We start from the raw sequence: 57,671 nt of genomic DNA, 5'->3' as shown, positions 1-57,671 counted from the left end.
GCAATCCGATTTACCGAATAGGAGATATCACCGGCGGCGGAATGGCAGCGGTTTATCGGTTTAATCAATTTGTTCGGTTTGATTTAGGTTATTTGGCTAACGATGCTAACGTTCCTAATGCTAAACAAGGATTATTTAACGGCACCTACAGCGCTTTAGCTCAACTTTCCTTCAAACCGGCTTCTAATTTAGAATTTGGCTTAACCTACGTTCGCAACTATTCCCCTGCCGGCAACTTATCTCACCGCACCGGCAGCACATTTTCTAATATTCCTTTCGGGGCCGGTGTTCCTTTAACTTCTAATTCTTATGGCGTTGCAGGCTTGTGGAGAATGAATCCCCAACTATCTCTCAGTGGGTGGATTGGATATACAGACGCTCACCGAGCTGATGGAATTAACGGTGAAGCTAATATGATTAATTATGCCATAAATCTCGCTTTTCCCGACTTTTTAAAAGTGGGAGCAGTTGGGGGATTAGGATTTGGGATGCCGCCTAAAGTTACCCGCAACACAGTAACCGAACGGGAAGATCCGGGAACGGGATTTCATTTAGAAGCATTTTATCAGTATCCTCTCACGGATAATCTTACAGTTATCCCAGGAATTATTTATCTGATCAATCCTGAGCATAATCAGACAAACGGCGATATTTTTATCGGAACGATTAGAACAATATTTAACTTTTAAATAATCGCTTTCAATCGTTCCGAATTTAGGCGCTAAATCTGATGGTAGTTTAAGTCAAAATTAATTTATTATCTGAGTAAATCTGCGGGTGAAAATTGCGAGCGCATAAATAACTGCGTCATATAATAAGTGTTGCCTTCGCGCCAAACTCCGACACCCGTTTCAGTGTATTCAGGACGCAAAAGATTCTCCCGATGTCCCGGACTTTCCATCCAGCCTTTTATAGCATACGGCACAGGTTTAGAAGCATTGGTAATTTTAAAGAGATTTTCGCCCACTACCCAATAAAAAATACCGGCAGAACTCACACGCTTAGCCGGCGTTGTGCCATCAGGACTAACGTGAGCAAAAAAGTTTTCCTTGGCCATTTTCCGGCTATATTGACGAGCAACTTCTGCCAGCTTTTCCTGATTTTCCAAAGGCTTTAAACCTTGTTTTTCGCGGACTGCATTAATTTCCTGGCGCACTTGCGTTTCCATTTCATCAGTGCTGTCAGACTGAGGCGCGAGCGGAGGTGTTTGCGGTTTGTTTGCCGGCACCCTCCATTCTTCTGGTAATGCCGGCAACAATTCTGTAACCGACTCGCATCCCACCAAGGTGAAAGCCAGTAATGCCAGGAGCACCGACAGCTTTTGTCTTTGAACGGTTGCAAGTTGCTGGGATTTTCGAGCCGGTGAAATTTGCATTCTTATTTTTCTAACTTAACGAGAGAACCTGTATTGTCGGTGCGATAAACCAAGCTTTTCTCTCTTCCTTGTACTGTGACTTTCCATCCGGAGACCACTATCTGAGGACAGAAAGTTTCCGGCTCTGCAAGTCCTAAACATCCATCAGGCCAGCTCTGCTGTTGTGAGCCGGCAATTTTAAGCTGCTCACGCGGTAACTTTGACCGACTAGAGGCATCTTGTAAAACGGCCTCAGCAACAGGATTCGGTAAAGTGCGATTGCTGGGTGTTTGTGGCGTGGCAGTCGGAACGGTTGTGCGATCTGCTAAATTGTCTTGTTCCGGCGTTACAGCGGCACAGGCGACGACAAAAAACATTAAAATGCCGGTTAACACTAGGCGGGTTAAAATCGTTTTCTGCAGAGTTTTTAGAAAGTGTTTCACAGTTATCCCTCTACACGTTTAAAATCTAAATGAACAAAGCCTGCTATTGTCTATCAACAAACGAATTCATATCGCAGCTTAATAACTGCCGGCATAAGCAATGGTGCTAAGCAGAGCATTCTCAGCTTGGCGCGAGTCGAGACGGGTGTGCTGCACGACAATGGGCACGTCTGATTCAATAATGCAAGCATAATCTGTATCGCGGGGGATTGGTTCGGGATCGCTGAGATCGTTAAAGCGCAAATGCAGCGTGCGCCGTGCGGGAACCGTTACTTTATAAGGGCCAGTCGGCTCTTTATCGCTAAAGAAAATCCGAATCTCAACCTGAGCATCCCTATCTGAAGAATTCAGAAAACAGGCCGTTTCATGACTGGTAAAATCGGGTTCTGTGCCGTTACTGGAGCCGGGAATATAACCTTCAGCGATTGCCCAATAGGTGTGTCCAATTAACTGCGTCATTCACTTTCTCCTGATGCGCTTGCCTGAAAGGTTTCTATTTTTAGTATGACTAAAAAATGTGAATCAAAAGTGACAGAATTGGAGGAACTGCTGAGCAGCGGGTGGGAAAATCGGCTTGCCGCAGTTATTTGGGGTGCAAACTTGAACAAAATGAAGAAGGGCTGTTAAAAAATACCTGAAATAAGGGTTCGCAATTTTTATAAAAGCTGTTAATTTAACCAACCTCACAATGGCTGTCATTTTTTATTCACAATTGCTTCCTATAATAACAGCAATTACAAACTATTTCAATTCGGCAATCATTGGCTAGGTCATTCTAAAGATCAGTTGTGCAGCCATCAAGAATGCGTGGAGAGAACCCGATGACCGCAACACAGAAAAATTAATCAGAAACCGAACGATGGCATCATCTATCGATGCAAGACGTGCTCAAGCATTTAGGCAGTGATTTAGAAAAGGGTTTGACTTCAGATGAAGTGGCTAAACGCCAAGAGCGTTTTGGATCTAACGAACTTAAAAGTAAGCCAGGAAAACCTGCAATCTTGCGATTTTTCCTGCAATTTCATCAACCACTGCTCTACGTTTTGCTGGTTGCCGGTGCGATTAAAGCCTTGCTAGGAGAATGGGTGAATGCTTGGGTAATTTGGGGTGTAACGCTGATTAACGCCATTATTGGGTTTGTGCAGGAATCAAAAGCGGAAAGTGCGCTTGCAGCTTTGGCGTCTTCAATACAAACTGATGCAACTGTTATACGCGACGGGCAAAAAGTTCAAGTTTCTTCTACTGAATTAGTACCCGGTGACTTAGTGTTGCTCGCTTCTGGCGATAAAGTGCCGGCGGATCTACGACTCGTACAATCGCGCACTTTGCAAGTCAATGAATCTGCTCTCACCGGCGAATCGGTTGCCGTTGAAAAACTCGCTCAGCAAACCGATGAAGCGCCTGTTTTAGCACCCGATACTCCGCTGGCAGAACGAACAAATATGACCTATGCCGGCAGCTTTGTCACATTTGGATAGGGACGGGGGGTTGTTGTTGCGATTGCAGAGAATACTGAAACCGGACGCATCTCGAAATTAATGGCTCAAGGGCCGAATTTGGCAACTCCATTAACTCGAAAATTTGATAAATTTAGCCGCAATTTGCTCTACATCATTTTGGGTGTTGCTACTTTAACATTTGCGGTGCGAGTGGAAAACCGATTCCTGTAGATAAAGAAACTCTGCATCAGAAAGCGGATGAAATTGCGGCACAGGGATTACGGGTGTTGGCATTTGCGAAAAAGCCGGTGCAACCCGATGTTAATTTCCTAGAGCGAGAAGATATTGAAGAAGGTCTAATTTTTATCGGATTGCAAGGCATGATCGATCCGCCTCGTTCCGAAGCAATAAAAGCCGTTGCCGCCTGCCAAGCAGCGGGCATTCAAGTGAAGATGATTACCGGCGATCATGCAGTAACAGCCGCTGCCATTGCTTCTCGGATGAAATTAAAAAATGAGGGAGAAATTCGGGCGTTTACAGGGCAGGAAATCGCCCAAATGAGCAAACAAGAACTAGCCAATGCTGTCGAGGATGGGGCTGTATTTGCGCGGGTTGCGCCGGAACAAAAATTACGTTTGGTTGAGGCATTGCAGTCAAAAGGTGAAATTGTGGCGATGGCTGGAGATGGCGTCAACGATGCGCCGGCACTCAATCAAGCAGATATCGGCATTGCAGTGGGGTCTAATGAATAATCTCTTTGCAACGGCTCCTTTAAACTTAAATCAATGGCTGATTTGCTTGCTTGTCAGTCTGCCGGTGATTCCCGTCGCGGCTTTTGCTAATCGCTTCGATCCGCTAAATTGATGCCTCACCCAAAAATCTTGCAGATGAAACTGAAGCAACCTTAAAAAACAATTATCTGTTCGGGTAAAACTAACATTATCCTCCCCTTCCCACAAAACTTTATTCTTAGGGTGCGTGAGGCACACACCCGACTGAAAATCTGACCATTGCTCTCTCGCTCAGCCACTCAAAAATCACAATATTCCAAGCGATGTCACTTTTTATTCACTTTTATGTATCACACTGAGTACAGAACACAGAGGAGCGGATCATGTCTGCTTGAAAAGGCCGATTTTAAAAGGCCGAGTTCTAAAGTTTGCAGGAAAGAATTCTTTCACAGAATTTTGAAGGAATTCTTCCTGTTTCCTTCAAAGTTTTAATCAATTTTAAAATTTTTAAGAAGAAAATGTTCATTTAGCAAAAAAGGAGAACCTGTGAAGTTTGTATATTTCAAGCACCTGCCGATTTTAGTGAGTCTTATGACTTTTGCACTGATTGGGATGAGGGTGTCGGCGCAAGCTGAATCGGCTGATTTAGTTGGGGGTAATATTCCTAACCAAACTAAATTCAAAATCAACTCTGTTGAGCCAGAAATTCTGGTAATTGCAGATCCAATTTTCTCTCAGAAGCAGGCGGTTCTATTACCTGAATCTTCCGAACCTGAATCCTCAACAAATCTCTCTAACACAACAGCCACTTAAGTCGCTCAAACCGGCGTCAATATCGGTTTTATTCATGAAACTGAAGTCGGGCTGTTACTCGGAGTTGGTTACACGTTTAGTGGATTTTAACGCCAATTGCCCACAATTCTTTGTTTCAAAATGCCAAAACTTATGACTGAAAGGGTGAGGAAAGTCAGGTGAGCAAACGTGCAAATTATGGCTTAAAAGATCAAGGCTTTGGCTCAAAGCGTGCGACTGCGCCAAAAGCTTCTCTAGCTTTTAAAGATGCAAATGATTTTTGTCCTGCTCTCCTATGGCAGCTGGAATGAAGCCGTTTACATTTCCGCAGAGTTACACGATCTCAACCGTAATATGGTGCGCTCGCTTATATGGGATCATGGCATCATCACCGCAATTTACGTGCTGATCAACCTCGCCTATCTTCAAGTCCCAAGCCTTGAAGATAGGCGGCTTCTGAAGCCGTAGCAGCCGATGTGATGCGCCGCGCTTTTGGCGAAGCGGGTGCCTGGTTTATCAGCTTACTGATCGCGATTTCCACTTTAGGCGCAATCAATGCCACAATTTTCACCGGCGCACGTACCAACTACGCTTTAGGGCGAGACTTTCCCTTGTTTGGCTTCCTCGGACGCTGGCAGGATCGCCGTAACACCCCGTCTCACGCTTTGCTGCTATAAGGTGCCCTTGCCCTCGCCCTAATATTGCTGGGCACTCTGACGCGCAAAGGCTTTGAAACGATGGTGGACTATACTGCCCCCGTGTTCTGGTTGTTTTTTCTGCTCACGGGGGTATCGTTATTTGTGTTGAGGTTGCGAGAACCGGCACTCTCCCGCCCCTTTCGAGTTCCCTTTTATCCTCTAACACCGGCACTGTTTTGCCTCATTTGCGGGTATTTGCTCTACTCCAGCCTTGCCTACACCGGCATTGGGGCACTTCTGGGAATGGGCGTTGTGGCTGCCGGTGCGTTAATACTGCTGTGGAATGATCACAGCACTTGATTTAGCAAATTGTGCGATTCAATAACCAAATGTTAATCATTCAAACGGAGAAACTTACAATGCAGATGAAACCCTTCGCAAAATTGCTCGTTGCCTGTGTGAGTCTGGGAGGCTTAATTCTGGCAGGATGCAACCAGCAACGCCAGTTCGATCCGCAAGCAACAAAAACCCCGTCTGAAGTTCAAACAACAACCACAACCACAACAACGCAAACACCGGCAACGACAACGACACCGGCAACGCAAACTCAAGCTCAAACTCGCACCCCTGATGTGCCTTTTGTGCCAACCCCCCAGAATGTAGTAGACGAAATGCTGCAACTCGGTCAGGTCAAAGGGGATGATGTGCTTTACGATCTCGGCAGTGGCGATGGGCGCATCGTGATTACCGCCGCACAAAAATTCGGCACTCGCGGCACCGGCTTTGATATTAACCCCAAACTGGTGCAGCAAAGTAAAGAAAACGCCAAGACAGCCGGTGTCAGTGATCGGGTGCAATTTGTAGAAAAGGATCTATTTACCACCGATCTCAGCAAGGCAACCGTCGTCACCCTCTACCTGCTTCCGGATGTCAATTTAAGGCTGCGCCCCAAATTACTCTCGGAACTCAAACCAGGAACTCGCATCGTCTCACACAACTATGATATGGGTGAGTGGAAACCGGAGCGTGTGGTACAGGTAGAAAGTCCCACAGGGCAACACACCCTTTACACCTGGGTTGTACCGGAAACTGTACCGGAAAACTTGCGATAAAGTAAGTTAATTGCTTGGGGGCGTGTTGCTTTGCACCCCCCAAGTGTGATGAGAATTGCTGAATGCTGGATAATTAACTAACAAACATAAAATTCTTTGCTGTTAGAGTTAAATTTGCTCGTGCGCCTAAAGTTCTCTAGTCGGGAGCCTCTCACTTTTGCAAAGGCACCAAAAAAGGGTAAACATGACAAAGCTAGTAAAAGCCTAATTCCGCTGAGGTTATGTGGAAAGAACGCACTCTGAAGCCAGGAGTCGGACAAAGGGAAAAGTACGAAACAGATGTGTTAGGACGGTGAGCGCTATCGTGAAGTTCATTGGAAGAGGTTTAGTCATAAAGAAAAGCAAGTGGCTTTCAGGGGCAATCGCCATAATTGCCAGCACACCCGCCAAAGCTTCTACCTTGTGTCAAACCAAAAATTCGTTGCAGTACAAAGGACTAATTTTCAGACTTTGAAGGAAATGGCGGGAGATTATGAGTAATGAAGGGGTGGAAAATTTAGCCTTGGCTGGTTGCGGTGGAACCTTATGAGGGTAGAGTTTGAGTCATTGGGAGCAATTTCAGCGTACGCATGACTTAACGCCCAGTGGATTCAAGAAGTGGCCGGGATCGGGAGGGGCGATCACTGGTTGAGAGAAGTTATATCATATTAATCGGCACAGTCTGCTTAATTTTATTGGAAATAGGGGTATAAATATCAACTTCTACTTCATCTACAACTCGAATCGAAACAATTAGAGCATATCTCGCAGTTTTATTCCATCCTTCCCACCTGGAATTATATCTCCACCAACCACTAACAGGATATATACCAATAGAATCTTTCTGAGCCAAATCAGCCGCCGTACCCTGCCAAATATCAGAATGAATTGAGCCGCGAGTCCATGTTTTTGGGCCTAGAAACCACCCACTGTCACCAGTTACAGTAGATGTTACGTTTTCTTGAGTTTCTCTCGCTTCCTTATTAATCCGTTGTCTAAAAGCAGCCAAAGTCTCTGTAGAACGCTTAACAGCAAGCCTCAAACCATAAGAGGCGTAAGAATGTTTATTTTGCCATCCTCGTTCTCCAGGGTTTGGTTCAATAAAATATGAAAGTGTTATCCGCATTTCTACTTTTGCTTCACGCAACTTTTCTAGCTCTTGTGTTGGCCAGGGGAGTATGTGAAGGTTCATTTCTTTTGTTTTTACCTGACCATCATCTTTGTGAAAAGGCTGCAACTGATCTTCACAAATCATTGTCAAATCATTTTTGCTACTTAAAATTGCCCTCTCCAGATTGGGAACACCATAACCGTATCGACGCAATAATATAGCTACTTTTTTACTTTGCGAAGGGTTTCTAGGTAAATTATTAAGCATTGCAGGAGTCCATTCTGCGGAGTGGACTATTAATGCACGAACTGTTTCTGGCCAGTATTCGGGGTGTTTAGCCCAAATGCCTGCTGCCATATAGCTACACAAAGCTGTTGCCGCGCTAGTATCTCCAAAAAGGTTAAATTGCCTTACATTTGGTTGATAATAAGTTGTCAGCAGTCGTAAGTCATCAATATCCATGCCAGGTGAATCAGTATCATCAGTTGCTAGGTTGCCCCCCTCAAAAGTCACATCTGGTCGGATAGGCCACTTATCAGTCCATAAAAGAGAAGTTCTACTTCGAGGTGAAAGGTCGCCAGCAGGGGCAATAGTTTGCCATTTAGCATACCTTGGATCAACTATATTGACTTTATTGGTATAAGCACCCACAACAAGTGCATTCCACGCTTGCGAGGGATTTTCTGCTGGGTTCAAATCATTTCGATCAGGATACTCACTAAGCATGATATCCCCTCGGATATTGCCAACCGGAATAACCATTAATTGTTGAAATTCAAAGCAGGTTTGATCTACTGCTGCTGACCAAGAAGAAGGAATTCCTGTAGTATTATTGTGGCCTGTATCATTGTGGAGTTCACTCGTGACAGGCATACAAATAACCCGCTGGCGATTGGGGTTACGAACTACTGCACGAGAAACAGCTTCCTTCGTAATTGCTCCATAAAGCTTAGGGTCGTTTTCTCCTTGGGCTGGAAGTATTTTGACGGATTCCAACCGATGGGTAAGATATACTTTGCTTGATGTTGCTAGTGCATTGTAAAGGTTGCCATACAGGGCTATACCAGCCATGTGAGTACCATGACCGCGCTGAGTGTCTTCGACTCCCCAGTTTGGATCGCAAGTCAACAAATCTTCAGAAGCAAGAGCTGGCTTAATTAGAGGATGCTCCCGTGTAACACCACCATCTAATAAACAAACAGCTAAATTAGTATTAGATGCTACTATAATGCGATTCGCAAGTTCTTCCACCCAACTAACCTGTTCTTGCATATCCATCTCAAAGAACATAGAGGGTGAATCTTTAGCAAGGCGAAGTTCTGCTATCAAACCCTTATTCTTAATAATTCGTGATAAATCTGTTACAGATGCTAATGTCAAAACTACTTCTCTCTCAGGAAAAATAATTGAGTTTTCTGTTATTCTAATATCAAACAGTTCTGCTATTTGGTGGAAAGATTCACGGCAACCATGACGTAACCACACTTCCCACCACACTTCCTGGGATTCCGAGGGAAATAATGTAAGATTATCTGTGAATAGCCCACGCACTGTACCTAAGCTAATATCCTCCAAGCTTGTGATTAAAGGCTCATTTTTGGGATTGCCATTATCAGTTTCTTCATCCCGATAAGCTTCGATTTTTGAAGTAAAAAACCCCGCTGCTTTGTCTGGTACAAATACAGTAGCCAATATGGTTTCGTCATTATTCTCAGATGAGCGGACAGTAAGTAACTCAATTTTCTTACGCTTATCTTCTAATTTTTCAACTGCTTCTATTTCACTTTTTTGTAGCTGGAACTCTAAATAAAACCCAGATTCTCCAAATGCAATTTCTGGCTCGCGCAATGATTTTTGTTGCTGATAATCTTCAAAAACTTTCTCAAAAGCTTTTAGCAAAGTTTCAGCGTGTTCTATACGATTACGCAGGGGGACGGATTTTTGACTTCCTCCTCTCGTAGGAGATGAGTAATTTTGGCTATCACCTTTTATAACAAGGTAAAAATTAGGGAGATTTCTTTTGTAGTCAGGCATTAGATTGAGAGATTAATTAAAAAAAATATTGAAATTATATCGCACTTACTTAAAAGTCATGCTTTTTCGTTCAAGAATCGCAGAAACTATATTTTCTTCAGATATTGAATCCCGATCAGAAATCACGGCTACTTTAGCAGCTTCATCTGCCGCTCGAACTAACTCTGCTTGGCTTAGTCCATCAGCAGCCTCGATAATATGTTGCCAATTTTGCCATTCAATATTAAAGAGTGATAAACGGGCTAATAGCAACTTACGAACAACTTCTTGATTTGGCAACTCGTATTCAATAACATCATCAAAACGTCGAAAAAGAGCTTTGTCTAATAGATCAGGATGATTAGTTGCCGCAATGATTAGACTTTGGCTATCATCATTCTCCAAAAACTGCAAGCAGGAATTTAAAACTCGACGAATCTCTCCAACATCATTAACCGCAGCTCGTTGCGAACCAATGACATCAAACTCGTCAAAAAAATAAACACCTCGTGTTACCGTCATTGCATCAAATATCAGTTTTAGTTGATTAGCCGTATCACCCATATATTTCGTAATTAACCCAGTGTAAGCAACAGTAAAAAGAGGGAGTTTCAGTTCTCCAGCCAGAGCAGCGGCGGTCATCGACTTCCCCGATCCTGGTGGCCCAACTAAAAGTATTTTACGACGAGGCTTGAGATTATACTCAGCTAAACGATGCTGCTTAGCTTGTTCTATAATAATACGTTCTAATCTTTTTTTTAACGAGATAGGAAGAACCATGTCAATAAATCTGGTTTCTGAATAGCAAACTGACACAAGGTTTACTAATTCTCCCTTGGGCTGGACGAGCGGCGTGGGTGAAGCTTTATGTTCAATCACAGATTTACGCTCTTTTGCTTTATCAATAAGACTTTGGATTTCTTGTGCAACTTTGGTGTGTCCCTGCCGTGCTTCATGTGCAGCCATCTGTAGAGCCACAGAAAAAAATTGTTGCTCCTCATTTTCGAGGTAACTCTTTAAGAGTGCAATAACATGACGTGCTGTAGACATAAGACGTTTAATCTGGACAAATATCCCAGGCTTTAGTAAAGCTAGAAATCTGACTTTAGAATTTCATAAGCTGCAATCGGTATAAAACTATGGTGGATACTATTATCTTTATGATACCTTTATTATAAAATAATTACTATAATTCAGTACAAAAAAAAACAATTCAGGGTAGAAGCATCTCATTTTTACAAATGACTCAAAAAAGTTGGGTTATAAACAAGCTAGTAAAAGCCTAAAAAAGGATTATGTGAGGTAAAAAAAAACTAATTTTTGGCGACCAACAACAAATAAAAACATTTGAAAACCTTGGTAAAATTTTTCTACAAAAATACTGTTAAAACCGAGATAAAAATTTTTAACACTACAGAAAAATAGATAGGCAAGCAAATGTTTTAACAAATAAGACAATAACTAGCTACATTCTTCAATGTTGTCAATAAACTAGAAAAACTTCAAATAGAATCATAATAAATCCACTTAACATTACAGAGAATTAAATGGAATAGTTTTGGTCAAATATTAATTGATTATAATATTTTTTCTTGTTTTGACTAAGACTCGCCGACTTTCGGAAACGCCAGAGTCTTTTTTTAATAAAAAACTATATAAACTTGTAATTTCCTGAAAGTAATATGATAGAACTTGAAGCGGCGATGGTGAATAGTTCAGATTCACCGGCATTCATCTGAGTTAGTAACAAAATACCGATAACAGGCAAAATTTTGTTGAACTGGATTTTCACCGAGGCCTGTTCTAACCGCTACAACTGTTTCGTAAAGCCCATTTCAGGCTTAAAATACCTTGATTGATTCAGCGGATTTAAAAAAAAATATTTTTGAGTTGCGTATTTTTACAGATAAAAGTTTCTGTAGTTTCACGTAGAGAGATTTCTTCAAAAATACGGATGTTAACGGATTCTACAGCAAGATAGAATCAAGCTGAGAAAATAAAAACCGTTAGAAATCCCATTTTTTGTGAATAGAAGCAAGTGCATCGGCTCTAGATATGAACCCTTAAACACGGATCAGTTTCCGGCAATTAACGGTTTAAGCTAAATGGTGTTCTCAGTAAATTTACCATTTAAAGTGTTTTTAACAATACATCTTAAAAAGAAAGATTAAAGTATATTAAGAACTTAATCTTTTTTATAAATTTATCTCGCTAGGAGCGGCAAAATATGTTAAGTCCTAACCTTGACAGGGGCGTAGCTCAAACCGGCAGCTGGCAAAATCATCAACAACAACCGGCACCCCCAGCCTCAGACAATCTAGCGACGAATCCCCCAGAAAACAACCCCTTAGCGCTAACGCTGTGTCATGTCATAGAGCAGCATCAGAAGCGAGGAGAAGTGGAAAAGCTCAAGCGGGAATTGCAAGCCAGTGAAGCGCGTTTCCACAATCTTATCCTCAACAACGCGGATGGCATGGTGATTATAGACCGTACGGGAAGCGTCTGCTTTGCCAACCGGGCCGCACAAGCGCTGTTTAACCGCACAAGCGCCGAACTCGTGGGAGAACAATTTTTTAACCGGCTGGTTGCTGTCCCTAAAAACAGTGAGATCGCAACAGAAATTCTCACCCCCCCAGCGGCAAGCAGCGCAACGGAAGTCCAGATGGTGCAAACCCAATTGGTAGAAATTCGCTGCAAGGGAGAAACACCCCCGCACAAAGTTTGTATGGCTCAACTGCGTATTGTGGAAACCGAGTGGGAGGGGCAAATCGCCCACCTGGCAACCCTGCGGGACACCACAGAACACCAGGAAACACAACAAGCACTCCAACAAAGCAACTCATTGCTGAAAGCCCAACAAGAGGCATCACCCGACGGAATTTTAGTGGTTGGGGAAAATAGCAAAGTGATCTCCCATAACACCCGCTTTCGCCAGATGTGGGAGATTCCAGAAGGCACACTCGCTGCCGGTGAAGACCAACTTCTGTATAACTGGGTATTTGAGAGCTTGCGAGAACCCGAAGAATTTATCGCCAAACTAGAGTATCTCGACGCGCATCCAGAGCAAACCAGCCACGATGAAATTTACCTGAAAGATGGGCGCATTTTCGAGCGCGACTCCACACCGGCATTCCTTCCAGATGGCAAATTTGCCGGCAGAATTTGGTATTTCCGCGACATCAGCAAGGGCAACCGGGCGGAAGTTGAAACCTTGCGGCAAAGTGAAGAACTGTTCCGCACCCTTTTTGAAAAAGCAGCCGTTGGTATCGCAATTGCCGATCTCAAAGATGGACGGATTCTCAACAGCAATTGTGCATTGCAACAGATGTTGAGTTACAGTGCCTTAGAATTGCACAGCAAGACGTTCCAAGACTTTACCCATCCAGACGATCTCGCTGCCGATCTTACACTTCACCGCGAAATGATTGCCGGCAAGCGAGAGCACTTTCAACTAGAAAAGCGCTACATCAGCAAAAATGGCCAAGTAATTTGGAGCCGGCTGAGTGCTTCAATTGCTCACGATCATCAAGGCAAACCTCAGTTTTCTATTGGCGTGATTGAAAACATCACGGAACACAAACAAGCACTAGAAGCCTTGCAACACAGCGAGGCAAGGTTCCAAAAACTTGCAACCAATCTTCCGGGGGCAATTTACCAATTCCTGTTGCGAACCGACGGATCTGTGGCGTTTCCCTACATCAGTGCTGGTTGTGTCGAATTGTGCGGATTAACCCCCGAACAAATCCAGCAAAATGCGCTTGTGCTGATCGCCTGCATACATCCCGACGACCGGCAGCAGTTTGAAGAATCCGTCGCGCTTAGCGCCCAAACCCTACAGCCTTGGCAGTGGGAAGGCCGGTTTGTCTTCGGAGATTCATACAAATGGATTCAAGCGGCATCGCGTCCGGAACGAACCCCCACAGGCGATATTATCTGGGATGGTTTGTTAATCGACGTTACAGAACGGAAGCAGGCAGAGGAAACGCTGTTGCGCGTCACACAAGCCGTGGAAAGTTCAAGTGATGCCATCTCCATTACCGATGCCACCGGCACACCCATCTATCACAATCGAGCATTTCTAAATCTGTTTGAATACACAGTGGAAGAAATGATCACTGCCGACGGGCCATCCGCAATTTGCACCAACCCCGCTGAGGCAGAGTCGATGATTTCAGCACTGCAAGCCGGTCTTTGCTGGAGTGGGGAATTGACAGCTCAAAGCCGCACCGGCAAGACGATGCAAATTTTCTTACGTGCTAATGCCATTATCAACAAAGCCGGCGAAATGGTGGGAGTGGTGGGCATTCATACCGACATCACGGAACGCAAGCGCTCAGAACTCGCCTTGCGCCAGTCAGAAGCTCAGTTAAGACAGCAAACTCAACAGCTTGAGCGCACGCTCCAAGAGCTAAAACAAACGCAATCCCAGCTTATCCAAACGGAAAAAATGTCTGGTCTCGGACAAATGGTGGCCGGCATTGCCCACGAACTGAATAACCCCGTTAGCTTTATCTACGGGAATGTTGCCTATGCCAATGACTATATTCACGACTTGTTGGGGTTAGTCTCTCGCTACCTGCAGCGCGACCAAGCCAGACAGAGTGAGGCAGCGGAAGATGAGATTGCCCAATACGCCCAAGAAATCAATCTTGAATTTCTGCTAGAAGATTTACCTAAATTGCTGTCCTCTTTAAAAGTCGGTGCTGAACGCATCCGGGATCTGGTTCTGAGCTTGCGTAACTTCAGCCGTTTAGATGAAGCGCAAATGAAGCCAGTGAATATTCATGAGGGAATTGATAGCACGCTGTTAATTTTGCAAAACCGGCTCAGAGCAAAGGGAAGCCTACCCAAAATTGAGATAGTGAAAGAATACGGTGAACTGCCGCTCGTAGACTGTCATGCCGGCCAGTTAAATCAAGTCTTTATGAACATCCTCACCAATGCCATTGACGCCTTGGAAGAGGACGCAAAACCGGAAAATTCCCCTTCCGGCTTCACGGCAAACACTTCCCCACCTGCCACGATTCGCATTCACACCTCGCTCTCACAAACTCAAAAACCTCACAGCAAGGACTCAGTCCGCAGCACGTCTATCGTGATTCGCATTGCTGATAATGGTGCCGGTATCCCCTTGGAACTCCAAGGCAAACTCTTCGATCCCTTCTTTACAACCAAGCCGGTCGGGAAAGGCATCGGTTTAGGACTTTCCATCGCCTACCAAATTATTGTTGAGAAGCATGGCGGCGTTTTAAACTGTTTTTCACAGCCTGGTGAGGGAACAGAGTTTGTCATTGAAATTCCCATTCATCAGAATATCCCACCGGCAAGCCCGTCAATTTAATCCACCACTCAGCCAAATATGTTAATTGAAATGACACCCAATTTGGTTGCCGGCCTGAAATTAATTTTTCTCTTTCCTCTTCCCTAATTAACGGCGAGCTTATTGCTCTTACCCGTCTCGCTTTCCTCAACCGCTCTGGTTTTGTCTGTCTTGCTTGTTCAGATTTAAGAATTTAATCCCATAAAATCTGTTAGGCAATGAATTAAAATTTAGCTGGAAACAGGAAAATTCAAAGCGTAGCTGCTTAATCGCTCGTCTCTTAAAGGGGAGAAAACACTGAAGTGCTAGACTTGGTTGAGGAGGGAACCAATTTTTTAATGGGAACCATAGAAAAAATCTTTGAAAATCCTATTTATAACCTTGTAAAATTTCTCAACTTTTATACTTGTGGCCAGTCATTCCACAAGCCTGAGCCATGCCTGTGAAAAACTCGCTTTTTGATTCATCAGACTCTGAGTGTGCAATTAACCGTTACCCTTTAATTGTTAGTCCCCAAACCTCAGTTGGGGAAGTGATTGCTCTGATGAACCAGACACAGAGCAGTTGCGCGATGGTGGTGGAAACATCGGCAGAGATACCCGCTTTGCTGGGGATTTTCACAGAGCAAGATGTGGTACGTCTGGCTACCGGCGAACATCTGGGAAAATGCCGGCGCAGCAAAATTACACGCGTGATGAATTCTTCGCCGATTGTCATTTCGCCGGCAGAAACTGAAGATATTTTAACTGTATATAACTTATTGTGCGAACATCAGATTCGTCACCTGCCGGTGGTCGATCCTCAAGGCCGGCTCGTCGGATTAATTACTCAAGAAAGCTTGTTGCACGTACTTCATAAACCCGGCAGCGACTCGTGTAGAAACCACTGTCTGATCAGCAACTTACAAACATCAGAAAGTCGCTTACCTCCCAGCCGTAATCAGCACAGTGCCGGCACATTAGCAAGCGAGGGCGCTCGATTCCGCTCTCTGATTGAAAATAGATTATTAGATCTCGTTCATTGCGACACTCAATCCATCGTCAAGGCGCGAACTCAGGAAGAACAAGCACCTCAAAAATCGCTGCCACAAGAAGAGGAGCCGGCACAACTCGATCAACAACTGCTGAAAGTCGAACTGGCAGAAGAAGTGATATTTCTTCAAGCCACCTTGCTTGATCAAGTACCCAGTGCAGTTATTGCTACCGATAATGCCGGCAACATTATCTATTGGAATAAATTTGCTGAACAACTTTATCAGTGGTCGGCAGCAGAAGCCATCGGTAAATCAGTTCTTGAAATCTTATGTCTGGATACAAACAAAGCACTAGCTCAAGAAATTATCGACTCCTTGCTTGAAACCGGCCAGTGGGAAGGAGAATTTACAGTGCAGCGCAAAGACGGAACCAGCTTTGTGGCAATAGTCAGAGATTCCGTCATTACAAACCAGATGGGCGCAGCGATTGGAATCGTTGGCATCTCAGTTGATATTACCAACCGCAAGCAGATGGAAGAAGCGCTTAGGCAAAGTGAAGAACGCTTTCGCCGGCTGGTTGAAACCATGAACGAAGGCTTGATCATCTGCGATGCCAATGGACTCGTTACCTACGTCAATGAGAAGTTTGGAGCCATGTTAGGATACTCCCCAGCATCGCTGCTAGGCCGGCATCTTCTCCAATTTCCCCATAAAAATAATCAGGAACGTTTGGAAGAAGAAATTGCTAAACGTCAGCGAGGCGAGAGCAGTTCTTATGAATTAGAATTGACTCGTAAAGATGGGCAACAGTTATTTGCTCTTGTCTCTTCAACACCGATTCTAGACACGGATGGCAAATTTCAAGGAGCTTTTGCCGTCTTTACAGATATCACAGATCGCAAGCGTTATGAAGAGCAATTAAAAAATTATCAAATTCATCTTGAAGAACTTGTTCAACTCCGCACAGATGAAAAAACTAAAGTAATCTCTCAATTGCAAAAGACCAACGAACAGCTCAAACAGGAAATTGCATCCCGTCAATTGCTTGTCTCATCCTTGCAATCTTCCCAGCGTTTTATCCAGCGAATTAACGACACCACACCCCATATTGTTTATCTCTACGATTTGATTGAAGATCGCAATATTTATATTAACCAGCAGTTCACAGAGCTGTTGGGCTATTCGACAACTGCCTTTGACACAGCGGCAGCAAAATTTTTGATAAAAAAATTGCATCCCAATGATCGCCCAGCCATCAAAGAGCTACAGCGGCAAACGATGAACGCTCAGGATGGAGATGTGGTTGAAGGCGAATACCGGCTACAGCACGCAAATGGCGAATGGCGCTGGTTTCGTAGCCGGCAGGTTATTTTTACCAGAGATAGTGCCGGCGTGCCCCAGCAGATTTTGGGTACTTGTGATGATATCACCGAACGCAAACAATCAGAAGAAGCACTGAGAAAAAGTGAAGACCGCTACCGTGCCTTTGTCGCTCAAAGTTCTGAGGCAATTTCCTGTTTTGAATTTGAGCCGGCTATCTCAGTTGCAATCAGCGAAGACGAGCAAATTCAGCAGATTTTTCAAAACGCTCACCTGGCGGAGTGTAATGATGTCCTGGCTCAAATATATGGCTTTAACTCAGCCTCCGAAATTTCAGGCATCCGAATCAGTAACCTTGTTCCGTATATAAACGGGCACTATATTGAACAACTGCGTGCCCTGATTCGTTCAGGCTACCGGCTCGACAAGCTAGAATCCCATGAGGTTGATGCTTGGGGAACTGCCAAATATTTCTTAACAAGCGCCGTCGGCATTATTGAAAATGGCTTTCTCGTGCGACTGTGGACAACACAACTCGACATCACCGAGCGCAAACAGATGGAGCAAGCACTGCAGCTCACTCAGCAGCACCTACAGCATTTGCTTGGTTCCAGTCCCGCAGTGATCTACAGTGCCGATATTTCCTCTGACTGGGGCACGAACTTTATCAGCGAAAATGTGACGGGACTGCTGGGTTATCAACCTTATGAGTTCACAGAAGATGCGAAGTTTTGGCGGCAGCGCATTCATCCAGACGACGTGGGAACAGCCTTGGCTGCGATAGCGGTGCTGTTTGAGCAAAAACATCACACGGATGAATACCGCTTTTTGCGTAAAGATGGTTCTTACCGCTGGATGCGCGATGAAAGGCGGCTGATTTGTGATGCCGGTGGTAATCCTTTAGAAGTTGTTGGTTACTGGGCGGATATCACAACGCAAAAGGCGGCAGAGGAAGAAATTTATAAAGCCTTGGCGCAAGAAAAAGAACTTTCTGAGCTGAGATCCCGGTTTATCACCCTCACATCCCATGAGTTCCGCACGCCTTTGTGCACGATCCTTTCATCTGCAGATCTGCTGGAGTTTTACCTGGAACAAGAGACTTCGCAAAAATACTTAGAACATATCCACCGGATTCAACTTGCTGCTGTACACATGACGCAGATGTTAAACGACATTCTGCTGATTGATAAATCTGATGCCGGCAAGTTGGAGTGTAATCCTGCGCCGCTGAATCTAGAAGCGTTTTGCCGGCAGATGGTTGAACAGGTGCAAAGCAGCAATGGTGCAGCCTCTCAGTACACGATCACGTTTAAACATGACGGTTGCTGTGCGGATGTTTGGATGGATGAAAAGTTATTACGTCACATTTTTATTAGCTTGCTTTCTAATGCCATTAAATATTCAGAACCCTCACAGCCCATCCTTTTTGAACTAATTTTTCCGAATGAAGAATTAATATTAAACAATCAAACAGGGGAAGCGCCGGCTCAACAACTGCTCAATTCTTATGGGTTGCCGGTGAATGCTCCTGTCGTTATCTTTCGCATTCAAGACAGGGGGATTGGGATTCCTGTTGAAGATCAGCCGCGAATTTTTGAGTCGTTTTATCGAGGCAGCAATTTGCACAACCAACCGGGCACAGGTTTGGGGTTGGCAATTGTTAAAAAATCTGTTGAGGCTCACAGCGGCCAGCTTCTGCTGGAAAGCGAAGTGGGTGCCGGCACAACGTTTACTGTGATCCTGCCACTACACAGCCCAACAGTCGCGGAACTGGAGGCAACCCCTGAGCGCATGAGGTAAATTAAGCAGCTGAGAAAAAGCTTTAAAATATTTTTTCCTCCAGCGCGACTATATCGATTTTTCCTCTATTGCTATCGCCTTTTCCCTGGCAGTAGAACTCTGTACTTATACGGAATCATTTAACCGTACAAGTACGGAAATCAAGTTTCTCAAGTTTTACTGATGCCTCTTTCATGGAGAGGGCTTACTATCTACATATTGCTAAGTTCAGCAACAGAGGCAAAAAATCATGTCTTGCAGACACATAATCTTGCAATTCGTCAAAAACCCGTATTGTTACATTTGTTGATTGACTGATGTAAGTGTATACTAAAGCTGAACGTTACAAAAATATATATAAAGACACACAAGTGTCAATAAGATTTCTTAAAGCTTCAGCAGTCTTGGGAATGGTGGCGTATGTTTATCACTGATAGTAGCCAGTTTAGAGCTGATAGCGCGGTTAACCCGAACCAGCGTCAGGGTGCAACGGAGAAAATACCTGACTTACATCACACGATTCCTAAAGATGCCGCTCCTGAAATTCATGAAGCCATCAATTATGTATGGAATTTGCTGAAACAACCTTTTGCGACGAACCAGTTAGGACAGCCTTTGTCCGCTTGCAAACTTGGGCCTTGTGAAGAACAGCAAGAGTTACACGTAGAAGTGGAACAGCTCAAGCAACAAATCCGAGCCAGTGAAGCTCGTTTCAGAAATATCATTGACAAGAATGCAGATGCAATTGTGATTGTTAATGCCGACGGCCTTGTTCATTTTGCCAACCCCTCAGCAGAATCGCTGTTTAATTGCACAGCCAGTCAATTGTTAGGTCAAGACTTCTTTGGCAAGCTGGTTGTCGAACGGCAAGCCTGTGAGATAGACACCGGCACAATACGCAGGATTGGCACAACCGCAAAGAAAGATACACGGGTTGTGCAAACGCAAGTCGATCTCATCCGCAACGACAGGGAAAACACCATTGCGGAAATGCGAATTGTGGAGACTGAGTGGGAGGGACAAAGAGCATTTCTGGCTTCCTTGCGCGACATCACAGAACGTAAGCGTGCAGAGGAAGCCTTGCGCCAATCAGAAGCGCGATTGAGAGAGCAAACGCAACAGCTAGAAAAAACCTTAAGCGAACTCAAACAAACGCAAGCGCAACTGGTTCAGAGTGAGAAGATGTCTTCTCTCGGACAAATGGTTGCCGGTGTCGCTCATGAAATTAATAACCCTGTTAATTTCATCACCGGCAATCTTGGTCACGCCAAACACTATGCTTCGGATTTGCTCAGTCTTTTGCATCTCTACGAAAAGCACTATCCCAACCCGGTTCGGGAAATTGTAGCTAAACGTGAAGCGGTTGATATCGATTTTCTCAGCCAAGACTTTCCCAAACTCATGTACTCAATGAATGTCGGCGCTGAGCGTATCCGTGAAATTGTGATCTCGTTGCGTAACTTCTCTCGCCTCGATCAAGCGGAAATGAAGCCGGTGAATATCCACGAAGGAATTGACAGTACGTTAATGATTTTGCAAAACCGGCTCAAAAGCACTGCCAGTTATTCAGGGATTTCGGTGATTAAAGAGTTCGGGGAATTGCCCAAAGTTGAGTGCTATGCCGGCCAGCTCAATCAAGTGTTTATGAATCTTCTCTCTAACGCGATTGATGCTTTGGAACAGCAGCCGTCTCCACGAACAATCTCTATTTCCACCTCACTCAGTTCTAAGTCCACAGTCATCATTCGCATTGCTGACAATGGGCCAGGTATTCCCCTGTCCCATCAAAACAAGCTTTTTGATCCATTTTTTACGACCAAACCTGTGGGTGCCGGCACTGGCTTAGGACTATCGATTTCTTACCAAATTATTGTTGAAAAACATGGAGGCATTTTGAAGTGCGTCTCGAAACCCAATCAGGGAGCTGAGTTTTGGGTAGAAATTCCGATTCGCGCTAACGTGCCGGTGGAAACCTTGTAGCAGCCGGTAAAAATTAAGGTTGGCAAGGCAAAGGAAAGCCCCGACTACTTAACCCGTTTCTTTTGCCTACCAGTTTTTTTGCAGCAAAAATTAGAAGATGAGAAGGTGCCGCACCTGGAACTAAACCGTTGCCGGCACAAATGTGCAATTTCATTCAATAATGATGTTTAATATTTTTCCGATTATTTAAAAGTTATTATTTGTTAATTAAAAATTAGAAATTTAGTTATTAACTCTTTAAGTTATTATAATTTATTTACAATCTTTCTAAGATTTTTTCTATATAAATACTCTATAGTTAGTTAATAATTATCACAAAAAGCTTCGTATACGGGCATTTTTCTGTTGAAAACATGACAAACTATTAAAGCTATTATATATTTTTTATATTAAATTGTGTTAAAAAGTATTTATGTATTCCCTTTTTAAAAGAGTGGGAAATCGATTTTCAAGCAAACTTGACATAACACCAGCACCCAAAACATTTTGCATGGTTCCATCACTGTCTGTTGAGCATAAAGGTTTAGTTTGGCAGGGCTATCACAAAAAGATTGTCTGGCTTTCTTTTGAAGAATCGAGAGCTTGCAGAAGTTCTGTTGAGGGAACACTGGCAACCAATTAACAATAAACTGGTCTAAAATTGAGAGGTAGCTATTGAGAGGGAGCTTAAGTTTCGCATAAACCGGCCTACATTACTTAAAAAAGTGTTGGTTATTACATTTCCTTATTTCAACGCTCATACTTAGTCCTTGCATCCGAATCTGCCGGCACAGCCAAAACCGGCATCAAATTGACGCCAAGGCTTTTTTAGGCTTGAAAAGTGAAAAACGAAAGGTGATAATTGACAAAAGGGACAGATCAAGAAAAAAGCAAATATTCGCCTAGCTAGAAAATTGTGAGAAACACTGAGAATGATGTATGGCAGTTTTCAATTTCGTGTAATCCTTAGCTGACACCTTAACTTAAATATTGTTGTCACGATTAAACCTCTAACAAAGGTCCCAACTTTTTTCAACCCATCTGTGTTTATCTGTGTACATTTGTTGTTTATACAAAAAGTATTTTTTAAATCTATGATTAAGCAATTATTTTAAATAAATGTCAATCACTTTATTTTTACTTATAAAAAATTGTATTCAACGCAACGAAGTCTTGGATGAAATTACTCTAAAGAGAAATTTTTAAAAACAAAAAGAATAAAATTCTAAAGGACTTGGTAATCTTTCACTCAGGGAGATGATCAGATGCAGCAAAAAATGAGAGAAAACTGGGAGATAGAAACAAAATTCATCCAAGAAAAAGCCCTAATCCAAGCGCTTCTAAATGCTGCAACCGGCTCAGCTATCATAGTTGATCCCACCGGCACGATCAGAGCACTGAATGGAACAGCAGCTCAAAGACTCGGAAAACTCCCCGGTGAACTCATTGGATTAGCCCTTTACGATCTGTTGCCAAGTGACATTGCCGGCACAAGAAAAATAAAATTTGACGAAGCGATTTGCACCCTTTTACCCCTAGACTTTGAAGACAAAAGCAGCAATCTTTATTTTGAAAATCGCATTGAGCAAGTCTGGGATGGCGTAGAGCTAAACGCTTTAATCGTTTATGAGCGCGAGATTACAGCCCCCAAGCAAGCAGAACCCGTAAAAGCCACTACAGAAAACGCAAACGAACAATACTACCGCGCCATTCTTGATGCCCAAAGCGCAACAATCTGCCGGTTTTTGATAAACGGCACTCTCACCTTTGTTAACCATGCCTGTTACGATTATTTTGGCAAAACGCCAGAACAACTGCTCGGTGAGAAATTTTTCTCTCTTTTTCCAGAACCAGAACGAGTTAAACTCCAACAAAACCTCGGATTTATAAGCAAAGAAAACCCCCACAAAACACTAGAGTTTTTGGCAAGCGAGCCGAACGGAAACACTCGCTATCAACGGTGGACAATTCGCACTATTTTTAACCCAGAAGGGCAGCCGGTTGAATTCCAAGCAGTCGGAGAAGATATTACCGCACAAGTGCAAGCCGAAGCAGCGCTGCGCGAGAAAAAACGTCTTCTCGAACGCATTGCCGAAGCCACGCCCAGTATTATCTATCTCTACGATCTCATTGAGAAGCGAAACGTCTATTGCAACCGCGCGATGTTTGCAAACCTGGGCTACACATCGGCACAAATCCAAGCAATGGGCACGACATTTCTTTCCGAAGTTATGCACACTGAAGATTGGGCAAAAATACAGCTAAACTCCGAAAAATTTGCCAAAGCCAAAGAGGGGGAAATTGTAGAAGGCGAGTACCGGCTGCGACACGCCGGCGGAGAGTGGCGCTGGTTTTACAGCCAGGATACGGTTTTTGCCCGCACAGCCGATGGCCGCCCCCATCTGCTGTTGGGGATTGCTGAAGACATTACCGAACGCAAGCAGACTGAGCTTGATCTGCGTTCGTCTCGGCAGATGTTGCACTTGATCATTGATAATATTCCGCAAGCGATCTTCTGGAAAGATAGAAATTCTGTTTACTTGGGTGCCAACCGTCTGTTTGCCCAAGATGCTGGGCTGGATTCTGTGGAAAACATTGTCGGTAAAACAGATTACGACTTAGCTTGGAGAAAAGAAGAAGCCGACTTTTTCCGCGCGTGTGACCGGCAAGTAATGGAGACAGACACCCCGCAGTATCACATGATTGAAACCCAACTAGAAGCCGATGGCAGGCAAGCTTGGCTAGACACGAATAAAGTGCCCCTCCATGACGCTTCAGGAACGGTAATTGGCATTTTGGGCACTTATGAGGATATAACCGAACGCAAACAAATGGAGGAAGCTCTACAAGCAAGTGAAGAGCGATTTCGCCTGCTGGTGGAGGGAGTGAAAGATTATGCAATTTATCTGCTAGATCCCCAAGGATATGTGATCAGTTGGAATGCCGGCGCACAGCGGATCAAAGGCTATCAGGCCCAGGAGATCATCGGCAGGCATTTTTCTTGCTTTTACCCACTCGAAGACCAGCAGTTAGACAAACCGAATCAGCAGCTAAAAACTTGCGCCGCTACAGGCCGGTTTGAAGGCGAAGGCTGGAGAATTTGCAAAAATGGGTCGCGGTTTTGGGCGAGTGTGGCGCTCAGTGCCTTGCGAGATGAAGCGGGGAAACTGCGGGGTTTTGCGAAAGTCGTGCGCGACATCACGGAACGCCGGCAGGCAGAAGAAGCGTTGCAAAAAGCCAATGAAATTTTAGGCATCAAAGTTGAGGTGCAGACCACAGAATTGCGTGTGGTGATCGAACAATTGCATCAAGAAATTGGACAGCGGACTCAGGCAGAGGCAGAAGCGCAAAAAAGCCAGCAAAAGTATCGCTCAGTTGTTAATAGTCTCAAAGAAGTTATTTTCCAAACAGACACAGCGGGATCGTGGACATTTCTCAATCCTGCTTGGTATGAAATCACCGGCTTTAGTGTTGAGGAAAGCTTAGGAAAGTTTTTTCTTGAGTTCGTCCATCCCGACGATCAGCCGTGCCAGATCGAGCTATTTCAACAGCTAATTAACGGCGAAAAAGATTACTGCCGGCAAGAAATTCGCTACCTCACCAAACATCATAAAACTTTACACAGCGGTTCTCCCCCAGGTGGGGGAAGTGAAGCGGCGGGCGGCTACAGCTGGCTGGAAGTGTTCGCCCGTCTGAGCACCGACGATTCTGGCGAACTCACCGGCATCACCGGCACCCTCAACGACATTACAGAACGCAAGCAAACCGAGGCGGCGCTACGGGAAAGTGAGGAACGCTTCCGGCGTGCCTTTGAGGATGTGGCCACCGGCATGGCACTTGAGGGACTCGATGGCGGTTACTTGCAGGTTAACCGCGCCTTGTGCCAGATCCTAGGTTATTCAGAATTAGAATTAACGGCAACGACTTCCCAAACGATTACCCATCCAGCAGACTTGCCGATCTGCTTAGAGGCTTACCGCAACTTTGAAACCGGCAAAGTTCACTGCCAGCAGCTCGAAAAGCGCTACATTCATAAAGATGGCCACACAGTTTGGGCGCAGGTGACAAAGTCTCTGATGTATAATCCTGAAGGTCAGCCGCTTTATTATGTCTCCCAGATCCAAGACATCACCGAGCGCAAGCAGGTAGAGGCGGCGCTCCGTGAATCAGAAGTGTTTTTCCGCCAGTTAGCAGAAAATGTTGATGAAGTCTTTTGGATTGTCACTCCAGACTTCGGCCAGATGCTCTACGTTAGTCCAATGTATGAACAAATTTGGGGCCGATCTTGTGAGCAGGTTTATGCCTCACCCCGCTCCTGGCTAGATGCCGTACATTTAGAAGATCGGGAGCAATTGCTGCCGGCACTGGCCGGTTCTCTGGCTAAACCTCAGCAATTTCAATCGAGCGAGATCGTCTTAAATCAGGAGTACCGCATCATTCGACCTGACGGATCTATCCGCTGGATTTGGGATCGCAGCTTTCCCGTTCGCAATGCAGCCGGTGAAGTTTACCGTTTGTGCCGTGTGGCTAAGGATATTACAGGTCGCAAACAGGTAGAAGAAGAACTTCATAAAGCGCTGGCGAAAGAGAAAGAACTTAGTGAATTGCGCTCTCGGTTTGTGACAATGGTTTCTCATGAATTTCGCACACCCCTGTCCACTATCTTGTCTTCAGCAGATTTACTTGAATATTATTGTGAAGAATGGCCCGTTGAGAAAACCGAGAAAAAACTTGAACATTTGGGACGGATTCAAACGGCTGCGGTTAATATGACTCAGTTATTAAATGATGTCTTAGTTATTGGGAGAAATGATGCCGGTAAATTGCCTTTCCACCCCACTTGGGTCGATCTGCCTACCTTCTGCTGCGATTTAATTGAAGAGTTCCAAATCGGTGCCGATAAGTCCCACATCATTGAATTTATTCAAATCAAACCAAAAGTTTCGCATAGCATAGAATCTGTCTACCGTAAATTTACTGAAGTCTGGGCAGATGAAAAACTGCTGCGGCAAATTCTCAGCAATCTGCTGTCAAACGCGCTGAAATACTCCCCCGAAAGAGGGCAAATCAAATTTAAACTCGCTTGTCAGCAGACAGAAGCAATGTTCCAAATCCAAGACAACGGGATTGGGATTCCGCCAGAAGACCAACAGCGACTCTTTGAAGCGTTCCACCGCGCTAAAAATGTTGGAGATATCCCAGGAACCGGCCTCGGTTTAGCTATTGTAAAAAGAGCAGTGGATATGCACAGCGGCTATATTACAGTGAAAAGTGAAGTTGGTATGGGAACTACCTTTACAGTCGCACTGCCATTAACCAACCGGAGCAACTTTGATGAAGAAGATTCTAGTGATTGAGGACGAGAAACCAGTTTTAACCAATATCCTAGAGATTCTCACATCGGGAGGATTTAACTCTATCGGTGCGGATAATGGTGAGCTTGGCGTGCAGTTGGCCAAGGAAAATCCCCCGGATTTGGTTCTGTGCGACATCATGATGCCGCTCTTGGACGGTTATGGGGTGCTGACACTCCTGAGATCCGAGCCGGCTACCGCAGCCATTCCTTTTATTTTTCTCACCGCCAAGGCGGATAAAACAGAACTGCGCCAAGGAATGAACTTAGGCGCAGACGACTATCTCACGAAACCTTTTCGGCGCAAAGAGTTGCTAGAAGCCATTTCTTCGCGGCTTGCCAAACACGCAGCACTGATGCAGCAATATACGGCAGAACGCCAACGTGCTGAAGCACTCAACCAAAAAATGCAGGAACTTCAGCACATGAGTGACACCCAAGAGGAACTTTTAAAGAAGCTGATTTCTGAGCTGTGCGATCCCCTCTCTAACATCAACATGGCAATTCGGCTGCTGAAAAATCCCCCACCCGGAGGCCACAGAGATCGCTATTTAGAGATTTTGCAAGAAGAATTTGAACGCGAAATTGCTTTACTGAATCAGGTTTCTGAGCTACAAAGTCTGCTGACGCCAGATAATATCCGCCTTCTGCGTCAATTCAATCTGCTTAATCAAAAAACCAGGAACTAAAATATGAGCTTGGTTGAAGTGCAAAAGTTTGAGCGCGGGTGGGATTTTTACTTAAGGGGTGGGGATACCTGTTTTCCCAGAGTTGGCTTAAGCTATATCCAGAACGATTGTCTTGACAGCTTTTCTCTCAATTTTGGATGTTGCCGGTTGGAGGCAATTTCGATAGCTGAAAGCTATGTACCCCAAAAAAATCAGCATTTTGGGCAGCGGATCACTCTTTGTCGATCAAACTTACCCGCTCGTATGTTTAATAACGGATAAACTTTTTGTTAAAAAAACTAAAGGATCTTTAAGACATGAAAAATACAATTTCTGCATAAAATCTGTTAGAAAATTAATTTTGGTTGTTAGACAACCGAGCACCAATTGCTGAAGGCATTTGGTGAAAAGATTAACACCTGTTAGGTTGCATCTCTCAATATGGCGGATAAGTCTTTATGCTGTTTTCAAATCTCCCGCAGTCTTTGCACGCTAAAGGTCTGATGCGAAAAATTTTGGTTATTGAAGACGAGGCTCTCGTCCGCGCTAACATTCTGGAAATCCTTGAGGCCGGCGGAGAGTTTAATGCCATCGGTGCAGAGAACGGGAAGATCGGCGTGCGGTTGGCCAAAGAACACCTCCCCGATTTAATTCTGTGCGACATCATGATGCCAGAACTGGATGGATACGGTGTTTTGAATGAACTCAGAACAGACTCAGCTACAGCAGCCATTCCCTTCATTTTTCTTACGGCAAGGGCCGATAGAACGGATATACGTCAAGGGATGAATTTAGGGGCAGACGATTATCTCACCAAGCCTTTTCGACGCAGTGAACTGTTGGGAGTGGTGGCAACTCGTCTGGAAAAACAAGTTGCGGTGCAGCACCAATATAAGACGCAGCAGATGCGATTAATGGCGTCAGTGCAGCAGTTAGAAGAAAGACTGAATTATCTGATTCATTATGACAGCCTAACGAATCTTCCCAATCAGCAATTATTACAACAGCGGCTGCAACAATTGCTGCTTCAAGCCGATCACCATCAAAAGCAGGTGCCAATTTTATCTTTAGATTTAGATCGATTCAACCGCATTAATGAAACCTTAGGACACGCAGTCGGCGATCAACTCCTCAAAGCAGTTGCCACCCGGCTGATTCAAAGCGTTGGAGGAGATGCTAGCACGATCGCGCGTTTGAACGGCGATCAATTTGTGATTGTCTTGCCTCCCGGCGAGGACAATTGGGCGGCGGCAGAGGGTGCCCAGTTGATTCTCAATGCGCTTTCTCAACGTTTTGTGTTGAGCGGTCATGAGATATTTATTACGGCTTGCATTGGGATCGCGGTTTATCCAGACAATGGGCGCGATCTCAGTATGCTACTGCAACACGCAGATGCCGCGCTGTCTCACGCACGAGAAAAAGGGGGAAATCACTTTCAGTTTTACACGCCCCAAATTAATGGCTATTTCTCGAAAACGCTAGCCCTAGAAGCGAGTTTGCATTATGCCTTGGAACGCTCAGAATTTCAGGTTTACTATCAACCTCAAGTAGATTTCAAGACAGGGCTGATCTCTGGTGCGGAAGCACTTTTACGCTGGAATCATCCCCAATGGGGGTTCGTGTCGCCGGCAGACTTTATTCCCCTCGCAGAACAAACCGGCATGATTGTGCCGATTGATCAGTGGGTTTTAGAGAGTGTTTGTACTCAGCTTGCCGAATGGCAATCTCGCGGGTTGCCGCCTTTACGCATTGCAGTGAATCTATCAGGCCGGCAGTTTCACCACTCCAATTTGTGTGAAAATGTTGTTCGGATCTTAACCGAAACCGGCATCAATCCTTGCTATTTGGATTTAGAATTAACCGAACGAATCATCGTGCAAAGAGTTGAAGAAAATATTACCACTTTAAAGCAACTCAAAGCTTTAGGCATTCAAATTTCTATCGATGATTTCGGCACAGGTTACTCTTCTTTAAATTATTTGAAGCAATTTCCTTTTGATACTTTAAAAATTGATCGGTGTTTTGTCTCCAATATTGCGAATGATTCTAAAAACGCAGCGATTACCACGGCGATGATTCAAATGGCTCACAGCTTGAATCTGAAAGTGATTGCAGAAGGCGTGGAAACTGAAGCGGAATTCGCGTTTTTGAAACAAAGTCAATGTGATGAAATGCAGGGCTATTTATTTAGCCGGCCTCTGCCAAAACAAGACTTTGAAAACCTTTTATTATCGGGAAAATCTTTGAAAGTTTCCAATTAAAAAATTATAAAATGAAATCTACAAAAATTAGTATTTTTAATAGAAATATTTCTTGACAAATTGCCAAAATCATGAGGATTGGGAAATTAAGCCGGCTTCAGCTTGCCGGCTCATATTACAGCTTATTCCACCACCGGCCACTCATTCAACGCCAGAACAACCCCCGCTTTCAGAGCCGGCGTCAGTTGCTCATTACTCGCCAAAAGTTCTAATTGCTGACGGGCATTTTCAGGAGCCAGCTGCTTGAGCGCGGCAAGGGCATGAAGCCGCACCCCCACATCTAAGTCTGCCAGCAGATAAATCAGCGAATCTAAAGCCTGCCGGTGTCCCAACTGCCCCAAACCCAACGCAATTGCTTTTCGGATGCTGGGATGCTGAACCAGGGGATGAGAAGAGTGCAGCAGATCCATGAGAATTTCAGCAGCGCGGATAGTCAGCGCCGGCAGTTCCATGCGTCCCAAAACGGCCACGATTTCTTGACCCACCGCACATTCTGTTTGGCCGGCAAGCGCCTGTTGCAAATACTCCAGCGCCTCACTGGTTCCCATCCACCCTAAAGCCCGGATCACCTCAATTTGCAACGCTACAGGAGTTGCAGACGAGCGCAGCACCTCAAACAGCGCCGCAGATGCCGGTGCAGTTTTGAGCCGGCCTAGAGAAATCACCGCTTGCTGGCAAACCTCAAAATTGAAATCCCATAACCGTGCTGTCAGCAGCTTGACTAAATCCAGCTCGTTTTGCAAATCCTGACGCAAACCCAAACCTATTACAGCTTCTCGTCTCACGGGTGCCGCTAAATCATTCAAAGCTTCTACCAGCACCGGCACAATGCGCGGATCGTGGAAAGCAATTAGTGCTTCAATGGCAGCAGCCCTTACCAGCGCTTGCCGGTCATGAACAACACTCAGCAACGGCGCAATTGTTTGGGCGTTACGAATTTGGGCAAGTGCTTTCACCGCAAATAGTCTGGACTCTTCCTCTGCTAAAAGGCTGATTAAAGCATCAATTGCCGATGCCCCTAAGTTTGCCAAAGCCCCCGCTGCCATTGCGTTTAACTCTTCACTTTCAGAGGTTTTTAGCAATGCTACAAGGGCGTTAATCACTGCCGGCTGATTAAATTCTCCCAGAATCCGACCTGCGAACCAGCGCAGTTCCAAATCGGCATCTTCATCTTCTAGAATTTCAATCAGCGGCTCAATCACTGCATTGCCTAAACTTGGGAAAATTTTCGCAACATCCCAGCGCTCTTGAAAATCTCCTGCTTCCAAAATTTCTAATGCCCAAACCAGCAGAATATTGAAATTTTCTAGTTCTGCCGGCTGGGATTTCTCAAGGCCACTTTTCTGATTTTCCCCCATGAGTAGTTGCTGCAAATACTGGGTAAGTAATGACCAGTTTGCTTGCTGCTCGGCTAAACGCGCTTGCTCTAAAATCAAAACATTTGACATCATTAAAGTTCAAAGTTCCCAGGTGTTTTACAAAAATGCTTATCAGAAATTAGCCTGCTGACTTTCTGGAGTGGGATGTCCGCAAAATTTTGCCGGCCTTTAAATTAACCACGTTACTCCAAATTTATCCGCCTGAGCCGATGTTAATGTAAAACGCTCATAATTTTTATGCAGAATACTCATATTTCCAGCAGCGTTATCAGGCAGACCAATTTTATTTCTATTTTAAATAAGTTTAATTTTAGAGCATTTAAACATCAAGTTTACCTATTCTTTGTCAACAGCATCCCCGCAGGGATCGATGGGATGCTGCTTTCGTTAACTCACCTTGACTAGAACAGAATCGCCCTCTATTTTAGCTTCATAGGTTTTCAGCGGTTGTGTTGCCGGCCCTTTGAGGACTTTGCCATCAGGCGCGAAGTCGGAATCATGGCAGGGACAGTCAAACACTTTTTCACCGGCTTGCCACACCACACCACAGCCTTTGTGCGTGCAGGTGGGATTGACTGCTAATAAGCTGCTAGCATCGGCTGGGTTGCGAATAACCAAAACGGGGCCAACGGGGAGTTGTTTGTTGAGGATTTGGCCGGCTTTATCTAATTCTGCGACGCTGCCGGCAACTTGAAATCCCTCACTGCCTGCCGCAGATTGTGGTGTGGTTGTGGAATTGTTGGCTGATGGTGAGGATGGGTTGGTGGCTGCATTTGGAGAACACGCGGCAATCGCCACCGGCAAGGAAGTGGCTAATGCGCCGGCACCAACCCACGTTAAAAATTCACGACGATTCATAGGAGTTCGATGTTAATGGTTATGTTTTTCGCGACTAAGGCTGGCAGAGTGTTGGTTCCCTGTTCTACTAAATGATGCCCCAAGCCTAGTATCTGCTTACCCTCACGCGTAAAAAACCGCAAATTTACGCGAATAGGGCTGGTAACGCTCAACTCCCTATGGTTACAAGAAAATTTTATAGAAATTTTAGGATAATATTAAATAAATTTAATTGAGCGTCCATCGGGTTCAAATTGAACGCAGTTGCCGGTTTCCACCGCAGTCAGACGGCTCAACACTTGACAAAGTGGGGTGATGAAACTGTTGAGCGGATATCCGAATCGGGTTGGTTGTGTCCTTTATTTCTTTGCCGGCATCGTTTACCCACAATGCTGACTTTCTGGGATGTTTCGACAGAAGGGTACTTTTTGATACATTTTTGAATTAAAAAAGCTGAAAATATTTAATTACTGAACTTCTATTATTTTTGAGTAAGTTTTAATTCAGTAAAATCACGTAGGCAATGGCGAAGCTGGGCAGGAGGGTGCATAATTTAAATAGGAACGTCGGCTTGATTTGTTTGATTAATGACGGTTAAAAAGTAAACTTATATGCTGAAAGCGGATTGAACAAATTCAAGAATTCCAAGCACAGCAATAGTTTGTAGTTAAAGATACGATTTAAGTCGGTTGAAATTCTAAATTGGAAAGTGTAGATAAATCAGAATGCCTATGCCGCTAAGCCCTCAAACTCTGTCTTCATTCGATGCCAACTCTATGACTGCTGAAACTTCTGTAACCGATAACGAGAAGAAGCGTCTGGGTAAAGTTTATCTCGTGGGTGCCGGCCCTGGAGATCCAGGGTTACTGACAATCAAGGGTAAGACACTGTTAGAGTGCGCGGATGTGGTGATTTACGATGCCTTGGTTAGTCCGCAGATTTTGGCTTTGATTAGTCCATACGCAGAAAAAATTAATGCCGGCAAGCGCAGCGGGCGTCACTCTTTATTACAGGAAGAAACGACACAACTGTTAATTGAACAAGCGCAGAGTCATGCGGTTGTCGTGCGGCTGAAGGGAGGCGATCCGTTTGTCTTCGGGCGCGGCGGCGAGGAAATGGAAGACTTGGTGGCTGCCGGTGTGGCGGTTGAGGTGGTGCCTGGGGTAACTTCTGGGATTGCCGCGCCGGCTTATGCAGGAATCCCGCTAACGCACCGATCTTATAGTTCTTCGGTGACATTTGTAACCGGCCACGAATCGGCTGGAAAATACCGGCCTGATGTGAACTGGCACGCAATCGCTCACGGTTCAGAAACGATTGTAATTTATATGGGTGTTCGCAATTTGCCCCATATTATTGGTGAGTTGAAGGATGCCGGTTTGAATCTAGAGATGCCGGTGGCGTTGATTCGCTGGGGAACTCGACCGGATCAAGAAGAACTGATTGGCACCTTAGCAACGATTGTGGAACAAGTCGAGGCGACAGGTTTTGAAGCGCCGGCAATTGCTGTGATTGGAAATGTCGTTAATCTTCATCAAGTTTTAGCAAGTTGCAGGCCGGCTGTCTTTTCGTGATGCCGGTGTCTCACTCTCCCAACCATTCCTCACGAGAAACCCCTGCTTGGCGTAACACTCGTTGTAATAAACCGACACTGATGTCACCTTCATGAGGATTGGGAATGATGACAGTAACATCCCCTCGGCGCATTTGGGGATGGCGTCCGCCTGCATACGGCCCTTCAAAGCCAAGCTGATGCAGGCGTTGCACTAAATCACGCCTAGAAACTGGAGTTAATCGGGACATATTTAGATAGCTTCAGTAAGTTGATTGAGGTCAATATCTGCTATGACTGGAATGTGGAGTCCCAAGCGCAACCGCAACGCTATCCAGTCACTCAGCGCCTCTCGTAATTCACGCCGGCAACCTTCTAGGGTGGTGTGAGTTGCCCAGACTCCCTGGAGTCCTGGGATTTCCCCCCAATAGGTTTGATCTTCTTCAATGATTTCATAAACCGCCAGTTCCATAGCCTGGTCAATGTAGCTGGCAAGCATTGGCTTTACTTATTTGTTAACTGCTATTTAAAATAGTACACTTTTTTCTTCGCTTTTTTCTTCGCTTTTTATAAGTTTTACTCTCTGCCTTTCCATGAGATAACTTTGAGACAGGGGGCTGGAATTTATTAGATAAAACTTCATCCTGGTAGGCTTCAAGCTTAGGAATTACAGCTTGCAAATATGTGTTCATGGTTTTGCCTAGTTTAGTTTTTTTGGAGCCATGATTGGCTTATGCAACCATCTTAGAAAGTTCAGCTCCAGGCAACATCCGTAGAAACTACTGCTAAACTAGGATTAAATTAGGAATAAATTAAATTAGTAGGGTTGCCGTAATGGAACCGCTCGATGAAGTGAGGGGGAACTTTCTAGCAGAGATAGCTGATGCTTACAAGTTACATGGGGAACCAAAGCATATCTTTTTCCAGCGGTTCGCTTATCAAAAAGATGGAAAGCACAAGGATGATAAAAACTTTGCGAAAGACTGCGGCATAGAAGCGACAACTCTAAGCAATCATATGCAGGAGATATATAAAGCCTTCGCAAAAAGTCCAGAAAAGCCTCATGGTTGCGATATCGATCTTAATAAGCGAGGGAGAGGCAAGTTTAATAAGTTGTATGGGTGGTTGTGGACTGAGCAGTTCCGTTTGTACACAGACGATAACGGTTTATGGAAACAGCAGTTGCCGGCATCGAAAATCCTGACGACTCTGAAGTCTTCCTTAGAAAGTGCAACGGCTATCAACTGGCAAGAAGTCTGCCGCGCCATGCTGGAGGAAGAGAAAAAGCAATGGCTGACGACACATTCGCTACGTGGTTGTGGTGATAGGCGGATTTTCGATATGTACGTCCCTCTCGGACTGGTTGAACGCCAAGCACAACCACCTAGACCGGCACCTCATACTTCACCAGAAAGCGGTTCGCAGTTATATCAAGAAAAAGTTACCCCGATTGAGCATAAAAAGTTTTTTGAGCAAGTCATCAAACAGGGACAAAGTCCTAAAAGTCAAGGCCGGCGGATAGCAAATATCGGCGAACCAGGCGCAGGAAAAACAACGCTGTTACAGATACTTGCTTTTAAGGTCTTAGAAAACGGTGGCTTGCCAATTTGGATTGATTTGGCAAACTTGGGGTGCAATGAAACTTTAGAAGATTATTTACTGAATAAGTGGCTTAGACAAGCATTGCGAATTATTCGGAAGTTTTCAGCAACAACCATACCCTCCCTTCGTCAAGTTCCAGAAAAGTTAAAGGATGATCTTGTCGAAGAATTCTACAAAGATCGGGTGTGGCTACTGCTGGATGGTGTGGATGAGATGGCAACAGAATTGGGGAACCCGTTGACGTTAATTTCGCAGCAACTCAGTGGTAGTTGGGTTGCCGAAGCGCGGGTCATACTGAGTTGCCGGCTTAATGTATGGGAGGCTGATAAAAATGCTTTAGGCAATTTTGATGTTTATCGCAATCTGGACTTTAGTTATCCAGATCAGGTGCAAGAGTTCATAAATAAATGGTTTGCCCAGGCATCAGACAAAGCTCAGGGGTTATGGCGCGAGTTAGAGCAATCAAGTGAACGCATCCGAGATTTAATCAAAAATCCATTACGGTTAACGCTGTTGTGTCGCACTTGGTATCTGCGTCAAGGCAAATTACCAGATACTAAAGCGGGACTGTATCAGCAACTTGTTAAAGCACACTACACATGGAAGGATGATCATCAAGAATTTGAGATTTCGCCAAAGGAACAAGAAGAACTGAATCAAAAATTAGGGGTATTGGCAAAAGCAGCAATTGCCGGCGAAGATTCCCGGTTTCGGTTACGAGAAAGTTTTGTCAAAGGTTTGTTAGGTGAACCTAATCAAGAGAGTTCCCTGTTTTGGTGGGCGCTAAAATTGGGATGGCTAAATCGTGTCGGGTTGGCAACAGCCGAAGAAAAAGATCCGGATGAGAAAGTTTACGCTTTTTTTCATCCCACATTTCAAGAATACTTCGCAGCCTGTGCGATTGATGATTGGCACTTTTTCCTAAATCACAACAACGAAAATCCCAACCCGTTTTTAAAACATAACGGCACAGATTGCGTGTACCGCATTTTTGAGGCCCAGTGGAAAGAAGTAATTTTGCTATGGCTAGGACGAGAGGGAAACGAAAACTTTAAAAGTCAAAAGAACGCATTTCTTCAAGCATTGGTAGAGTTTCAGGATGGATGCAATGAGTTCTTTTTTGGTGACTGCAAAGGATTTTATGACTATCGCGCATATTTTCTGGCGGCAGCGGGAATTGCAGAGTTTAAAGAGGCTAACTTGGCCTCAGAAATTATCCAGGAAATCCTTAAGTGGGGTTTTGGAACAGAGGTAAAGGAGGGGAGCTACTCTGATGAGATTTATAAGCAGTGTATTAAAAATGGAACCCGGCAAGGCTATGCTCCCGATAAAATTGGAAAACAAGCTAAGGCAATATTAAAAGAGACTGATCGTCGCATGGCAATTGATGGCCTTGTTGCACTAATCTGCACCACTCCCCTTGAGGTTATTCGTCGTGAAGTGGTTGAGAGTTTGGGAGACATTAGCCGAGGCAATTCAGAAGTGAAGGCAATGCTAATTGAGCTAATTAATCACAGTCCTGATAGCTTCACTCGTATGAAAGCTGCTGAGAACTTGGGGAAAATCGATCCAGGTAACGAGCAAGCAATCGCCACACTAATTCATTTGAAACATAACAGTGTTGATGATTTCACTCGTTTTGAAGCGCCTGTTAGCTTGGGAAAAATTGCTCCAGATCACTCCGAAGCAGCCAAGTTTGCTGAACCTACCTTGTTTTTAGAGTATGCAAAGTTGGGGCAATTCGATCTTAACGATCCCGAATTGATCGCGTTGCTAGTTGAAGAGATACGTGACAATTTTAATGAATTATATAATTTTGCTATATTGCTGAACAGCATCTTAGATGGGGATACTTTGATGCAAGGCCATCAAATGTTTTCAGAAATTAAACTAAAACCAAATGTGTATAAAGCTCTCCTACTAAAACTTGAAAATGTCTATAATCACAAATTAGGATTTAGGTGTTCGCAAGCTGTTCAGAACTTGGGGTATACAACCCCCGGAAACTCAGATGCAATTAAGGTACTTATTGACGTTATTAAAACCTCTGCTGATAAGTACATCCTTGTGGAAGCGCTTAGAAGTTTGGCGCGAATTGGCAAAAGCGACCCTAAAGTAATCGCGTTGCTAATTAAACTCATTCACAACTGTGAAGAAAAGTCTATTCGTCATCAAGCGGTTATCAACTTATGGCATACCGAAACGAGCCATGAAGACGCTATTTGGGCATTGATGGATGTGATGCGTGCCATTCCTCCGGATAATTTGAACCGTTATACAGCGGCTCAAAACTTGGGGCAAATCCTCCAAAGATACCCGTTGAGTTCAGCAGTGTCTGCTTTGAAAGACTACCTAATTACTCTGATCGTCCAACAAGATTTTGACTTCTACACAGTCTGTTACAATCATCCTCTTCTAGATTGCGCTCAAGTCATGCCTTATCCTGATTATTATCAGGCTTGGCACCGGCATCCCTCTATCCCTTCAGTAAATCAGTAAACTGCCGGCACCGGCAAGCGCTTGCAGATGTGTCTTCAGCCGTGAGTCAAACTCATCCTTTGACAACAGCAAGGTCAAAATTCTTACAGCCAGTGCTTAGGATAAGTCCTCTCTTCTGCAAGATTATTGAAAACCACAGCACAGAGTACCAAAATAATAGAACCTTGTAGTGCCGGTGTTAACAGAAATTCCCAATGAGCTTTTGTCATCATTACGACTAATGCAACTGCTCCTGCAGGCGGGTGTAGGGTCCCAGTCATCTGCATCACCCCAATAGTTGTTGCTACTGCCATTCCCATTGTCCAAGGTGACGAACCGAAAAGATGTAGAATAGTTAAACTAATGAAAGCGGCTACGAGATTGCCACCAATTACATTACGGGGTTGAGCTAAAGGACTGTCTGGTACACCAAAGATCAATACACTGGTCGCACCAAATGGAGCCATAAGCAGTGGAGAATTAGTTTCCATAGACAGGTAAGCCGTTGCTGCTATTGCTATGAAACTACCAAACCAACTCCAAAAAATATGTCTGTGGTGAGGTTTATCTATAGGGCACGTTAGAGGACATGAACTCCACGTTCCACTTATCTTAAATCTGTAATTATCCCATTTAAGTTGCAAGCTTTTATAATTCCACGTTTTACTTATCTTGAACCAGTAATTCTTCCCTTCAAGTTGAATTTTTTTATAACTTAATAGCCTTGGATAAGTGTGATTATTTTTCTTTTTTACGAAAGGTCCTTTCATAACTTCCACAATAGTAAATAAGCGGTGATCTTGTGAAAAATTTATTTGTACAATTTTACTCTAGCTCTCTTTAAGAACTCAAAATAAATAAATCCAATCTATCTCTAGCTTGTTAGCAAAATAAAGTGCCTCAAATTTGTTCATAGACTGAAAAGAGTAATGCAAACTCCACGAGATTTATGTCGGGTAAACAAAACATCTACTGCATTTCTCAACATTTTAATAACAAGATTTACATAGGCACATAGACACCTACCTAACTAGCTTGATAAAGCCAATGTCATGATTTCTTAATATTGTATCATTAAAATATTTTTAAAGTTTTTAAAAAAAGCGTAAGTTTTGTATAAAAACTTAGCACTCTTATAAAATTTGCTTATCAATTTTCTCTACTAATCCCTGAAATTGGAGTGGTTATAAGACATGACCACAGCAAATGAAGTGGGATAAAAGGAATTTATAGAGTGTATAAGTGAGCGGGGGTATCTTCTGAATATGCTCCCCAGCGAGCCATAATGCTAGCTAGTTATCTCTTTGTTGTGATAAACCAGTCTTTTGTAGCCGGTTTCATCGACCGAGACAGTGTGGCTCACGCGCACAATCTGCTCAAGCTCATTCGTGATAATTCTAGAGAGCGAATCGTTTATCAAGCTTCAGGAGAGAGAGCAGTTCTCATTCATCAACCACTAATGCTGGCTGTTTCAACCGCGTTAGCTCTCTAGGGCCATCTAGACGCTCAGACAAGACAAACATTTCTAGGGCTTGAGCAACTCTCCTTCAAAAAGAGAATTGCTAGGAAAAAACCGGCTCAGTAATTTCACCGACACAACGCCCCAACGCCGGCAGCCATCCGTACAATCACCCACACCAATTCATCTCAGCACTGCGTAAAATTTACCCAGAATGCTCACAGTGAGCGGTTTGCTTAAATTTCACCTATTAAGATTTGTGTTTAGCGGCTTCAATCAAACGCTTGATGTAAAAACCGCATCAGTGAAATGCATCGATTTCATATATCGAAATATTTTGTAACTCACTATACTAATTTTCCGGTTTCCAGCCTTTAACTTATCTACAACGCACTTTTGACAAGCGCCTGAAGGCTGATCATTCGCAATAAAGGAGCATGAGCGTCATTCACCCAAACCAAGACCCCGCATGGAATGCAACCTTGCAACCAATCAGCAAAAAGCTGACCGATAAACAAATACTGCGATTTGTAACGAAATATACAAATAAAGTTTTCCTATCCCAGATATAAGCGAAACAAAAAGCTTTTAAACGCTAGATAAACAGCAACTTAGCTGAAAAATTGCCTCCCTGTAAACACAAAATCAAGAGCGAAAAAACCCATGACAGTAGCAGAGACACCAACAGCAAGCCTCAACAAATTTGAAAAATTTAAAGCCGAAAAAGATGGGCTAGCAGTCAAAGGTGAACTCGATCATTTTGCCGAGATTGGCTGGGAAGCAATGGACGCAACCGACCGAGAACACCGGCTCAAATGGTTAGGGATCTTCTTCCGCCCCGTCACTCCCGGCAAATTCATGATGCGGATGCGGATTCCCAGTGGCATCCTCAACGCGGTTCAAATGCGCGTCCTCGCCGAGATCATCCAGCGCTATGGCGGCGAAGGCTACGCAGACATCACAACTCGGCAAAACCTGCAACTACGCGGCATCAGAATTGAAGATGTCCCCGATATATTCAATAAACTCAGATCCGCCGGCATCACCAGCATTCAATCCGGCATGGACAACGTTCGCAACATCACCGGCTCACCCGTTGCCGATCTCGACGCCGACGAATTAATAGACACCCGCGATCTTGTCCAAAAAGTTCAAGACATGATCACCAACTGCGGCGAAGGCAACCCAGAATTCAGCAACCTGCCGCGCAAATTCAACATCGCCATCGAAGGAGGACGCGATAACTCCGTCCACGCCGAAATCAACGATGTTGCCTTCGTCCCCGCCTATAACAACGGTCAACTCGGCTTTAACGTCGTTGTCGGTGGCTTCTTCTCCGCCAAGCGCTGCGAAGCCGCAATTCCCCTCAACGCCTGGGTTCCCGCCAACGACGACGTGGTTGATTTGTGCCGCGCCATCTTAATTGTCTTTCGGGATCAAGGGCCGCGATCCAACCGGCAGAAATCACGCCTGATGTGGCTGATCGATGAAATGGGCCTCGAACACTTCCGCGCAGCCGTAGAAAAGCAATTTGGGCGCGAACTGCCAACCGCTGCCCTCAAAGATGAAATCGACTGGGAAAAACGCGATCATCTCGGCATTTTTGCTCAAAAGCAACCAGGCTTAAACTTTGCCGGTCTGCACGTTCCCGTCGGGCGTTTGTTTGCGCCAGAAATGTTTGACATTGCCCGTGTTGCCGAAGTCTATGGCAATGGCGAAATTCGCCTCACCGTCGAACAAAATATCCTAATTCCTAATATTCCCGACTCTCGCTTAGAAGCCTTTTTAAGCGAACCCATCCTGCAAAAATTCTCCATCAATCCCGCACCTTTAACACGGGCGCTGGTTTCATGCACCGGCGCACAATTCTGCAACTTCGCGCTGATTGAAACCAAAAACCGCGCGATGGAAATGATTGCGGAACTGGAACAAGAAGTGTCCTTGAGCCGGCCTGTGCGGATTCACTGGACCGGCTGCCCCAACTCCTGCGGTCAACCGCAAGTTGCAGATATCGGACTCATGGGCACCAAAGCCCGCAAAAACGGCAAAGCCGTCGAAGGTGTCGATATCTACATGGGCGGCAAAGTGGGCAAAGACGCCCATCTCGGCACCTGCGTCACCAAAGGGGTTCCCTGCGAAGACCTCAAGCCGGTGTTGCGGCATCTACTCATCGAAAACTTCGGCGCACAGCTTAAAGGAGAAATCCTCGAAGCACCGGCAACACTGGCACAACCAAGCGACACTGCCCAAACAAACGGCACAAAAGCCACTAGCAACGGACATCACGCCCAGCCGGCAGTCCTCGTCTTGGCGAAATCTGGCAAAGAACTCGCCTGTGACAGTTCCGAATTGATTTTAGATGTCGCAGAACGAGAAGGCATCGAACTTCCCAGCAGTTGCCGGTCGGGAAGTTGCGGCACCTGCAAGCAAATTCTTTTAGAAGGAGAAGTGAAATATGACGCAAATCCCGAAGCCCTTGACGACAGTGAGCGCACTCAAGGCGTGATTTTAGCCTGTAGCGCTCACCCTGTTGGACGAGTCGTCATTGATGCTTAACTGCCGGCTCGCTTGACAAAAACCCTACACCATGCACTATCGGTAACTTTTTCATTAAGTTATTTTGTGCCGGCTATGGTGTTGAGCCTGACAAAGGCTGTGCGAAAACAAATGGTGCTTGCTGAAAACCACAACCAAAGAATTAACTAAAGACCGGGTAAATCAATGTCGAAACTTTCCAGACGCAAATTCATCTTCACTGCCGGCGCAGCAACAGCCGGCACCTTGCTCGTTCATGGATGCAGCACCGGCCCTACTAACACCAGCAAAACAAACGCCGCTTCTACCCCCACACCGGCAGCCAACGTTAACCCGGCTGATGCCCCGGAAATCACCACCGCCAAACTCGGTTTCATCGCCCTAACGGATGCCGCACCTTTGATCGTCGCCCAAGAAAAAGGCTTATTTGCCAAATACGGCATGACAGGGGTCGAAGTCGTCAAACAAGCATCTTGGCCCGTCACCCGCGACAACTTAGAACTCGGTTCAGCCGGCGGCGGCATTGATGGGGCGCACATCCTCAGCCCGATGCCTTACCTGCTTAGCTTAGGGCAAACCAAAAATAAACAGCCGCTGCCCATGTATCTCCTGGCACGGTTAAATACCAACGGTCAAGCGATTTCTATCGCCAACAGTTATAAAGATTTCAAAGTTGGCTTAGAAAGTAAAGGATTAAAAGATGCCTTTGCCCAAGCCAAATCCAGCGGGAAAGGCGACCTGAAAGCAGCCATTACCTATCCCGGTGGCACCCACGATCTCTGGATGCGCTACTGGTTAGCTGCCGGCGAAGTTATTCCAGAGCAAGATATTTCTGTCGTCCCCATCCCACCGCCTCAAATGGTGGCAAACATGAAAACCGGCAACATGGAAGCCTTCTGCGTGGGAGAACCGTGGAACGCCCAACTCGTGAACCAAGGAGCCGGTTATACCGCCTTAATCACCGGCGAACTTTGGAAAGATCACCCAGAAAAAGCCTTTGCCATGCGAGCAGATTGGGTCGATAAAAATCCCAAAGCAGCCAAAGCATTATTGATGGGAATTATGGAAGCCCAGCAATGGTGTGAAAAGGCAGAAAACAAAGAAGAAATGTGCCAGATTGTTTCTCAAGCGAAATGGTTCAAAGTGCCGGCAAAAGATATTATCGAACGCTCTAAAGGCAACGTGGATTATGGCGACGGTCGCCCAGTCGTTCAAGCTAGCCCCTTATTGATGAAATACTGGGCAGATAACGCTTCCTATCCCTATAAGAGCCACGATCTTTGGTTCCTCACAGAAAACATTCGCTGGGGTTATATTCCCGCCGATACAAAAACCAAAGAACTCGTTGACAAAGTTAACCGCGAAGATTTGTGGAAAGAAGCCGCCAAAGCCCTTGGTGTTGCCCAAGCAGAAATTCCTAGCAGCACATCTCGTGGCGTTGAAACCTTCTTTGACGGGGTTAAATTCGATCCCGAAAAACCCGAAGAATACTTAAGCAGCCTCAAAATCAAAAAAGCCTAGTCAAAGCCGGGGAAAAGGGAACTTCCCTAATCCCCAGATTCCAGCTTCCAATTCACCCAGCACAATCCAGGAAACGAAATGACCGCCAACATTAGCAGAAATGGACGCTTCACAACTTCGCAAAATCCCATTACTAAATATTTTGGAAAAAACTCTAAGAAAGTTCTTCGACCACTGGTTGCCCTCATCGTTATTCTGGTAATTTGGCAAATCGTTTGTCCTGCCGGCTCAAAAGGATTGCCAGGGCCGATGCAAGTAATTGCAGAAACTTGGAACCCGTATATTATTAACCCTTTCTTTGACAACGGCGGCACCGACAAAGGCTTAGCCTTGCAAATCTTCGCCTCCCTGCAGCGGGTAGCTATCGGATTCTCCTTGTCTGCCATCGTGGGAATTGCTTTAGGAATTTTAATCGGCGTTAATAAACTTCTCTATCAAGCCCTCGATCCGATTTTTCAAGTTTTGCGAACCATTCCGCCCTTAGCTTGGCTGCCGATTTCTCTTGCGGCTTTTCAACAAAGTAATCCTTCCGCTATTTTTGTCATATTTATTACCGCAATCTGGCCGATTATTATCAACACAACGGTCGGAGTCCAGCAATTACCTCAAGACTATCGAAATGTTTCCAGAGTCTTGCAATTATCCGGCCCGGAATACTTCTTTAACATTCTGTTTCCTGCTACAGTTCCCTACATCTTCACAGGCTTAAGAATCGGTATCGGCTTATCGTGGCTGGCAATTATCGCAGCAGAAATGCTAGTCGGGGGCGTAGGCATTGGCTTCTTTATCTGGGATGCCTACAACAACTCCTTACTCAGCCAAATTATCATCGCCCTAATTTACGTCGGAGTCGTCGGACTGCTACTGGATCGGTTCATCGCCTATATTGCCTCAATCGTCGTGCCGGCAGAACAAAAACAAGGTTAATTGAATGGGGGATTGGGCATGGGGCATTGGGGATTGGGCAAGGCTTCGCCAACCTAAAGGTATGGGCATTTATCCTTCTCTAGTCCCTAGCCCCCCTAGCCCCTAATCCCATGCCCCATGCCCCATGCCCCATGCCCATTCCCCATGCCCCATGCCCCATTCCCCATTCCCAAAAAATATTATGTCTGTATTTGTAGAAGTCGATCACATTGATAAAGCCTTTCCCCTGCCCGATGGAAGCAGCTACGTTGCCCTCAAAAATATTGAACTGAAAATAAAACAGGGAGAATTTATTTCCTTAATCGGCCACTCCGGCTGCGGAAAATCGACCCTGCTCAATATCGTTGCCGGCTTAGATCGGGCAAGCAAAGGCGGCGTCATCTTAGAAGGCAGAGAAGTCAAAGGGCCAGGGCCAGACCGCATGGTTGTCTTTCAGAATTACTCCCTGCTGCCTTGGCTGAGTGTGCGCGAAAACATCGCCCTGGCAGTCAATCGAGTATTCAAGGATAGCCCCAAAGGAGAACGCCGGGGCATTATCGAAAAGCATATCGACCTCGTAGGACTGCGACACGCTGCCGATAAGCGACCTGGTGAACTATCAGGCGGGATGAAACAGCGCGTCGCCATCGCCCGCGCTTTGGCGATTCGTCCCAAACTGCTGCTATTAGATGAACCCTTTGGTGCCTTGGATGCCTTGACGCGGGGAGGACTGCAAGAACGGTTGATGGAAATTTGTGAGGAAAGCCGAGTCACCTGCATCATGGTCACACATGATGTGGATGAAGCGTTGCTGCTGTCTGACCGGATCGTGATGCTCACCAATGGGCCAGAATCTCACATTGGCCAGATTTTAGACATTCCGATCCCCCGTCCCCGTCACCGCATGGAGGTTGTCAACCATCCGAATTACTACGCCTTGCGGAATGAAATTATCTACTTCCTGAACCAGCAGAAGCGCGATAAACGCCGCAAAGCCAAGCAACCGGCAGCCGTGGCAATTGCGCGGCATGGGTTAGAAAAAGTTAATTTAGACATCGGTTTTATTCCCCTAACAGATTGTGCGCCTTTGGTGGTGGCCAAAGAAAAAGGCTTCTTTAAAAAGCATGGTTTAGAAGACGTTAACCTCAGCCGCGAACCGAGTTGGAAAGCCATTAGCGAAGGAGTGGCGACGGGTCGCTTAGATGCTGCCCAGATGGTCGCTGCCATGCCCTTATCGATGACCTTGGGGTTGGGATTGACAAGGCCGGTGCCGATGGTTACTGCCCTCGTTCTCGCCCGCAACGGCAACGCAATTACCCTCAGTAAGCAGTTATATCAGCAAGGCGTTCGCACCCTTGCTGATCTTAAAGCGGCTGTTACCCAATCCGTTGACAAAGTTCATACATTAGGCATGGTGCATCCCGCCTCAATGCACAACCTGATGCTGCGTTACTGGCTGGCTGCCGGCGGCATCGATCCTGACCGAGACGTAAATCTCACGGTGATCCCGCCACCACAAATGGTTGCTAACCTGAAAGCCGGCAACATTGACGGTTATTGTGTGGGCGAACCCTGGAATTCTCGCGCTGTCTATGAAGATTTGGGCTTCGTCGTCGCCACTGACCTTGATATTTGGCCGGGACATCCAGAGAAAGTGTTGGGTATGCGTGAGGAGTGGGTCAATCAACACCCTCAAACTCATATCGCCCTCGTCAAAGCTTTGCTAGAAGCTTGCGAGTATTGCGACGACCGGCGCAACCGGGAAGAAATTTTAGGGTGGCTATGTCAGCCCCAATATGTCGGTTCCGCACCCGAATACACCCGCCCCGGTTTTATCGATCCCTACAACTTGGGTGCCGGCCAAAAACCGCAATCCTACCCCCGCTTCAACCAATTCCATATTGAACAAACCAACTGCCCTGGACGAGTTGAGGGGTTGTGGATTTTAACCCAGCTAGCGCGTTGGGGCATTACTCCGTTCCCCAAAAACTGGCTCGAAATCTTAGAACGAGTGCGCCGGGTCGATCTCTACGGTGAAGCCGCCCGTCAGTTGGGATGGCCCGATACCGAACCCGACCGGGAGTGCTTCCAACTGTTTGACAGTATGGTTTTCAACCCCGACGATCCCATCGGCTATCTCAACAAGCTGACTATCCGCCGCGAAATTCGCATCGAAGAAATCATCATTGATACCCCAACAACCGAAGCAGCCTAAGTCAGTGCTGAGCATTATTAAGTGCTGAGTCCTGAGTGCTGAGTGCTGAGTGGGAGAGGGGGTGAGTGGGAGAGAATACCCAAGACTTGCCCCATGCCCCATTCCCCTACCGTTCTTGTTGGCGAAGCCTTGACCCATTCCCAATGCCCCATTCCCCAATTCCCTGATTATGCAATCCCTATCTAGCTCCTCTTTAACTCAAACCTCACAACTGTCACCTCAAAGCTCAACCCGTGAGCCGTTTTTGGTTATTGAGAACGTCTCTAAAATTTACCCAACGCCGAAAGGGCCGTATTCAGTCGTGGAAGATGTCAACCTCACCGTTTATGAGGGTGAATTTGTCTGCCTGATCGGTCACTCTGGCTGTGGTAAATCAACCCTGCTGAATATGGTTGCCGGCTTCCTCAAGCCAAGTGAGGGAGAGGTGAAACTGCGGGGATCGCTGATCACCAAACCCGGCCCAGACAGGATGATGGTGTTTCAAAATTACTCGCTGCTGCCTTGGAAGACTGCGTTTGAGAATGTCGCCTTAGGCGTGAAATCGGCGTATCCTGACAAAAGCAAAGCTGAAAGAGCGGCTATTGTTGAGGAACACTTGGCGCTGGTTGGATTGACAGAATCGGCAAACAAGCGCCCTAGTCAGCTTTCGGGGGGGATGAAGCAGCGGGTGGCGATCGCACGGGCGTTGGCGATTCGGCCTCAAGTTTTGATTCTGGATGAACCGTTTGGGGCGTTAGATGCCATCACTAAGGAAGAGTTGCAAGAAGAACTGCTGCAAATTTGGCGCGAGTTTGGGGTAACGATCTTGATGATCACCCATGATATTGATGAGGCGCTGTTTTTGGCAGACCGGCTCGTGATGATGACCAATGGCCCAGCGGCGAATATTGGCGAAGTGTTAGAAATTCCCTTTGCTCGTCCGAGAAACCGGGCCAGCATCATGGAAGACCCGCGCTACTACGATTTGCGTAACCATGCTTTAGATTTCCTCTTCAATAGGTTTGCCCACAGCGAGGAAGAACCGGCAGCACAATCGCAGCCAGTCACCTCGAAACCAGCTTCAAAAGCTCTAGCACTCAAAGCTTCAGCCGCCTTGGGGCTGACGACGGTTGCGGCTGTGGCTGGGTTAAGTTTGATGCGCTCGCTTTCCACCTCAAGAAGTGCTCAGCAGATGCCGGCGACGCAACCCGTTGCAACGTCTCCAACTCCAGTTGCTACTCCCACACAGCCGGTTGTGAGCGCAACACCAGAGGTGAAGAATCTAGCCATTACAGATGCGGCTGAACTGGCAGATTTGAAGCAAAAGCTTTACGACCAAATTGACAAAAATTGGCAGCAGATTCCAACCTTTCAAGAAAATTTAGTTTACTCGGTTAAGGTTAAAAAAGATGGGGAGATTGTCAGCTACGAATCTGTCAATCAAGCTGCAAAGGACTATCTTCAAGAAACTCCTTTTCCAACTTTAGTCAAGTCTACAGAAAATAAAGCCGGTGGCACTCCCCAAGAACCGTTTGCTCAGTACAAAGTTGTGCTGAACCCGGCGGGAATGCTAGAGGTGAATGCTCAATAAACACTGGGCTGAGAGTTTTTGTAAGAAATTAGCCGGCTGAACAAGACTTTTAAAGAGGCGCTGATGAATTAACATCGAAATGTAAATTACCTGAATCGCAAAACCAATTAATTAAAAAAAAGACTTTGTAAATTAATAGATAAAGTCATAATTAATTGGATAAAGATTTCAAAAAGCCGAAACAATGAACATCGTAAAAGATAAGAAGGGAGTGTAATGTTAAAAGGATTATGGTCTTTTCAGGGACGCTATCGCATCTTGCACCTGACCTGGTTTGCGTTCTTCCTCACATTTGTTTGTTGGTTTAACTTCGCTCCTTTTGCCACCGTTATTGGCAAAGAGCTAAGTTTAAGCCCAGAGCAAATCAAGACAATCGCAATTTGCAATCTCGCCCTAACAATACCGGCACGGATCATCATTGGAATGCTCCTAGATCGCTTTGGGCCAAAGATCACATTCTCCACCCTACTAATTTTTGCGCTTGTTCCCTGTTTAGCCACCGCACTGTCTCAAGACTTTAACCAGTTGGTGTTAAGCCGGCTACTAATGGGCATTGTGGGCGCGGGATTTGTGGTGGGCATCCGCATGGTGTCTGAATGGTTCCCCCCCAAAGAAATTGGCATTGCTGAGGGCATCTATGGCGGCTGGGGCAACTTTGGCGCATTTGGGGCGGAGTTTGCCCTCCCTTCAGTTGCATTAGCGGCGGGCTTTCTCGGCGCGGGATCGTCAAACTGGCGCTTGGCAATTGCCCTCACCGGCATCATTTCTGCCATCTACGGCGTAATTTATTACAAAAATGTCCAAGACACACCTGCCGGTGTAACTTACAGAAAACCCAAGCGCAACGGTGGGTTGGAAGTAACCAGCGCCAAAAGTTTCTACGCCATGATCGCCATGAACTTTGGGTTGATTTTCGCCCTCGGTTTACTGGCATGGCGTTTGGCGCAACCGGCTATCGCCTTCCTCAGCACAAGCCAAATGTACGTGATCTGGTTTTTGCTGGCAGGTTTGTATGCGTTCCAAACCTACAAATCCTGGCAGGTAAACCGCGAAACGGTTGCCGGTCAAAAAATCTACCCTCCAGCCGAACGCTATGAATTTCGTCAAGTTGCCCTGTTAGAGTTGTGCTATATCACGAGCTTTGGTTCTGAACTCGCTGCGGTTTCCATGCTGCCTGCTTTCTTCGAGCACACATTTTCCCTAGAACACGTCGTAGCCGGCATGATTGCAGCCAGCTACCCATTTTTAAACCTGGTGTCTCGTCCCAGTGGCGGCTTGATCTCCGATAAATTTGGCAGCCGCAAATGGACGATGACCATCGTCAGCGCCGGCATTGGGTTAAGCTATCTGCTGGCACGCAGTATCAACCAAAGCTGGCCGATTCCCCTGGCGATTGCGGTAACAATGTTGTCTGCCTACTTCGCCCAAGCCGGCTGCGGTGCCACCTACGGCATTGTGCCCTTGATTAAAAAAGAAGCCACCGGCCAAATTTCTGGAAATGTCGGCGCATACGGAAACTTCGGCGGTGTGGTTTATCTGACGATTTTCAGCTTGACGGACGCCCCGACTTTGTTCACGACAATGGGTGTGTCTGCCCTGATCTGCGCCAGCCTGTGCGGCTTCTTCCTGAAAGAACCGAAAGGCTCGTTTGCGGCACACTATGAGGAAGGACAAGCCTCCCAACAGTCGGTAGAGGCAGCCGATCCAATGTCCTTTGTCATAGACAACCGCAACGAATAGTCAATGGAAAAGCAATCGCATTTGCTGAACAATAAATCGAAAGATACACAGATTCGTGCCGGCAAATGCGATCCCTGATACAGAAGTGAGACAGGTCAAGCGTGAAAGATAAACTATAAATTGCAAACAAGTGCCAGGTGTCAGGAGAAACCTCTTCCTGAAACCTGAACACTATTTTTCTTTACCCCAAACCTTTTGTTTCACTTCGCACCAAGCATCGATTGTTTATTAACTCAGTCGAAAGAATTATGACTGAATCAACTAAAACCCTCTGTCCTTATTGTGGTGTTGGCTGTGGCTTAGAAGTTTCGCCGCCAGCAGTGGCCGGTAAGCCGACGCATCGAGACAGTAAAGGCAATCCCACATGGAAAGTCCAGGGGGATCGATCTCACCCGTCCAGTCAGGGAATGGTCTGTGTTAAGGGTGCGACAATTGCCGAATCTTTAGGAAAAGACCGGCTGAAGTATCCCATGATGCGCGACTCCCTTGATCAACCCTTTCAGCGCGTCAGTTGGGATGAAGCCCTCAACGCTATCGCCAATCGCATCCAAACCCTTCGCTTCACTCAAGGGCCAGAATCCATCTGTATGTACGGTTCCGGCCAGTTTCAAACCGAGGACTACTACATCGCCCAAAAACTGCTGAAAGGCTGTTTGGGCACCAATAATTTTGATGCCAACTCCCGCCTGTGTATGTCCAGTGCGGTTTCTGGCTATATTCAAAGCTTTGGCTCCGATGGCCCACCTTGCTGCTACGAAGATTTAGACGAGACAGACTGTGCCTTTTTAATTGGCACCAACACTGCAGAGTGTCACCCAATTATCTTTAACCGGCTGCGGAAACACCACAAAAAGAACCCCAACGTGAAAATGATTGTGGTCGATCCCCGCCGCACCACGACCGCAGAAGCCGCAGATTTACACCTCGCCATTCAACCGGGAACCGATATCGATTTAATGAATGGCATGGCCCATTTATTAATGCGCTGGGGTTATATCGATAGCGCCTTTATTGACGAATGCACGGCGAACTTCCCAGATTATGCAGAGGTAATCGCCCAATATCCCCCGGAAATGGTCGCCAGACGCTGTGGCATCCGCATGGATGAGCTAGAAACAGCAGCGCGTTACTGGGGCGAGTCCCAGCGCGTTTTGTCTTTATGGTCGATGGGGGTCAACCAGTCCTCGGAAGGAACCGCCAAGGTGCGAACCATCATCAATTTGCATCTGATGACCGCTCAAATTGGCAAACCGGGAGCTGGGCCATTTTCCCTCACCGGCCAGCCAAATGCAATGGGCGGACGGGAAGCCGGCGGACTTTGCCACATCTTACCGGGTTATCGTTTAGTAAAAAATCCTCAACACCGAGCTGAGCTTGAACAATTGTGGGGACTGCCTGCCGGCCAAATTGCGGCGGAACGAGGTCTTACTGCTTGGGAAATGATCACCGGCTTGGAAACGGGTGAGGTCGGCTTCTTGTGGGTTGCCGCCACTAATCCAGCCGTGAGTATGCCAGATTTGGAGCGCACCAAGGCGGCGCTGCTTCGCTCTCCCTTCACGGTTTATCAGGACGCTTACTATCCCACTGAAACCGCCGAATACGCTCACGTCTTGTTGCCGGCAGCCCAGTGGAGCGAGAAAACCGGCACCATGACCAACTCTGAGCGAGTCGTTACCTTGTGTCCCGCATTTCGTGAACCCCCCGGTTCGGCTCGGCCTGACTGGGAAATTTTTGCAGAAGTAGGCCGCCGGTTAGGCTTCACGAAACAGTTTAGTTTTGCAAATTCCGCTGAAGTTCATGCTGAGTTCGTTAAGGTAACAAAAAGTCGTCCTTGTGATATGTCTGGCTTAAATTACAGCCGGCTACAGGCAGAAGGCCCAATTCAGTGGCCCTGCCCGGAAGAAGCGGGGGAGAATGGTGGTTTGTCCACTTTGCCGCGTTCCCAGAAAGCTTCAGCGAAACGTCTTTACACCGATTTCCGGTTTAATACGCCGGATAGACGGGCGCGATTTGGGGCTTTTCATTCCAAAGGACTGGCGGAACCCCCCGATCCCGACTATCCGTTTGTCTTAACAACCGGCCGGCTTTATGGACATTGGCACACCCTGACGCGCACGGGGCGGATTGAAAAGACGGGAGCAATGCACCCCAACCCGTTTATCGAAATTCATCCCCGTGATGCCCAAAAACTCGGCATTCAGGAAAACGTTTGTGTGGAAGTGCGATCCCGCCGTGGCTTTGCTCGTTTCCCAGCAAAAATTACCAAAGCCATTGCCCCCGGCACCTTATTTGTGCCGATGCACTGGGGTTTCTTGTGGGCAGATAATGCAGAGGCAAACGCCCTTACCCATCCCGAATCTTGTCCCGACTCTCTGCAACCGGAATTAAAAGCCTGTGCGGTGCAGTTAGTGCCGATTTCTGCTGAGCCTGTTTGCTCTGAGCCGGCACACCAATCTGTTTTACCCAGTCGATCTGCATCTCTTTCTGTGTGAAAGTAGGTTGGGTCGAGCGATAGCGACACCCAACACTTACAAAAATTATTTTATATAAAAAATCAACTGAATACTTCTTCAGATAGATTTGCCGGTTTAAACGCCTTGTTTGTAACAGACAATACGAAGTTCGTTTATCTACCTGAGTAATCTAACAAAAAAGCATAGCCGTAGGTTGGGGAGAGCGATAGCAACACCCAACACCTACACGCATTTAAGATGTTGGGTTAAAAACTCAAGCGACAAGCCAATTCGGTTGGGTAAAGCGATAGCGACACCCAACATTTACAAGAATTTAAGACGTTGGGTAGAAAAACCCAACCGACATCATGTAGCAATCATTTTTCAAATTGGTATCAGGCGCAGTCAATACCAAGATGATTGCCCATGCAACTAAGGAAGGAGGGTAAATCCATGCCAGAAGTCGAGAATTCTCCAGCAGTTATCAATAAATTTGAAAACATGACAAGCGCAACCGCGCCGGCTAAAAATGTTAACAAATTTGAAAGATTTAAAGCTGAAAAAGATGGTTTAGCACTCAAAGACGAGCTAGACTATTTTGCAAAGATTGGGTGGGAAGCAATTGATGAAATTGATCGGGACGCCCGATTAAAATGGTTAGGTTTGTTTTATCGCACCGTCACACCGGGTAAATTCATGATGCGGATGCGAACCGCCAATGGTATATTACCCAGCAGTCACATGAGAGTGTACGCTGAAGTGGTGCAACGCTACGGCGATGAAGGCAACGCTGACATCACCACGCGACAAAATATGCAACTTCGGGGAATTCGGATTGAAGATGTTCCCGATATTTTTCGCCGGTTTCACCAGTACGGAATGACAAGTATTCAAACCGGCATGGATAATGTACGGAATGTAACAGGTTCCCCTCTTGCTGGACTTGAAGCCGATGAATTAATTGATACGCGAGGCTTGTGCCGTGCGGTTCAAGATATGATCACCGGCATGGGAAAAGGCAATCCGCAATTTACAAATTTACCCCGGAAATTTAATATTGCAATTGCCGGCTGTCGGGATAATTCTGTTCATGCGGAAACCAATGATCTTGCCTTTATTCCCGCTTATAAAGAAGAGGGAGAGCATCAAATTGGCTTTAATATTATTGTGGGCGGGATGTTTTCTCCGAAGCGGTATATTGAAGCAATTCCCCTCAATGCTTGGGTTCCTCCTGAAGATGTGGTTGACGTTTGTGAAGCCGTTTTACTCGTATTTCGTAACCACGGATTAAGGGCAAATCGGCAAAAATCGCGGCTGATGTATCTCATTGATGAATGGGGAGTTGAAAAGTTTCGCGAAGAAGTCGAAAAACAACTCGGTCATTCCCTAGAACCGGCAGCGAAAAAAGATGAAGTAAATTGGGATAAACGCGATCATATTGGCGTTTTAAAACAAAAACAACCCGGACTAAATTATGTAGGGTTGCACGTTCCCATCGGGCGCTTATATGCCGAGGAAATGTTTGAAATTGCCCGGATTGCTGATGTCTATGGCAGTGGGGAAATTCGCCTAACCGTTGAGCAAAATTTACTGATTCCGAATATTCCCGATTCGCGTATGGAAGCGTTCTTAAAAGAACCTGTCCTGCAAGAGCGTTTTACCATCAATCCAGATAACGTTTCGCGCTGGTTAGTTTCTTGCACCGGCAGTCAATTTTGCGGCTTTGCCCTGATAGAAACTAAAAATCGCGCTTTAGCCATGATCAAAGCATTGGAAGCAGAATTAACCCTGCCCAAACCCGTGCGAATTCACTGGACAGGTTGCCCGAATTCCTGCGGACAACCGCAAGTTGCGGACATTGGTTTAATGGGGACAAAAGGACGCAAAAACGGTAAAGTTGTGGAAGCGACAGACATTTGGATGGGCGGAAAAGTTGGGAAAGACGCCCATTTAGGTGAACGGATCATGCAAGGAATTCCTTGTGAAGATTTGATGCCGGTGTTGCGAAATTTGCTGATAGAAAACTTTGGCGCACAACCCAGGCAATCAGAATATTACAAACCGCCGATTGCAATGGCAGAAATAGAAGGGGAAAACAGTGATGAGTGAATCAATTAAAACTCTCTGCCCCTACTGCGGTGTTGGTTGCGGTTTAGAAGTTTCGCCGCCGGCGCAAGCGAACAAACCCACAAATCGGGATGCTCAAGGAAATCCGCTTTGGAAAGTACAAGGAGATCGCAACCATCCTTCCAGTCAAGGCATGGTTTGTGTTAAAGGTGCAACCATTGCCGAATCTTTAGGAAAAGACCGGCTGCTTCACCCAATGGTGCGAGACTCCCTTGATCAACCCTTCCAACGTGTAAGTTGGGATGAAGCCTTTGATCGGATTGTCAATCGCATCCAAAAGATTCGCAGCAAGCGAGGCGCAGATGCCATCTGTTTTTATGGTTCTGGGCAACTGCAAACGGAGGATTATTACACCGCGCAAAAACTCTTAAAAGGCTGTATTGGCACCAATAACTTTGATGCCAACTCCCGCCTGTGTATGTCGAGTGCGGTAGCGGCTTACATCCAAAGTTTTGGCTACGATGGCCCGCCCTGCTGCTACGACGATTTGGAACTAACCGATTGTGCGTTTTTAATTGGCACCAATACCGCAGAATGTCATCCCATTATCTTCAACCGGCTACGAAAACATCACAAAAAAAATAAGAATGTCAAATTAATTGTCGTCGATCCTCGCCGCACTACGACAGCAGAAGCCGCAGATTTACATTTAGCCATTCACCCTGGTACTGATATCGATTTAATGAATGGCATCGCCCATTTATTAATGCGTTGGGGTTACATCGACACCACATTTATTGACGAATGCACCAGCGGTTTTCCCGACTATGCAGAAGTCATTCGCCACTATCCCCCGGAACTGGTTGCCAGAAAATGTGGCATCCGCATGGATGATCTGGAAACGGCAGCCCGTTACTGGGGCGAATCTGGGCGCGTTTTGTCTTTATGGTCGATGGGGGTAAATCAGTCGAGTGAGGGAACGGCTAAAGCCCGCACGATTATTAATTTGCACCTGATGACCGCTCAAATTGGCAAACCTGGGGCAGGGCCATTTTCCCTCACCGGCCAGCCAAATGCAATGGGCGGACGGGAAGCCGGCGGGCTTTCTCTCCTGCTTCCGGGATACCGTTTTGTCACCAATCCCCAACACCGGCAGGAAGTTGAGCAGTTTTGGAATCTACCACCGGGGCAAATTGCGCCGAAACCGGGCCGTTCTGCGTGGGATATCATCACCGGCTTAGAAGATAGGGAAGTGGAATTTCTCTGGGTTGTGGCAACCAACCCCTTGGTGAGTATGCCCGATTTAGAGCGCACGAAAGCAGCGATGAGCCGGTCACCGTTCACCGTCTATTCTGAGGCTTACTACCCCACGGAAACCGCTGCTTATGCCCACGTTTTGCTGCCGGCAGCCCAGTGGAGCGAAAAAAGCGGCACGATGACCAATTCTGAACGCGTCGTTACCCTATGTCCGGCATTTCGCACCCCACCGGGAGAAGCGAAAGCAGACTGGGAAGTGTTTGCAGAAGTTGGCCGCCGGTTGGGCTTTTCTCAGCAGTTTGCCTTCAAAAATGCCGCAGAAGTTTATGCAGAATACGTGCAGTTAACACGCAATCGTCCCTGCGATCAAACCGGCATCAGTCACAGCCGGTTGAAAACAGAAGGCCCAATGCAATGGCCATGCCCGAAAGAAGAGAGGGAGAATTTGGGTTTCACCTCATTGCATCGTTCCCCGGCGGCTTCATCTAAGCGGCTTTACACCGATTTACGCTTCCACACCCCTGATGGACGGGCGCGATTTGGGGCTTATCATTCCAAAGGATTGGCGGAACCCCCCGATCCCGACTATCCTTTTGTCTTGACAAATGGCCGGCTTTACGGCCACTGGCACACCCTGACGCGCACAGGGCGAATTGAAAAGACGGCAGCAATGCACCCCAACCCGTTTCTTGAAATTCATCCCCGTGATGCTCAAAAACTTGGCATTCAGGAGAATGATTGGGTTGAGGTGCGATCACGTCGCGGAAAAGCTCGTTTCCCGGCAAAAATCACAAAAGCAATTACTGCCGGCACTTTATTTGTACCGATACACTGGGGTTTTTTATGGGCAGAGGATGCTGAAGCAAACGCCCTTACCCATCCAGTCTTTTGCCCGCAGTCGAAACAACCGGAATTAAAAGCTTGTGCGGTGCAGTTAGTGCCGGTTGGCGCACAGACTGCCGGTGTTGAGGTTGAAGTGCAACCGGGTGTGCTCTCTCCAGTTGCCTCTTTATAAAATGAATCGTCAAAAAGGCAAATTGAATCTTGCTTTAATATTATGTCGGTGAGCTGATCCAGAATAACACCCGGCTGCTTCCTAGCCGGGTTTTTCGCAGTCAAAAAAATGAAAGAATGAAGGATAATAAATAATGAAAATCGGGAATTCGTTATTCGCAATTCAATGACTGAGTTTTTTCAATTTGAAGAAGATTTTGTAGAGTCCCTGCGCTGCATCCCCATGCAGGTACGTCTCAAGTTAGATACCTGTGGAGTCAAGTTGAAACTTCCTCACTGGCACAAGTTTAACCAGGAAGAACGTCAAGCGCTAGTAGATCGTCCTTGCACAACACCGGCAGACATTCAAACTTACCGAGATTGGCTGCACGATTTGGTTGTGAAAAGCACCGGCACACCAGCATCTGATTTGCCGGTTGAGGAAAATCCGGCTTGGATGGATGAAAAAACAGTGCCGGCAAGTGTTCAGGAAAAGGCAGAAGAATGTGGCGTGAATTTACTGCCGGCGCAATGGGCTTCCCTGACTCCGTTGCGGCGATTTGCCTTAATCAAACTCAGCCGTTCAGGACATGAAAATAATAACTTCTTGCCGGCACTTAAGGAATTTAACTTAATTTAAAATACTGCCGCAAAAAAGTAATTGTATCATCCGTGAAGGTTTTGAGTTCTAAGACTGGAACTGAGGATTTTTAAATTCGTCCTGAAGCTGTGTATGCCGGCACTGTAAGGTAACGCATTCCTCTGCCGGTGTTACCACTACACCGCCATCAAAACCCCCATCCAATTTAAGGTTTGGTGGTTTGTACTGTAGCCGAATTGTCCTTTACCTGGACTCAATTATGACTCTAAGGATGAAACTCAAACTTTTGCTGGCAATCGTCGTCACAAATTTAGTTATTTTAAACGCTTTCCCGCTGCCGGCTCAACAGGGAATTAGCACAAGTTTTGCTCAAAATAGTGCTGAAGTAAAAAACTGGCAACCTTATCAAATTCCCAATGAATTTTCAATTCGATACCCATCAAGCTGGTTTTTAGAAAGAAGTCCGCAACCTGCCGGCGCAACGCCTAGAGAATTGCTCATTATCACCAATCTAAAACCAACGCTTGGCGGTGGCAGGGTTCCTGCCAATTTAATTAAGACTGATGTTGCCATTGAACCTGATGCGTTTGAAACAGTTGTCAATCAAATGCTCGAATCTGTTGAACCCGGAACTCGGCTAACTCGCAGAGGGAAAACGAAAGTAGGGGGGCGGGAAGCCTTAAGACTTTGGTTTGCCGGCGCAAACACCAACACAATTATTACTTTAATTCGTTACAACGCGAACGAAACACTTTCTCTGAAAAGTTACTATCAAAAAAATAACTCAGCGATTCCAATTATTCAAAGCATTCATGGTTCTGTTCGAGCGATTGAGTGAACCAAAATTTGTAAAAACTGATATCGTCACCCTATTCTCAACAAGCCCAAAACTTTGTGGGTTAGATTAATACCCAACCTACAAAGTTTTGATATTGCTTAAGCAGCCAGGTAGAACACATCTAAAAATTTTTGACAAAAAAGCCGGCTAATGTAGTTTGAATTCCACAACTCTTTAAGCATAAATATTCAGCCTCAAGGGATGACTTCAGGGCTAAACACTAGACTGAATCAAGGATATAGTTTTCATCCCTTGAGGTTGAGCAGTTTGCATGAGTTTGGTGCTAAAGGAATGCTAATGGCATTATCCACTTAGGATTGGCTTGGCAAAGGATAAGCTAATCATAAGATTAAATAACTAGCTTAATCAATTATTGGGCATTGCTGAATACCGGCACTTCCAAAAGTTCAAGACGCCGACTGC

The 57,671-nt window shown here is 45.8% G+C and carries 39 protein-coding genes and 2 pseudogenes (2 of these 41 only partly in view); 28 read left to right on the top strand and 13 right to left on the bottom strand.

Features of this window, described 5'->3' with window-relative positions:
* Window positions 1-689: the final stretch of an iron uptake porin gene (locus H6F73_RS06700; RefSeq protein ID WP_190757995.1), read on the top strand. Its footprint begins 1,009 nt before the window's first position; the window shows 689 of its 1,698 coding nt (coding positions 1,010-1,698); its start codon lies off the left edge, out of view; its stop codon occupies window positions 687-689.
* A gap of 68 nt (window positions 690-757) precedes the next feature.
* Here the strand turns inward: H6F73_RS06700 and H6F73_RS06695 are convergent, their stop codons facing one another.
* The 3 genes from H6F73_RS06695 to H6F73_RS06685 all read right to left on the bottom strand — a co-directional run bounded on the left by H6F73_RS06695 (window position 758) and on the right by H6F73_RS06685 (window position 2,256).
* Window positions 758-1,375: a CAP domain-containing protein gene (locus H6F73_RS06695; protein WP_190757994.1), complete on the bottom strand. Its 618-nt coding sequence runs from the start codon at window positions 1,373-1,375 to the stop codon at window positions 758-760.
* Window positions 1,376-1,377: 2 nt separating this feature from the next.
* Complete coding sequence (locus tag H6F73_RS06690) at window positions 1,378-1,797, bottom strand: hypothetical protein (protein ID WP_190757993.1); 420 nt, start codon at window positions 1,795-1,797, stop codon at window positions 1,378-1,380.
* A gap of 78 nt (window positions 1,798-1,875) precedes the next feature.
* Window positions 1,876-2,256, bottom strand: a complete 381-nt coding sequence (locus H6F73_RS06685) for a sensory rhodopsin transducer (RefSeq protein ID WP_190757992.1) — start codon at window positions 2,254-2,256, stop codon at window positions 1,876-1,878.
* A gap of 416 nt (window positions 2,257-2,672) precedes the next feature.
* Here H6F73_RS06685 and H6F73_RS26910 point away from each other — a divergent pair.
* The 6 genes and pseudogenes from H6F73_RS26910 to H6F73_RS06655 form a co-directional block, all read left to right on the top strand.
* Window positions 2,673-3,976: pseudogene (locus tag H6F73_RS26910) on the top strand (HAD-IC family P-type ATPase); the annotation flags it as partial.
* A 582-nt stretch (window positions 3,977-4,558) separates the two neighbouring features.
* The gene (locus H6F73_RS06665) at window positions 4,559-4,780 is read left to right on the top strand and encodes a hypothetical protein (protein WP_190757990.1); all 222 of its coding nucleotides are present in this window, start codon (window positions 4,559-4,561) and stop codon (window positions 4,778-4,780) included.
* A 252-nt stretch (window positions 4,781-5,032) separates the two neighbouring features.
* Entirely contained in the window at window positions 5,033-5,227 is a 195-nt protein-coding gene (locus H6F73_RS26415) for a hypothetical protein (RefSeq protein WP_242072354.1), read from the top strand.
* Window positions 5,228-5,238: 11 nt separating this feature from the next.
* The gene (locus H6F73_RS26410; RefSeq protein ID WP_242072353.1) at window positions 5,239-5,436 is read left to right on the top strand and encodes an amino acid permease; all 198 of its coding nucleotides are present in this window, start codon (window positions 5,239-5,241) and stop codon (window positions 5,434-5,436) included.
* 60 nt (window positions 5,437-5,496) lie between these two features.
* Window positions 5,497-5,757 carry a hypothetical protein gene (locus H6F73_RS26405; RefSeq protein ID WP_242072352.1) on the top strand — a complete coding sequence of 87 codons (261 nt, stop codon included), beginning with the start codon at window positions 5,497-5,499 and terminating at the stop codon, window positions 5,755-5,757.
* A gap of 65 nt (window positions 5,758-5,822) precedes the next feature.
* Entirely contained in the window at window positions 5,823-6,509 is a 687-nt protein-coding gene (locus H6F73_RS06655; protein ID WP_277882587.1) for a class I SAM-dependent methyltransferase, read from the top strand.
* A 637-nt stretch (window positions 6,510-7,146) separates the two neighbouring features.
* Here the strand turns inward: H6F73_RS06655 and H6F73_RS06650 are convergent.
* Both H6F73_RS06650 and H6F73_RS06645 read right to left on the bottom strand, forming a co-directional pair.
* Complete coding sequence (locus H6F73_RS06650) at window positions 7,147-9,633, bottom strand: S8 family peptidase (protein WP_190757989.1); 2,487 nt, start codon at window positions 9,631-9,633, stop codon at window positions 7,147-7,149.
* A 45-nt stretch (window positions 9,634-9,678) separates the two neighbouring features.
* A complete protein-coding gene (locus H6F73_RS06645) occupies window positions 9,679-10,662 on the bottom strand; it encodes an ATP-binding protein (protein WP_190757988.1) in 984 nt (327 codons plus the stop codon).
* Window positions 10,663-11,839: 1,177 nt separating this feature from the next.
* Here H6F73_RS06645 and H6F73_RS06640 point away from each other — a divergent pair.
* From H6F73_RS06640 to H6F73_RS06615, 6 genes are all read left to right on the top strand, one after another.
* On the top strand, window positions 11,840-14,953 hold the full coding sequence (locus tag H6F73_RS06640) for a PAS domain S-box protein (RefSeq protein ID WP_190757987.1): 3,114 nt from the start codon (window positions 11,840-11,842) through the stop codon (window positions 14,951-14,953).
* A gap of 415 nt (window positions 14,954-15,368) precedes the next feature.
* A complete protein-coding gene (locus H6F73_RS06635; RefSeq protein WP_277882586.1) occupies window positions 15,369-19,025 on the top strand; it encodes a PAS domain S-box protein in 3,657 nt (1,218 codons plus the stop codon).
* A 399-nt stretch (window positions 19,026-19,424) separates the two neighbouring features.
* Window positions 19,425-20,984, top strand: a complete 1,560-nt coding sequence (locus tag H6F73_RS06630) for an ATP-binding protein (protein ID WP_190757985.1) — start codon at window positions 19,425-19,427, stop codon at window positions 20,982-20,984.
* Window positions 20,985-22,228: 1,244 nt separating this feature from the next.
* Window positions 22,229-26,320: a PAS domain S-box protein gene (locus H6F73_RS06625; RefSeq protein ID WP_190757984.1), complete on the top strand. Its 4,092-nt coding sequence runs from the start codon at window positions 22,229-22,231 to the stop codon at window positions 26,318-26,320.
* Window positions 26,298-27,005, top strand: coding sequence for a response regulator (locus tag H6F73_RS06620; RefSeq protein WP_190757983.1), 708 nt, complete (start codon window positions 26,298-26,300; stop codon window positions 27,003-27,005). Before H6F73_RS06625 ends, H6F73_RS06620 begins: the two co-directional genes overlap by 23 nt.
* A gap of 437 nt (window positions 27,006-27,442) precedes the next feature.
* Window positions 27,443-29,245 carry a GGDEF domain-containing response regulator gene (locus tag H6F73_RS06615; protein WP_242072350.1) on the top strand — a complete coding sequence of 601 codons (1,803 nt, stop codon included), beginning with the start codon at window positions 27,443-27,445 and terminating at the stop codon, window positions 29,243-29,245.
* Between the two features lie 122 nt (window positions 29,246-29,367).
* On the opposite strand, the gene H6F73_RS06610 is transcribed toward H6F73_RS06615, so the two are convergent.
* Together H6F73_RS06610 and H6F73_RS06605 are read right to left on the bottom strand one after the other, a co-directional pair.
* Complete coding sequence (locus H6F73_RS06610; protein ID WP_347239482.1) at window positions 29,368-30,696, bottom strand: HEAT repeat domain-containing protein; 1,329 nt, start codon at window positions 30,694-30,696, stop codon at window positions 29,368-29,370.
* A 315-nt stretch (window positions 30,697-31,011) separates the two neighbouring features.
* Window positions 31,012-31,482, bottom strand: a complete 471-nt coding sequence (locus H6F73_RS06605) for a ubiquinol-cytochrome c reductase iron-sulfur subunit (protein WP_190757982.1) — start codon at window positions 31,480-31,482, stop codon at window positions 31,012-31,014.
* A 755-nt stretch (window positions 31,483-32,237) separates the two neighbouring features.
* Between H6F73_RS06605 and cobA the strand changes: the two genes are divergently transcribed.
* Window positions 32,238-33,035, top strand: coding sequence for a uroporphyrinogen-III C-methyltransferase (gene cobA / locus H6F73_RS06600; RefSeq protein WP_190758344.1), 798 nt, complete (start codon window positions 32,238-32,240; stop codon window positions 33,033-33,035).
* A 10-nt stretch (window positions 33,036-33,045) separates the two neighbouring features.
* Here cobA and H6F73_RS06595 read toward each other — a convergent pair whose 3' ends face one another.
* Window positions 33,046-33,264, bottom strand: a complete 219-nt coding sequence (locus tag H6F73_RS06595; RefSeq protein WP_190757981.1) for a type II toxin-antitoxin system HicA family toxin — start codon at window positions 33,262-33,264, stop codon at window positions 33,046-33,048.
* Window positions 33,265-33,266: 2 nt separating this feature from the next.
* Window positions 33,267-33,512, bottom strand: a complete 246-nt coding sequence (locus H6F73_RS06590; RefSeq protein ID WP_190757980.1) for a type II toxin-antitoxin system HicB family antitoxin — start codon at window positions 33,510-33,512, stop codon at window positions 33,267-33,269.
* 335 nt (window positions 33,513-33,847) lie between these two features.
* On the opposite strand from H6F73_RS06590, the gene H6F73_RS06585 reads away from it, so the two are divergent.
* A complete protein-coding gene (locus H6F73_RS06585; RefSeq protein WP_190757979.1) occupies window positions 33,848-37,114 on the top strand; it encodes a HEAT repeat domain-containing protein in 3,267 nt (1,088 codons plus the stop codon).
* Between the two features lie 83 nt (window positions 37,115-37,197).
* Here H6F73_RS06585 and H6F73_RS06580 read toward each other — a convergent pair whose 3' ends face one another.
* Complete coding sequence (locus H6F73_RS06580; protein ID WP_190757978.1) at window positions 37,198-37,863, bottom strand: HPP family protein; 666 nt, start codon at window positions 37,861-37,863, stop codon at window positions 37,198-37,200.
* 762 nt (window positions 37,864-38,625) lie between these two features.
* Here H6F73_RS06580 and H6F73_RS26905 point away from each other — a divergent pair.
* The 5 genes and pseudogenes from H6F73_RS26905 to ntrB all read left to right on the top strand — a co-directional run bounded on the left by H6F73_RS26905 (window position 38,626) and on the right by ntrB (window position 43,535).
* Window positions 38,626-38,754, top strand: a complete 129-nt coding sequence (locus H6F73_RS26905) for a hypothetical protein (RefSeq protein ID WP_277882585.1) — start codon at window positions 38,626-38,628, stop codon at window positions 38,752-38,754.
* 461 nt (window positions 38,755-39,215) lie between these two features.
* Window positions 39,216-40,748, top strand: a pseudogene (locus tag H6F73_RS06575) (ferredoxin--nitrite reductase); the annotation flags it as partial.
* 111 nt (window positions 40,749-40,859) lie between these two features.
* Entirely contained in the window at window positions 40,860-41,108 is a 249-nt protein-coding gene (locus H6F73_RS27210; RefSeq protein ID WP_347239500.1) for a 2Fe-2S iron-sulfur cluster-binding protein, read from the top strand.
* Window positions 41,109-41,273: 165 nt separating this feature from the next.
* Entirely contained in the window at window positions 41,274-42,608 is a 1,335-nt protein-coding gene (locus H6F73_RS06570) for a CmpA/NrtA family ABC transporter substrate-binding protein (protein WP_190757976.1), read from the top strand.
* A gap of 78 nt (window positions 42,609-42,686) precedes the next feature.
* Complete coding sequence (gene ntrB / locus H6F73_RS06565; RefSeq protein WP_190757975.1) at window positions 42,687-43,535, top strand: nitrate ABC transporter permease; 849 nt, start codon at window positions 42,687-42,689, stop codon at window positions 43,533-43,535.
* A 79-nt stretch (window positions 43,536-43,614) separates the two neighbouring features.
* Here ntrB and H6F73_RS26900 read toward each other — a convergent pair whose 3' ends face one another.
* A complete protein-coding gene (locus H6F73_RS26900; RefSeq protein ID WP_277882584.1) occupies window positions 43,615-43,743 on the bottom strand; it encodes a hypothetical protein in 129 nt (42 codons plus the stop codon).
* On the opposite strand from H6F73_RS26900, the gene H6F73_RS06555 reads away from it, so the two are divergent.
* Entirely contained in the window at window positions 43,717-45,729 is a 2,013-nt protein-coding gene (locus H6F73_RS06555) for a nitrate ABC transporter ATP-binding protein (protein WP_190757974.1), read from the top strand. The genes H6F73_RS26900 and H6F73_RS06555 overlap by 27 nt on opposite strands.
* Window positions 45,730-45,746: 17 nt before the next feature.
* Here H6F73_RS06555 and H6F73_RS26895 read toward each other — a convergent pair whose 3' ends face one another.
* Window positions 45,747-45,881 (bottom strand): hypothetical protein, encoded by a 135-nt coding sequence (locus H6F73_RS26895; RefSeq protein ID WP_277882583.1) that lies wholly within the window; start codon window positions 45,879-45,881, stop codon window positions 45,747-45,749.
* A 17-nt stretch (window positions 45,882-45,898) separates the two neighbouring features.
* Here H6F73_RS26895 and H6F73_RS06550 point away from each other — a divergent pair, with 17 nt between their 5' ends.
* The 7 genes from H6F73_RS06550 (at window position 45,899) to H6F73_RS06520 (ending at window position 57,248) form a co-directional block, all read left to right on the top strand.
* Window positions 45,899-47,299 (top strand): nitrate ABC transporter ATP-binding protein, encoded by a 1,401-nt coding sequence (locus H6F73_RS06550; RefSeq protein ID WP_190757973.1) that lies wholly within the window; start codon window positions 45,899-45,901, stop codon window positions 47,297-47,299.
* Between the two features lie 216 nt (window positions 47,300-47,515).
* Window positions 47,516-49,039, top strand: coding sequence for a NarK family nitrate/nitrite MFS transporter (locus H6F73_RS06545; RefSeq protein ID WP_190757972.1), 1,524 nt, complete (start codon window positions 47,516-47,518; stop codon window positions 49,037-49,039).
* A 248-nt stretch (window positions 49,040-49,287) separates the two neighbouring features.
* Window positions 49,288-51,531: a nitrate reductase gene (locus H6F73_RS06540; RefSeq protein WP_190757971.1), complete on the top strand. Its 2,244-nt coding sequence runs from the start codon at window positions 49,288-49,290 to the stop codon at window positions 51,529-51,531.
* A 462-nt stretch (window positions 51,532-51,993) separates the two neighbouring features.
* Window positions 51,994-53,601 carry a ferredoxin--nitrite reductase gene (locus H6F73_RS06535; protein ID WP_190758342.1) on the top strand — a complete coding sequence of 536 codons (1,608 nt, stop codon included), beginning with the start codon at window positions 51,994-51,996 and terminating at the stop codon, window positions 53,599-53,601.
* Complete coding sequence (locus tag H6F73_RS06530) at window positions 53,594-55,831, top strand: nitrate reductase (RefSeq protein ID WP_190757970.1); 2,238 nt, start codon at window positions 53,594-53,596, stop codon at window positions 55,829-55,831. Before H6F73_RS06535 ends, H6F73_RS06530 begins: the two co-directional genes overlap by 8 nt.
* Window positions 55,832-55,996: 165 nt before the next feature.
* Entirely contained in the window at window positions 55,997-56,449 is a 453-nt protein-coding gene (locus H6F73_RS06525) for a nitrate reductase associated protein (protein WP_190757969.1), read from the top strand.
* A 232-nt stretch (window positions 56,450-56,681) separates the two neighbouring features.
* The gene (locus H6F73_RS06520) at window positions 56,682-57,248 is read left to right on the top strand and encodes a PsbP-related protein (RefSeq protein ID WP_190757968.1); all 567 of its coding nucleotides are present in this window, start codon (window positions 56,682-56,684) and stop codon (window positions 57,246-57,248) included.
* A 407-nt stretch (window positions 57,249-57,655) separates the two neighbouring features.
* On the opposite strand, the gene H6F73_RS06515 is transcribed toward H6F73_RS06520, so the two are convergent.
* Window positions 57,656-57,671 carry the end of a Crp/Fnr family transcriptional regulator gene (locus H6F73_RS06515; RefSeq protein WP_190757967.1) on the bottom strand. Its footprint extends 794 nt past the window's final position, so only the last 16 of its 810 coding nucleotides appear in the window; its start codon lies beyond the right edge, outside the window; it ends in the stop codon at window positions 57,656-57,658.

The sequence above is a fragment of the Microcoleus sp. FACHB-68 genome (assembly GCF_014695715.1).
GTDB lineage: Bacteria > Cyanobacteriota > Cyanobacteriia > Cyanobacteriales > Oscillatoriaceae > FACHB-68.
This window is presented reverse-complemented; position numbering and strand designations above follow the sequence as displayed.

Coding starts and splice junctions, on each gene's coding strand:
- H6F73_RS06695 (WP_190757994.1), bottom strand. CDS start 1,375: ATGCAAATTTCACCGGCTCGAAAATCCCAGCAACTTGCAACCGTTCAA.
- H6F73_RS06685 (WP_190757992.1), bottom strand. CDS start 2,256: ATGACGCAGTTAATTGGACACACCTATTGGGCAATCGCTGAAGGTTAT.
- H6F73_RS06665 (WP_190757990.1), top strand. CDS start 4,559: ATGACTTTTGCACTGATTGGGATGAGGGTGTCGGCGCAAGCTGAATCG.
- H6F73_RS26415 (WP_242072354.1), top strand. CDS start 5,033: ATGATTTTTGTCCTGCTCTCCTATGGCAGCTGGAATGAAGCCGTTTAC.
- H6F73_RS26410 (WP_242072353.1), top strand. CDS start 5,239: ATGCGCCGCGCTTTTGGCGAAGCGGGTGCCTGGTTTATCAGCTTACTG.
- H6F73_RS26405 (WP_242072352.1), top strand. CDS start 5,497: ATGGTGGACTATACTGCCCCCGTGTTCTGGTTGTTTTTTCTGCTCACG.
- H6F73_RS06655 (WP_277882587.1), top strand. CDS start 5,823: ATGAAACCCTTCGCAAAATTGCTCGTTGCCTGTGTGAGTCTGGGAGGC.
- H6F73_RS06650 (WP_190757989.1), bottom strand. CDS start 9,633: ATGCCTGACTACAAAAGAAATCTCCCTAATTTTTACCTTGTTATAAAA.
- H6F73_RS06645 (WP_190757988.1), bottom strand. CDS start 10,662: ATGTCTACAGCACGTCATGTTATTGCACTCTTAAAGAGTTACCTCGAA.
- H6F73_RS06640 (WP_190757987.1), top strand. CDS start 11,840: ATGTTAAGTCCTAACCTTGACAGGGGCGTAGCTCAAACCGGCAGCTGG.
- H6F73_RS06635 (WP_277882586.1), top strand. CDS start 15,369: ATGCCTGTGAAAAACTCGCTTTTTGATTCATCAGACTCTGAGTGTGCA.
- H6F73_RS06630 (WP_190757985.1), top strand. CDS start 19,425: ATGTTTATCACTGATAGTAGCCAGTTTAGAGCTGATAGCGCGGTTAAC.
- H6F73_RS06625 (WP_190757984.1), top strand. CDS start 22,229: ATGCAGCAAAAAATGAGAGAAAACTGGGAGATAGAAACAAAATTCATC.
- H6F73_RS06620 (WP_190757983.1), top strand. CDS start 26,298: ATGAAGAAGATTCTAGTGATTGAGGACGAGAAACCAGTTTTAACCAAT.
- H6F73_RS06615 (WP_242072350.1), top strand. CDS start 27,443: ATGCTGTTTTCAAATCTCCCGCAGTCTTTGCACGCTAAAGGTCTGATG.
- H6F73_RS06610 (WP_347239482.1), bottom strand. CDS start 30,696: ATGATGTCAAATGTTTTGATTTTAGAGCAAGCGCGTTTAGCCGAGCAG.
- H6F73_RS06605 (WP_190757982.1), bottom strand. CDS start 31,482: ATGAATCGTCGTGAATTTTTAACGTGGGTTGGTGCCGGCGCATTAGCC.
- cobA (WP_190758344.1), top strand. CDS start 32,238: ATGACTGCTGAAACTTCTGTAACCGATAACGAGAAGAAGCGTCTGGGT.
- H6F73_RS06595 (WP_190757981.1), bottom strand. CDS start 33,264: ATGTCCCGATTAACTCCAGTTTCTAGGCGTGATTTAGTGCAACGCCTG.
- H6F73_RS06590 (WP_190757980.1), bottom strand. CDS start 33,512: ATGCTTGCCAGCTACATTGACCAGGCTATGGAACTGGCGGTTTATGAA.
- H6F73_RS06585 (WP_190757979.1), top strand. CDS start 33,848: ATGGAACCGCTCGATGAAGTGAGGGGGAACTTTCTAGCAGAGATAGCT.
- H6F73_RS06580 (WP_190757978.1), bottom strand. CDS start 37,863: ATGAAAGGACCTTTCGTAAAAAAGAAAAATAATCACACTTATCCAAGG.
- H6F73_RS06570 (WP_190757976.1), top strand. CDS start 41,274: ATGTCGAAACTTTCCAGACGCAAATTCATCTTCACTGCCGGCGCAGCA.
- ntrB (WP_190757975.1), top strand. CDS start 42,687: ATGACCGCCAACATTAGCAGAAATGGACGCTTCACAACTTCGCAAAAT.
- H6F73_RS06555 (WP_190757974.1), top strand. CDS start 43,717: ATGTCTGTATTTGTAGAAGTCGATCACATTGATAAAGCCTTTCCCCTG.
- H6F73_RS26895 (WP_277882583.1), bottom strand. CDS start 45,881: ATGGGGCATTGGGAATGGGTCAAGGCTTCGCCAACAAGAACGGTAGGG.
- H6F73_RS06550 (WP_190757973.1), top strand. CDS start 45,899: ATGCAATCCCTATCTAGCTCCTCTTTAACTCAAACCTCACAACTGTCA.
- H6F73_RS06545 (WP_190757972.1), top strand. CDS start 47,516: ATGTTAAAAGGATTATGGTCTTTTCAGGGACGCTATCGCATCTTGCAC.
- H6F73_RS06540 (WP_190757971.1), top strand. CDS start 49,288: ATGACTGAATCAACTAAAACCCTCTGTCCTTATTGTGGTGTTGGCTGT.
- H6F73_RS06535 (WP_190758342.1), top strand. CDS start 51,994: ATGACAAGCGCAACCGCGCCGGCTAAAAATGTTAACAAATTTGAAAGA.
- H6F73_RS06530 (WP_190757970.1), top strand. CDS start 53,594: ATGAGTGAATCAATTAAAACTCTCTGCCCCTACTGCGGTGTTGGTTGC.
- H6F73_RS06525 (WP_190757969.1), top strand. CDS start 55,997: ATGACTGAGTTTTTTCAATTTGAAGAAGATTTTGTAGAGTCCCTGCGC.
- H6F73_RS06520 (WP_190757968.1), top strand. CDS start 56,682: ATGAAACTCAAACTTTTGCTGGCAATCGTCGTCACAAATTTAGTTATT.